This is a genomic window from Brevibacterium sp. 2SA (assembly GCF_005502845.1).
Lineage (GTDB): Bacteria > Actinomycetota > Actinomycetes > Actinomycetales > Brevibacteriaceae > Brevibacterium.
The window spans coordinates 1-43,209 of sequence record NZ_SCMW01000029.1; the positions used below are offsets into that span (position 1 = coordinate 1).

Genomic DNA, 43,209 nt, shown 5'->3' on the forward strand with positions numbered 1-43,209 from the left:
GCCTTGAGCGTCTCGGTCTCCGCCGAGGACGGGGAGACCCCGCGCGAGGTCTCCTTGTTCGCGGGCACCGAGTCGGGGCGTTCGGCGGTGGCGGCCTCGGTGCTCTGCGGTGCGGCAGCCGCGTCCCCGGCCTTCTTGCCCGCCTGCGGCGCGGACTTCTCAGCCGTCTTCGCCGTGGAGCTCGTGGACTGGGGTGCGGAATCCGCAGCCGAGGACGATGCGGAGGAGGTCGTCTGCGCCGACTCCGCTCCGTTCGCCTTCTCGTACTCGTCGAAGAACGGCCACCAGGACTTGTCCACAGAGTTCTTGTCTGACTTAAACTGTTCGTACAGTTCCTCGACCAACCACTCATTCGACCCGAAGTCGTCGACGGTGCGGTTCGGAGTATTGACGGACACGGCGTTGATCGCCTACTTCCTGTTCAAGAATTGCTGCAATACGACACACACCAGCGTAACGCGATGTGCCTGCGAATGTGCACATAGGGGACAATAGTGTTATGCGTTTCATTTCACACCAACCTGAACACGATCTCACGTATTCCGACGTGTTCCTTGTCCCCAATTCCTCGTCGCTGACCTCGCGATTCGACGTCGACCTCACCTCCACCGATCCGACAGGGTCCCCGACCCCCATCGTGGCCGCCAACATGACCGCCGTATCGGGGCGGCGGATGGCGGAGACGATGGCCCGCCGAGGCGGTCTCGCCGTGCTGCCCCAGGACATCCCGCTGACCGCCGCCGAGGACACGATCCGCTGGGTCAAGAGCCGTGACCGGATCTTCGAATCCGCGCTCCGCTTCTCGCCCGAGGACACCGTGCTCTCCGCACTCCACGTGCTCGGCAAACGCGCCCACGGATTCGGCGCCGTCGTCGACGGATCCGGTTCCCTCGTCGGCGTCATCGACGCCGCGAACCTCCGCGACGTCGACCGGTTCACCGCGGTCGGCGAACTCACCGAGACCTCCCCGCAGGTCATCAGGGCCGACGAGATCGACTGGGCCGACGCCGAGGCGCTCGAGACCCTCTTCGAGACGATGAACGACGCGCGGACCTCCTACGCCGCGGTCGTCAACGACGCCGGGCACCTTCTCGGCGCGCTGACGCCGAAGTCGCTCCTGCGCTCCTCGATCTACACCCCCAACCTCGACGCGGCCGGGAAGCTCCGGATCGCCGCGGCGATCGGCGTCAACGGCAATGCCGCCCAGCGCGCCGAGGCGCTCGTCGCCGCCGGTGCCGACGTCCTCGTCGTCGACACCGCCCACGGCCATCAGGGCAAGATGCTCGACGTCCTCACCGCCGTCGCCGACGCCGACCTCGGGGTGCCGATCGTCGCCGGCAACGTCGTCACCGCCGACGGCGTGCGCGACCTCGTCTCCGCCGGCGCCCAGATCGTCAAGGTCGGCGTCGGGCCAGGGGCGATGTGCACGACGCGGATGATGACCGCTGTCGGTCGCCCCCAGTTCTCCGCCGTCGCCGAATGCGCCGCGGCCGCCGCGGAGCTCGGTGCGCACGTGTGGGCCGACGGGGGAGTGCGCTACCCGCGCGACGTCGCGCTGGCGCTGGCCGCCGGTGCCTCCCAGGTGATGATCGGCTCGTGGTTCGCCGGCACCCACGAATCCCCGGGCGACCTCCTCGTCGACGGTGAGGGACGCCGGTACAAGGAGAGCTTCGGCATGGCCTCGGCGCGTGCGGTGGCGAACCGGACGCGGACGGAATCGGCGTTCTCCCGGGCCCGCAAGGGGCTGTTCGAGGAGGGCATCTCCTCGTCGACGATGTACATCGACCCCGCCTCGCCCGGCGTCGAGGATCTCCTCGACTCGATCACCTCGGGGGTTCGCAGCTCGTTCACCTATGCCGGTGCGCAGAGCCTCACCGAGTTCGCCGAGCGGGCGAGCGTCGGCGTCCAGAGCGCCGCCGGGTACGAAGAGGGTCGACCGCTGGCGGGAAGTTGGTAAGATCGACCCATGCTCAGTGACAGTCCCTGCCGGCGGGAAGCCGGCGCCCCAGACGACGATCCGCCTCTGGCAAGGGTCGTTGGCACAGTTGAGACTCGCATCGAGGTCTCGTCGAGCGGGACTCGTCACTGATGGAATGGCTGTACCTGGCCCTCGCCCTCCTTCTCATCTGCGGCACGGGCATCTTCGTCGCCGCCGAATTCTCCCTCCTCACTCTCGACCGGCACACCGCTGACAAGGCCGTGGCCGACGGGGTGGTCGGAGCGAAGACCCTGCGGCAGTCGATGACGCATCTGTCGACGCAGCTCTCGGCTGCCCAGGTCGGCATCACGATCACCACGCTGCTCACCGGCTACCTCATGGAGCCCTCGCTCGGACGGCTGCTCTCGCCGGTCTTCGAGTCGTGGGGCGCGGGCCCGGGACTGGCCGAGCCGATCGCCCTGGCGATCGCCCTCATCATCTCCACGGTGCTGTCGATGATCTTCGGCGAACTCGTGCCGAAGAACCTCGCCATCGCGATCCCGCTCGCCACCGGACGCATCGCCGCCCCCATCCAGTACGTCTTCTCCGTCGTCCTCAAGCCCGTCATCGCGTTCCTCAACGGCACGGCGAACAAGATCCTGCGGGCGATGGGGATCGAACCGCAGGAGGAGGGCACGGTCGGCCGTTCCCCGGAGGAGCTGACCTCGCTCGTGCGCCACTCCGCCGAGGAGGGGGTGCTCGACGAGCAGACCGCGGACCTGCTCGAGCGCACCCTGTCCTTCTCCGAGCGCACCGCCGAGGACGTCATGACCCCGCGCACCCGGATGTCCTCGGTGACGAAGGACACGACGGCGCGCCAGATCATCGAACAGGCCCGGGCGACCGGGTATTCGCGGTTCCCTGTCGCCGGCGAGGACAAGGACCACATCCTCGGCGTCGTCCACGTCAAACAGGCCTTCGCGGTGCCCCCGGCCAACCGCGACGATGCCTACGCCGGGGGACTGATGACCGAGGTCACCGAGATCCCCGAGACCCTGCGTCTCGACCCGCTGCTCATGGAGTTGCGCGGCAAGGGCATGCAGATGGCCGTCGTCGTCGACGAGTTCGGCGGCACCGCCGGCGTCGTCACCCTCGAGGACGTCGTCGAGGAGCTCGTCGGGGAGGTCGCCGACGAGCACGACCGGATGAGGGTGGCCGCGCGACCGGTCCGCGACGGTTCGTGGATCGTGCCCGGGCAGCTGCGCCCCGATGAGATCGAGGCGACGATCGGCCTGACGATCCCCGAGGACTCCGACTACGAGACGATCGCCGGCTTCGTCCTCAAGGAGCTCGGTCGGATTCCGGAGCCCGGCGACGAGGTGCGCACGCCCGATGCCCTCATCCGGGTCGAGCGGATGCACGGCCGCCGAATCGAGCGGCTGCGTGTGGTGATGCGCGCCACCGACGCCGAGGCCTACGACGCCGCCGACGTCCAGCCTGGTCACGCCGCCGACGCCCACCACCGTGCAGAGGGAGGTCAGAAGCATGAGCTCTGATTGGCTCGGACTCATCTGGCTCGTCGTCCTGCTGCTCGGCAACGCGTTCTTCGTCGCCTCGGAGTTCGCGATCGTCGCCGCCAAGCGCTCCCAGGTGGAGCCGCGCGCGGCCGCCGGGTCGGGGGCGGCGAAGACGGCGCTCTACGCGATGGAGCACGTCTCGCTCATGCTCGCGATCTGTCAGCTCGGCATCACCGTGTGCTCGCTGCTGCTCGGCAACGTCTCCGAACCGGCGATCCACCATCTGCTCGCCGGACCGCTCGCGGGACTCGGCATCCCCGAATCGGCGGCGTCGACGATCTCGTTCATCCTCTCCCTCGGCATCGTCACCTACCTCCACGTCGTCATCGGCGAGATGGTGCCGAAGAACATCGCGCTGGCGACCTCGGGCCGGGCGGTCATGCTGCTCGCCCCGCCGCTGGTCTTCCTCGCCCGGATCTTCGGCTTCGTCATCAAGCCGCTCAACGGCCTCGCGAACGCGGTGCTGCGCCTCATCGGCATCCAGCCGCGTGACGAGGTCAATGAGGCCTTCACGATCGAGCAGGTCGAATCGATCGTCGCGGAGTCCAAGCGCGAGGGCCTGCTCAACGACGAGACCGGCCTGCTCAAGGGCGCGCTCGAGTTCAGCGACAAGACCGCCGCCGACATCATGGTGCCGATGTCCGACCTCATCACGATCAGCGCCGAGGTGACCCCCGACGAACTCGTCACCCTCGTCGGGCGCACGGGGTACTCCCGCTACTTCGTCGTCGACGAGGACGGGTATCCCGGGCACTACCTCCACATCAAGGACGTGCTCTACTCCGAGCGCGACACCGAACCGGTGCCGGCGAAGCGGTTCCGTCCCCTCTTCACGGTCATGGCCGACGACGAAGTCGAGGAGGCGCTCGCGCAGATGCAGAAGGTCGGCATCCACGTCGCCCGCGTCCTCGACGCCGACGGCGAGGTGCTCGGCGTGCTCTTCCTCGAAGACGTCCTCGAGGAGCTCGTCGGCGAGGTCCAGGACGCGATGCAGCGGGGACGGTTCGGCAGCTGAGGTGAGCTTCGTCTCGCACGGTGGCCGAGGTCACGGCCGAGGCGTGGTCTGTGTAACGAAATGTAACGAACAGGGTGTGCCGGGTAACATCCCGGGTCGTGTCCGGCCTCTCCGACACGGCCATCGGTGCAGGTCACACCCGTAAAAGTGGAATCACATGACATTCTGTAACAATGCCGTTATAGTGTTGTGACATAAGCTTTTCTCTCGTTGCGCAGGCGACGGGCATGCAGCACAGCAGACGACAGTATGGAGTGATATGTCGAGTGATTCCTCGACCGCAGTGGCACCGGTCCGCCGGCGCGATCTGCGCAAACAGCACACCGCTTCGAGCGCCTTCTCCCGCGACACCCCGTCGCAGTCCCGGGCAGCAGCCCCCTCCACGACACTCTCTCCGCGCCGCGCCGCGATGGCCGCCGAGGCCAGGGCCGCGGCCGGATCCCCGCGCCGGGCGGCCATGGCCGCCGAATCGCGCGGCACCGGCACCCTCGCCGCGTCCCTGAGCGACCGCGGTTCCGACGGTGCGCTCCTGCGCTCGGTCCGCCGCAAGCGCGTCACCACCGCTTCGGCTCTGGCCACCGTCTCCGTCACCGGCACCGCGATCGCTGCGGTGATGATCGCCGGCAACATGAGCGGCTCGCAGGAGGTCAAGGTCGACACGTCCGCGGCCGAGTCGCAGACGCGCACCATCAACGCCGAATCGGTCTCCGCGGACATCCCCGAGACCGATGAGACGACGAGCATCGAGATCGGCGCTCCCAGCGCGAAGCAGAACAAGGCCGAGGCCGCGTCCCGCGCGATCGAGAAGACCGTCCTGCCCGGTTGCTCCGGTGAGGCCCCGTCGGGCACCCCGTCGAACGGCGAGCTGCCCGAGGAATGGCTGTGCAGCGTCGGCGTCGGCGATCACAAGCTGCGCTCGGACGCCGCTGTCGCCTTCGCGGAGATGAACGCCGCGTTCAAGAAGGACACCGGCAAGGACATCGGCATCACTGACTCCTACCGCTCGCTCGAGGGCCAGATCTCCGTGGCCGCCCGCAAGCCCGGCTTCGCCGCGCGTCCGGGCACCTCCAACCATGGGTGGGGACTCGCGCTCGACCTCGACACCTCGAACTACGCGTGGCTCGAGGCCAACGCCGGCAAGTACGGCTGGGAGAACCCGGACTGGGCCAAGGCGAACGCCTACGAGCTCTGGCACTGGGAGTACGTCCCCGGTCGCAAGGACATGAAGGGCTCCTGAGCCCTCACCCGCTCCGCCGCCCGACACTGTCGGGCGGCGTTTTGGGTTCACCTCGCTGTCGGTGATAGCATGACATGCGTTGCCCGCGTAGCTCAGTGGATAGAGCGTCTGCCTCCGGAGCAGAAGGTCGTAGGTTCGAATCCTGTCGCGGGCACAGCGATCCGCCCATCTCAGTCGCTGAGGTGGGCGGTTTCTCGTTCTCCCCTCCGGTCAGCCAGACGATGAGGACAGTGATGACGACGACAACCGACACCGAGGTGGTGCTGCGGGCCCGACGCCTGCGCAAGAGCTTCGGCCGCGACGACACCGCGGTGACCGCGCTCGATGACATCAGCGTCGACTTCGACTCCGGTCGGCTCACCGCGATCATGGGCCCCTCCGGGTCGGGCAAGTCGACGTTCATGCACGTCCTCGCCGGACTCGACCGCGTCGACTCGGGCGAGATCCTCATGCGCGGGGAGGACATCACCGCGCTCAACGACCGCGAACTCACCCAGCTGCGCCGCGACCGGGTCGGCTTCATCTTCCAGGCCTTCAACCTCGTGCCCACGCTCAACGCCGAGCAGAACATCGACCTGCCCGTGTCCCTGGCCCGCGGCACCATCGACACCGCCTGGAAGGCGGAGATCGTCGAGCGTCTCGGCATCGGCGACCGGCTCAAGCACCGCCCGCATGAGCTCTCCGGCGGTCAGCAGCAGCGCGTCGCCGTCGCCCGTGCCCTGCTCACCCGCCCCGACGTCGTCTTCGCCGACGAACCGACGGGCAATCTCGACTCCCTCTCCGGGGCCGAAGTGCTCGACCTCCTCCACGCCGCCGCCTCCCAGTACGGGCAGACGATCATCCTCGTCACCCACGATCCCGCCGCCGCCGCGCACGCCGACCGGGTCGTCCTCCTCAAGGACGGACGCGTCGGGGGAGAGATCACCGCACCGACCCCGCAGGCGGTCGCCACCGGACTGAGCGAGCTGAGCGGACAGTGATCTCCGTCGCCTTCGCGCAGATCCGCGTCCACTTCGCGCGGTTCACCGCGATCGGGCTCGGCATCGCGCTGGCGGCGGGCTTCGTCTCAGCGACCCTCATCATCAGCGCCTCGCTCGACGCCAGCGTGCGCGACGGCATCAGCCAGACCTACGCCAACGCCGATCTCGTGCTCATGCCCGAGACGGGAGCCGATCCCGAGCCCTCCGCGGTCGCCGCCTTCAGCGACGACCTCGCCGCGGAGCCGGGGATCGGCGCCGTCGACGTCGCGGCGAGCGCCATCGCCTCGGGTCGCAGCGATGCCTTCGCCGACACGGATTTCGCGATCTCTCCGACCCCCGTCGACCCGGGTCTCGACACCTTCGCCGTGCGCGAGGGCACCCGGCCGCAGGCGGCCACCGACCTCGTCGTCGACTCCGGGACGGCCGCCGACCTCGGACTGGCCGTCGGTGATGTCGTGCGCTTCTCCACCGCCTCGGCGCGCATCGACACCGATGCCGAGGAGATGCCGATCTACCGCGCCCCCCGCAGCGCCGTGACGGACTTCACGGTCGTCGGCATCGCCGACATGGGGGAGGACCCGACGCTCGCCGGCCTGCCCCGGGCCCTGACGACGGCAGCGAGCTACCGTGAGCACTTCGCTCAGATCGGCCGGGTCTCGGCGATCCAGATCGACGTCGACGCGGATGCCGGCGACGCCGCGGCGGTGCGCAGCAGGGTCGAGGCGTTCCTCGCCGACTCCGCCCTGCGCGGGCAGCTGCAGACCTTGAGCGTCGACGAGGCGATCGACCGGCAGGTCACGGAGTTCTCCCAGGGCAGCAGCTTCATCGCGTGGATGCTGCTCGGCTGCGCGGGGATCTCCGTCGTCGTCGCCGTCCTCGTCGTCTCCAACACGTTCTCCGTCATCGTCGCCGGACGCCGTCGCGAGCTCGCCCTGCTGCGCTGCCTCGGCGCCTCACGGCGGCAGCTCTACGGGTCCGTGCTCGTCGAGGGCCTTGTCGTCGGCCTCGCCGGTTCGCTCGTCGGTGTCATCGCCGGGATCGGGGTCAGTGCCGCGCTCATCGCCGTGGCGAAGCGCTTCTGGGAGAGCGAGTTCGCCTACGTCTCGCTCTCGGTTCCCGGCTGGGCGCTCGTCGTCGGCGTGGTCGTCGGCGTCATCCTCACCCTGGCCGCGACCATCCGTCCGGCGCGCAGTGCGATCGCCGTGACACCCCTCGAGGCGCTTCAGCCCTTCGACGTCACGGGCGCCCCGACCCGCCAGTCCCGGGCCCGCGGGGCGGTCGGCTGGGGCAGCATCGCGATCGGGGCGGTGAGCATCGTCGCCGCGCTGGTCTTCGCCGCCTCGTCGAGTGCCTGGATCGTCGTCGGCGCCGTCGGCGGAGCCCTCGTCGTCGTCGGGATCGTCCTCTGCTCGGGTCAGATCATCCCACCTGTCGTCTCCTGGATCGGCGATCTCGCTGTGACCCCGTGGGGGCTGCCGGGCCAGCTCGCGACGCTCAACACCCTGCGCAACCGCCGCCGCACCGGCTCGACCGCGGCGGCCCTCGTCATCGGCGTCACCCTCGTGTCCACCCTCGTCGTCGGCGGCATGTCGACGAAGGCGACGCTGAGCGCCGGACTCGAACAGCACTTCCCCATCGACGTCGCGGTGTCGCTGGGCAACGGCACCGATGCGACCACGCTGAGCGACATCAGGGACATCGACGGCGTCGACACGGCTGTGCTCGCCTATCACGGGCAGGTCGTCGACGACGAGGCCGAGCTCTACATCCTCGATCCCGGATCCGCCGAGGCGCTCCTCGGCGACGCCGCACCGCCGCTCGTGCCCGGTCGGGTCACGGTGCCCGCCGACTATCCGCGCGACACCGTCGTCGTCCGCGGCCTCACCGACGCCGCGGTTCCCGTCGAACGCGCCGGGGAGTCGACCCGGGCGTACTTCACGACCGCCGATGTCGGCAACGACATCGGGATCTCCCCGGCCGCCACCGCCGTCCTCATCACGCTCACCCCCGACCAGAGCGTCACCGACATCCTGCGGATCCGGCAGGACGTCGCCGAGGCGCTCGACGTCCCCACCGACGAGGTCATCGGCTCGGCTGTCGACCGCGGACTCTTCTCCCAGGTCATCGATGTGCTCCTCCTCATGGCAGTCGGCGTCCTCTTCGTCGCCGTCCTCATCGCCCTCATCGGGGTGTCGAACACGATCAGCCTCTCGGTCATCGAACGGCGGCGGGAGAACTCGCTGCTGCGGGCGCTCGGGCTCAGCCTCGCCCAGCTGCGCGCGCTGCTCGCGTTCGAGGCCGTGCTCATCTCCGTCGTCGCCGCCCTCATCGGCCTCGCCCTCGGCGGGGCCCTCGGCATCGTCGCCACCCGGCTCATCACCGCCGACTTCTCGAACGCCTTCGTCGTCGACTGGTCGCTGCCGGCCTCGGCGGGCATCCTCGTCGTCGCCATGCTCGCCGGCATCCTCTCCGCCCTCGCCCCGGCCCGGCGCGCGGCCCGACTCTCTCCCGTCGAGGGCCTCAAGCAGGAGAACTGAGCGAGACGTGACCCCGCTGGGCGGTCGGCGGCAGGGACAGTGGTAGAAATGCCTCTATGAGGGCTGCATGGACGACCGCGATCATCCTGCTCGGCATCGTCGTCGCCGCCTTCAACCTCCGTCCCGGCGTCACCGGGCTCTCCCCGCTGCTCGATCTCATGGGCACCGAGATCCCGCTGAGCGCCGCGTTCCTCGCGATCATCGGGATGCTGCCGCCGCTCCTCTACGGGGTCGGGGGGTTCCTCGCCCCCAGGCTCGTCTCCCGGTATTCGGCGATCACACTCAGCCTCGTCGCGATGATCATGATCGCCCTCGGCCTCGGCGCCCGCGCGCTCGTGTCCTCCCCGACCCTCTTCCTCCTCCTCAGCGTCGTCGCGCTCCTCGGCATGGGATTCGGCAACGTCGTCGTGCCCCCGATCGTCAAGTCGCACTTCCCCGACCGGGTCGCGCTCATGTCGACCGTCCACGTCGGTCTGCTCCAGCTCGGCACGTTCCTCCCGCCGCTCGTCGCCGTCCCGCTGGCCAGACAGTTCGACTGGCGGGGCTCGCTGCTCGTGTGGGTCGTGTGCGCGGTCGTCGCCGTCGCCGTGTGGGCGGTCATCGCCGTGCGCCGTCCTCCGGCCCGGGCGACCGTGACCGCGACCGTCGTCGGCGGCGCCGAGCTGCGCCGCCTGCTGCGGACCCCGCGGGCATGGGCGCTGATGGCGATGACGGGGATGACGTCGTTCAACAACTTCATCCTCTTCACGTGGCTGCCCCCGCTGCTCACCCGTGCGGGATTCGACTCCGCCTTCGCCGGGGCCATGCTCGCCCTCGTCACCGCCGTGCCCCTCGTCCTCGGCTTCGTCCTCCCGGCACTCACGGCGCGTCTGCGCAGCGCCGCCCCGATCGTCATCGCCTTCTGCTTCAGCCTCGCGGCGGGCTACATCGGTCTCTGGCTCGCCCCGCAGGCGGCTCCCGTGCTGTGGACGGTGCTGCTCGGCATCGGCATCTCGACGTTCCCGCTCGCCCTCACCCTCATCACCCTGCGCTCGGCGACCCCGGAAGCCTCGGCGGCCCTCGCCGGGTTCGTCCAGGGCGGCGGCTACCTCATGGCCGCCACCGGGCCCCTGCTCTTCGCCCTCCTCGTCGAGAGCTCCGACACCCTCACCCCTGCGATCGTCTTCGTCCTCGCCTCCGTCGCCCTCAAGCTCGGCGTCACCATCCCGGCGAGCCGACCGGGGCACATCTGAGCATGCGGACGATTCGGTCGGGGTCTGCCGCCCCGAGTACGCTGGGGACGTGACCCCGGAACAGCTGCACGCCGTCCTCGCCGAGGCGGCTCTGTCGACGCTGCGCCCCGCGGAGGATGCGGCCCGCACCGTCACGGACATCGGGTCGTCACCCGGCGACGCGCCGGCACCCGGACCGCTGCCGAACGGCGCTGTGCCGAACGGTGCTGTGCCGACCGGCCCACTGCCGACCGGCGCGCTGCCCACCGGCGCTGTGCTGCGGCGCGGCAGGGATGCCGCCGCGGGCGACTGGCAGTCCAATCTGCCCCTGCGCCTGGGCGCGCGGGCGCCGCGGTCGGCGGCGGAGTCCATCGCCGAGGCGGTCGCCTCCCATCCGGCCATCGCATCGGTCACGGTCACCGGCCCGGGGTTCCTCCGCATCGTGCTGACGACCCCTGCCCTGCTCGGCACCGTCGCGCAGATCGCTGCGGGCCGCCACCTCGGCGATTCCGGGACCGGAGCGACCGTCGCCTCGTCCGACCTTCCGACGGAGCCGGCCTGCCGCGGAGTCCTCGACGCCGATGCCCGTCGCTACGGGTCCGCCCGCTCCCGCACTGCGACCGCCCTCGCCCGCGACGTCGAACTGCTCCGCGCGGCCACCGCAGCCAACCCGCTCCACCGCGTCCAGCACGCCCACGCGACCGGGCGTCGCCTGCTCCGCCGCGCCGCTGCGGCCGGGATCCGCGTCGTTGCGGGACCGACTGCGGATCGTCTCACGGCAGGCTCCGAATCCCGTGCGGCGGACCCCCGCCGATTCGCACCGGATGTCCCCCTCGCTCCCGCCGACCGTCAGCTCGCGCTGCAGATCACCGAGGCTGCGGGACTCCTCGCCCGGGCGGCCGGCTCAGCGCCGATCACACCAGCGGCGACCGGCCCGCAGCCGGACGGCCCGCAGCCGGACGGTCCTCAGCCGGACGGCCCGCTGTCAGACGGCCCGCTGCCGACCGGCCGACCGGCCGATGCCGGCAGGCGGCCGGGGGAGTCTCTGCGCTCGGTGACCGTCGTGCTCGAGGACCTCGCCGCGGCACTCACCGCATGGTCGGCAGCCGAGCGCGACATCGTTCCCACCCTTGATGCCGACATCACCGCCGTCCACGCAGCGCGCTGCGTGCTCGCGGCCGGTGCGACCACGGTCCTCGCCACAGGACTGCGACTGCTGGGCGTCACCGCCCCGGAGAGGATATGAATGCCCGCCCACATCGCCGGACAGCTCCACGCGACCCCCGCCCCCGTGTGGCTGCCCTACCCCGACGACGTCAACGCCGTCATGCCGAGCCTCTGGTCGGACAACGTGGCCAAGGGCGCCGACGGGGTGCTCACGATCGCCGGACACCCGGTGACCGAGCTCGCCGAGCGCTTCGGCACGCCGACCTTCGTCTTCGACGTCGATGACTTCCGCTCCCGCGCCGGGCTCTACCGCGATGCCTATGCGGCGGCGTTCGCCCCGGAGAAGGGCCTGTCCGGAGTCGACGTCTTCTACGCCGGCAAGGCCTTCCTCTGCACTGCCGTCGCGAAATGGGTGCACGAGGCCGGACTCGGACTCGACACGTGCTCGCTCGGGGAGATGATGATCGCCCACGCCGCCGGCGTGCCGGGGGAGAGCATCGGTCTGCACGGGAACAACAAATCGATCGCCGAACTCGAGTACGCCCTCGACTACGGCGTCGGCCGGATCATCGTCGACAGCCTCGACGAGGTCGACCGGCTCGAAGCCGTGGCCGCCGCCAAGGGCGTCATCGCCCCCGTCATGCTCCGCGTCACCGTCGGCGTCGAAGCCCACACCCACGACTTCATCGCCACGGCGCACGAAGACCAGAAGTTCGGTCTCTCCGTCGCCGCCGGCAAGGCCGCCGAGGCCGCCGCCCGCGTCGTCGACTCCGCGCACCTGCGCCTCGACGGCCTCCACTCGCACATCGGCTCCCAGATCTTCGACATCTCGGGATTCCAGGTCGCGGCCGCGCGGGTGCTCGCGCTTCGGGCCCAGATCATGTCCGACCACGGCGTCGACCTGCCCGACGTCGACCTCGGCGGCGGCTTCGGCATCCGCTACACCTCGCAGGACACGCCCATTCCCGTCGCGGAGATGGCCGGCGCCCTCGCCGAGGTGGTGGTCAAGGAATGCCGTGGGCTCGGGACGAACGTGCCGCGGATCTCCATCGAGCCCGGTCGTGCGATCGTCTCCCCGGCCGTCTTCACCCTCTATGCGGTCGGCACCGTCAAGGAGGTCGTCACCGACTCCGGTGTGCGCACCTACGTCGCCGTCGACGGCGGCATGAGCGACAACATTCGGACAGCTCTCTACGACGCCGACTATTCGTGTACCTTGGCCAATCGGAACTCCGATGCCGACCCCGCCGTCGTCCGCGTCGTCGGGAAGCACTGCGAGTCCGGCGACATCATCGTCCGCGACGAGTACATGGGTGCCGACGTCGCTCCCGGTGACCTCGTCGCCGTCCCCGGCACCGGAGCCTACTGCCGCGCCCTGTCGAGCAATTACAATCATGTCGCCCGACCGGGGGTGCTGGCCGTGACACCGGATAGGGTGGACTGGATCGTCACTCCCGAGACGTACTCGCAGCTCTTTGCGAACGACCCCGGGATGGCGGACGCCACCCGGCAGTGACGATGACGCAGCCCCCACCTGCGCAGAGACCGAAGAACAGAGAGTGAGCCATGCAGCCATTGAAAGTCGCGATGCTCGGAAGCGGAGTCGTCGGCACCGAGGTCGCCGCGCGCATCCAGTCCCGCTCCGAGGCGCTGGCGGAGCGGATCGGCGCCCCCCTCGAGCTCACCGCCGTCGTCGTCCGTGACCTGACGAAGGAGCGGCCCGGCATCGACCCCGGCCTGCTCACCACCGACGCCGAGGCGGCGATCACCGGGGCGGACATCGTCATCGAGCTGATGGGCGGGATCGAACCGGCGAAGACGCTCATCATGCAGGCGCTCGCGCAGGGGTCATCGGTCGTCACCGCGAACAAGGCGCTGCTCGCGGCCTCCTACGGCGAGCTCATGGCCGCCGCCGACGACACCGAGGTCCGCCTCGAGCACGAAGCCGCGGTCGCCGGTGCCATCCCGATCATCCGGCCCGTCGGCGACTCGCTCGCCGGTGACCGCATCGACCGGATCATGGGCATCGTCAACGGGACGACGAACTACATCCTCGACCAGATGGACACCGAGGGCTGGGACTTCGCCGACGCGCTGGCCTCGGCCCAGGAGCTCGGATACGCCGAGGCGGACCCGACGGCCGACATCGGCGGACACGACGCCGCCGCGAAGGCCGCGATCCTCTCCTCGCTCGCCTTCCATGCTCCGATGACGATCGCCGACGTCCATGTCGAGGGGATCACCGGGATCACCGCCGACATGGTCGCCACCGCCAAGGAGCAGGGCTTCGTCATCAAGCTGCTCGCGGTGTGCGAACGCGTCGCCGACTCCCCGGCCGGACCCGGCCTCTCGGCCCGCGTCTACCCCGCGCTGCTGCCGCGCACGCATCCGCTGGCCTCGGTCCACGGGGCGTTCAACGCCGTCTTCGTCGAGGCCGAAGCCGCCGGCTCCCTGATGTTCTACGGCCAGGGCGCCGGGGGAGCGCCGACGGCCTCGGCGGTCCTCGGCGACGTCGTCTCCGTGGCCCGGCGCCGCGTGCTCGGCGGTCGCGGACAGTACGAGCGTCCCTTCCACCCCGAGACGACGCTGCTGCCGATCTCGGCGATCACCACGCGCTATCACATCACCCTCGATGTCGTCGACCGTCCCGGCGTGCTCGCCGCGGTCTCCGAGGTCTTCGCGGCCGAAGGCGCCTCGATCGAGCTCATGCGCCAGACGATCGGCGAGATCGACGACGACGGAGTCCAGCACGCCAAGCTCGTGCTCGCGACCCACGAGAACACCGACGCTGCGCTGTCGCGGACGGTCGAGCGCCTCGGCGAACTGCCCGTCGTCCGCTCCGTCGTCTCCGTCATCCGCGCCGAGGGCCAGTGACCTCAACCAACCCGCATGCGACACAAGAGAAGGACGAACATCGCGTGAGCACTTACCCCAGGCACCAGTGGCAGGGCGTCATCGACGAATACCGCAGCCTCATCGACATCGGGGAGACCACTCCGTCGGTCAGCCTCGGCGAGGGCGGAACGCCGCTCATCCGCGCCGAGCGCCTCAGCGAGCGCACCGGCGCCGAGGTGTGGGTGAAGTACGAGGGTCTCAACCCGACCGGCTCCTTCAAGGACCGGGGCATGACGATGGCGATCACCCAGGCCAAGGCGCAGGGCGCGAAGGCCGTGATCTGCGCGTCGACGGGCAACACCTCGGCCTCGGCCGCGGCCTACGCGACGAAGGCCGGGCTCACCTGCGCCGTGCTCGTGCCCGCCGGCAAGATCTCCCCGGGGAAGATGAGCCAGGCCGTCGCCCACGGTGCGACCCTGCTCGAGGTCGACGGCAACTTCGACGACTGCCTCACCCTGTGCCGGAAGCTCGCGGAATCCTACCCCGTCCATCTCGTCAACTCCGTCAACCCCGACCGCATCGAGGGTCAGAAGACGGCGTCGTTCGAGGTCGTCGACGTCCTCGGCGACGCCCCCGACATCCACGTGCTGCCCGTCGGCAACGCCGGCAACATCACCGCGTACTGGAAGGGCTACAACGACTACCGGGCCGCCGGCGTCTCGACGCGGCTGCCGCAGATGTGGGGCTTCCAAGCCGCCGGTGCCGCGCCGCTCGTCCTCGGCCACCCGGTCACCGACCCCGACACGATCGCCACCGCGATCCGCATCGGCAACCCTGCCAGCTGGGAGCGGGCGATCGCCGCCCGTGACGACTCCGGAGGCCTCATCGACTCGGTCACCGACGACGAGATCCTCGCCGCCCACAAAGTCCTCTCCCGCGAAGAGGGCATCTTCGTCGAACCCGGATCGGCCGCCTCGGTGGCGGGTCTGCTCAAGATGTCCGAGGCCGGTCGCGTGCCCGCGGGCGCGACGATCGCGGTGACCGTGACCGGACACGGGCTCAAGGATCCGCAGTGGGCGCTGCACACCGCCGACGGCGCCGACCTCGAACCCGTCCGGGTGCCCGTCGACGCCGTCTCCGCCGCCCGCGAACTCGGACTCGAGGACCGGTGAGCCGGGTCTTCCGGCTCGAGGTGCCGGCCACCTCGGCGAACATCGGACCCGGTTACGATTCGCTGGGCCTCGCGCTGCGCCTCGTCGACACGCTCGTCCTCACCCTCGGGGACGAGCCGGTCGACCCGGACGCCGCGGTGACCGTGCGGGGGGAGGGCGCCGAGGATGTGCCCACCGACCATTCGCATCTCATCATGCGCGTGCTGTCGGACGTGCTCACGCAGCTGCAGGGCGAGAGCGCTGCTGCGATCCTGTCCCGGCTCAGCCTCGACTGCACGAACCGGATCCCGCATTCGCGGGGTCTCGGGTCGTCGGCGGCCGCGGTCGTCGCGGGCATCGCCCTGGCCGGGGCCGTCTCCGAGTCTCTCGGCGGGCCGGGGCTGACCCGGGAGCGGATGCTCGAAATCGCCGCGGACCTCGAGGGCCACCCCGACAATGCGGCGCCGGCGATCTTCGGCGGACTGACGATCGCACTGCCGGAGCCGGCGCGCGCGTGGACGGTTCCCGTCCGCACCGTCGATGAGGTCACGGTCCTCATCCCCGCTGTGAGACTCGACACACTCACCGCGCGCGGTCTCATTCCGGCGACGATCGCCCACGCGGTCGCGGCGGAGAACTCCGCGCGCACGGGACTGCTCGTCCACGCTCTGAGCACGGATGCGGCCGCGCTGCTCGAGGCCACCGACGACCGGTTGCACCAGGAGTTCCGCCGCAGCGCCTATCCCGCCTCGATGGCGCTCGTCGACGATCTCCGGGCCCGCGGGATCCCCGCGGTGATCTCCGGTGCAGGCCCGACCGTGCTCGCCCTGACCGGGGAGGTGCCCGCCGAGGCGGTGCCCGCGGGGGTGCGCGCCGTGCCGGTGGCGATCGATGAGGAGGGTTTCCGGCTCGAATTCGCGTGATCGCGCCGGAGGAAGTAAACTGGTGCATGTTCCACCAGTGAACGGGCTTGGCGGTGTCACCGCGAACCCCATCTCAACTTCACGAATCCTGGAACATCTCCTGCACTCTTCAAGCAGGATGTCTTTCACAATGCACCGTCAAGGGTGTTTCCGTCGCCGTGGGTTTACGGCTCTTTGCCGCACGGCCGAATGAGGGAGAAGGACCTTCGTGTCTGAAACCACAACCCCGGATTCCACACCGCGCACCGGCAGTCTGACCGCTCTGCGCCTTCCCCAGCTGCAGGAAATGGCAGCGGGAATGGGAATCAAAGGATACCGTCGACTTCGCAAGGGCGAACTCATCGACGCCATCAACAACCAGGGCGGATCGGGCGCCGGCACGGCTCCCGCCGCCACCACCTCGGCGCCGGCCGAGTCCGCTGACTCCTCGGCCTCCGAGGGCAAGCGCGGACGCCGCCCCGCCCGTCGCAGCGCGGCTGCGACCGCCCGCGAGGACTCCGCGGCCCGCGAGGACGCCGAGACCGCCGCGCCTGAGACCACCGCCCCCGAGGCCACCGCGGCGCCCGACGCCGAGACCGCCGGTGACGAGCAGACCGGCCAGGAGCAGTCCGGCCAGGAGCGCCAGCGCAACCGCCGCGGACGCTCGCGGTCGCGCGGCGGCGACGCCGACACCGAACAGAGTGGCGAGGACGCCGCGAACCGCCGCGGCCGGCAGGGCGACGGCGAGGACCGCCGGTCCGATCGCAAGGACCGCGACGATCGCAAGTCCGATCGTGACGAGCGCGGCAGCGACCGCCGCGACGATCGCGGCAGCGACCGCAAGGACCGTGACGATCGCAGGGACCGCGACGACCGCGGCAGCGATCGCAAGTCCGATCGTGACGACCGCCGGTCCGATCGCCGCAACCGGCAGGGCGACGGCGACGACAACCGCCGCGACAACGACAACCGTCGGGACAACGATCGTCGGAACCGCAACGGCTCCGACGATGACGAGCGCGGCGGACGCCGCGGTCGCGGCCGTGACCGGAAGCGTCGCGGACGCGGGGGAGACGAGCCGGAGCTGCGCAGCGACGACGTCCTCATCCCCGTCGGCGGCATCCTCGACGTCCACGACAACTACGCGTTCCTCCGCACCTCGGGCTACCTGCCCGGACCCAACGACGTCTACGTCTCGGCGTCGATGGTCCGCAAGAACGGTCTGCGCAAGGGCGACGCCGTCGCCGGTGCGATCCGTCAGCCGCGTGAGGGCGAGCGGGGAGGCAAGCGCGAGAAGTTCGACGCGCTCGTCCGCCTCGACTCCGTCAACGGGCTGAGCGTCGACGACGCGAAGAACCGCGTCGAGTTCTCGAAGCTCACCCCGCTCTACCCGCAGGAGCGCCTGCGCCTCGAGACCACCTCGAAGCTGCAGTCGACCCGCCTCATCGACCTCGTCACCCCGATCGGCAAGGGCCAGCGCGGACTCATCGTCGCGCCCCCGAAGGCCGGCAAGACGACGATCATGCAGCAGGTCGCCAACGCGATCACCGAGAACAACCCCGAAGTCCACCTCATGGTCGTCCTCGTCGACGAACGTCCCGAAGAGGTCACGGACATGCAGCGTGCGGTCGCCGGTGAGGTCATCGCCTCGACGTTCGACCGTCCCGCCGACGATCACACGACGATCGCCGAACTCGCGATCGAACGCGCCAAGCGCCTCGTGGAGATGGGCTCCGATGTCGTCGTCCTCCTCGACAACATCACCCGCCTCGGTCGCGCCTACAACATCGCGCAGCCGGCCTCGGGCCGCATCCTCTCCGGTGGTGTCGACGCGAACGCGCTCTACCCGCCGAAGAAGTTCTTCGGCGCCGCCCGCAACATCGAAGGCGGCGGCTCCCTGACGATCCTCGCCACCGCCCTCGTCGAGACGGGGTCGAAGATGGACGAGGTCATCTTCGAGGAGTTCAAGGGCACGGGCAACATGGAGCTGCGCCTGTCCCGCCAGCTCGCCGACAAGCGCATCTTCCCGGCCGTCGACGTCAACGCCTCGTCGACGCGTCGTGAGGAGATGCTCATGACGCCGGAGGAGACGAAGGTCATGTGGCGTCTGCGCCGCCTGCTCTCGGGTCTCGAGCAGCAGCAGGCCGTCGAACTCCTCATGTCGAAGCTCAAGGAGACCGGCTCGAACGCGGAGTTCCTCATGCAGGTGCAGAAGACGACGCCGCTGCCGAAGTCCTCGACCGACGACCACTGAGATGAGCAGTGACAGCCTCACGGCCGGCCTCGCCGTGCTCGTCGACGAGCACACGAGGCTGTCCGAGGAGCTCTCCGACCCGGCCGTGCACGCTGATGCCGGCCGGGCTCGGAAGCTGTCGCGCCGCTACGCCGAACTCGACCGCATCGTCGTCGCGGCCCGCCGCGTCGACGAACTGCGCGACGATCTCGCAGCGGCCGAGGAGCTCGGCGACGACGACCCCGAGTTCGCCGCAGAGGCGACGCGCCTGCGCGCCGAGCTCGAGGCGGCCGACGCCGAACTCCGCGACCTCCTCATCCCGCGTGATCCCGATGACGCCCGCGATGCGATCGTCGAGATCAAGGCGGGGGAGGGCGGCGACGAGTCGGCGCTCTTCGCCGGGGACCTCCTGCGCATGTACGAGCGCTGGATCGCCTCCCACGGGTGGTCGTCGCAGATGCTGACGGCCACGCACTCCGACCTCGGCGGCTTCAAGGACGTGACGATCGCCGTCAAGGCCGGCACCGACGGCGCGTACGGCTGGCTGAAGTTCGAAGGCGGCGTTCACCGGGTCCAGCGCGTCCCGGTCACCGAATCCCAGGGGCGCATCCACACCTCGGCCGCCGGCGTCCTCGTCTTCCCCGAGGTCGACGAACCCGAGGAGATCCACCTCGAGGACAAGGATCTGCGCATCGACGTCTACCGGTCCTCGGGCCCGGGCGGACAGTCGGTCAACACGACGGACTCGGCGGTGCGGATCACCCACCTGCCCACCGGGATCACCGCGAGCTGCCAGAACGAGAAGTCGCAGCTGCAGAACAAGGAAGCGGCGCTGCGCATGCTCCGCGCCCGCATCCTCGCCAAACAGGCCGAGGAGGCTGCTGCCGAGGCCGCCGACATCCGCCGCTCCCAGGTGCGCACCGTCGACCGCTCGGAGCGGATCCGCACGTACAACTTCCCGGAGAACCGGATCACCGACCACCGCACCGGGTTCAAGGCCTACAACCTCGATCAGGTGCTCGCCGGCGACCTCGACGCCGTCATCGGGTCGAACCGCGACGCCGACCGCGCGGCACGCCTCGAGGCACTGGGGGACTGAGCTGGACCCGACCACCATGGACGTTCCCACTCTGCTGCGGGCCGGTGCCCGTGTGCTCACCGAGGCGGGGGTGCCCTCTCCCGAGACCGACGTCTCCGCTCTGCTCGCCCACGCGTGGGACATCGACGCATCGACCCTGGCCCGTCGCCGGCTCTTCGCCGAGGAGGTTCCGGCCGCCGTCGCCACCCGGTTCGCTCGCCTCCTCGACGAGCGCAGCCGCCGCATCCCGCTCCAGCATCTCACCGGCGTCGCGCACTTCCGCCGTCTCGAACTGCTGGTCGGACCCGGCGTGTTCGTGCCCCGACCCGAGACCGAACTCCTCGTCACCGAGGTCCTCGATCACCTCTCGCGGCGGGAGACCGCGGCGGATCCGAACACCGCTCCGCTCGTCGTCGATCTCTGCTCAGGCTCGGGGGCGATCGCACTGTCGGTCGCCCTCGAGCGCCCGGGCACCCGCGTCATCGGCATCGAACGCGAAGCCGGCGCCCTGCGCTGGTCACGGACGAACCTCGCCCGCCTCGACCTCGGCGCCTCCGATGTCGACCTCATCGCCGGCGATGCGACGACCGCGGCCGCCGACCACCCGGAGCTCGTCGGCACCGTCGACGTCGTCGTGACGAACCCGCCGTACGTGCCCGATGCGGCCGTGCCGAAGGACCCCGAGGTCCGCGACCACGATCCCGCCGCCGCGCTCTACGGCGGTGTCTCCGGACTCGAGATCCCCGCCCTCATCCTCGCTCAGGCCGCGCGCCTGCTCCGTCCCGGCGGGCTCGTCATCATGGAGCACGCCGAGGATCAGGGCGCCGGGGTCCGAGAGATCATCGCCGGTGTGGCGGGTCTGGCAGCTGCGACCACGTTCCCGGACTACACTGGACGCGACCGCTACACGGTGGCCGCGGCGACCGATCCGCGCACCCACCCGACGAGCTGACAGCAGGAAAAGAGATTCAGTGTCCCGACGATTCGACGTCACGCAGGCCGACATCCGCGATCTCGTCCTCGACGAGTGCGCGCGCGTCGTCGAGGCGGGCAACCTCCTCGTCATCCCCACCGACACGGTCTACGGCATCGCCGCCGACGCCTTCAACGCCTCAGCCGTCGCCGCCCTCCTCGCGGCCAAGGGCCGGGGGAGGGACATGCCGCCGCCGGTGCTCGTCCCCCGCGCGGAGACGGTCTTCGGCCTCGTCGACGGCGTCGACGAGACGGTGCTCGCGCTCACCGCGAAGTTCTGGCCGGGACCGCTGACGATCATCGCGAACGCCCAGCCCTCCCTCGACTGGGACCTCGGCGACACCCACGGCACCGTGGCCGTGCGGATGCCCGACGACGAGTACGCCCTCGCGCTGCTCGGCCGGACGGGACCGCTCGCCGTCTCGAGTGCGAACACCACGGGGGAGCCCGCGGCCACCTCGGCGGATGCCGCCCAGGACATGCTCGGGTCCGATGTCGAGATCTACCTCGACGGCGGCGGGCGCGACTCCGGTCGATCCTCGACGATCGTCGATCTCTCCGGCGACGTCCCCCGCATCGTCCGCACGGGGCCGATCACCGCAGAGCAGCTGCGGGAGATCGTGCCCGACCTTCGCGACCTGGACGGCTGAGTGCGCGCCTACCTCTTCATCCTCGTCGTCTCCGCGCTGGTGGCGTACCTGCTCACGCCCATGGTCAAGCGGGTCGCCGAACGCGGGCTCATCTTCTCCCCGCTGCGCGAACGCGACGTCCACTCCGTGCCCACGCCGAGGCTGGGCGGCGTCGCGATGTTCGGGGCCGTCATCGTCGGGCTCGTCTTCGCCTCCCAGACGCCGTTCCTCCAGCGGATCTTCGTCGAGATGGGCCCGATCATCGGCATCGCCGGGGCCGCCGGTCTGCTCTGCCTGCTCGGGATCATCGACGATATCTGGGACCTCCACTGGATCACGAAGCTCGCCGGCCAGGCACTGGCGGCGGGCTTCATGGCGATCAACGGAGTCGCCCTGCTCTCGATCCCCTTCGGCGGGGTGATCATCGGCTCACCGCGGATGTCGATCATCGTCACGATCCTCGTCGTCCTCGTGACGATCAACGCGGTGAACTTCGTCGACGGCCTCGACGGGCTCGCCGCCGGGGTCGTCGCGATCGGCGGCAGCGCGTTCTTCATGTACTCGTACTGGCTCGCCCGCGACGCCTCCCCGGACTCGTACGCGAACCTCGCCTCGCTCATCATCGCGATCCTCGTCGGGGCATGCCTCGGCTTCCTGCCGCACAACTTCAATCCCGCCCGCATCTTCATGGGCGACTCCGGCTCGATGCTCATCGGTCTGCTGCTCGCCGCCTCGACGATCCGGGTCACCGGACAGGTCGATCCGGCCCTCATCGGACAGGAGCGGGTCTTTGCGACGTACCTGCCGATCATCCTGCCCATCGCCGTGATGTTCCTGCCGCTGCTCGACCTCGGGCTCGCCGTGGTCCGCCGGCTCATGGCCGGGCAGTCACCGTTCTCCGCCGATGCCAAGCACCTCCACCATCGGATGCTCCGGCTCGGGCACTCCCACGCCCGGGCCGTCCTCATCCTCTACACGTGGACGGCGCTCATCGCCTTCGGCTCCGTCATGCTCCTGCTCGTCCCGGCGCTGACGGTCGTCATCGTCGTCGGCCTGCTCTTCGCCGTCACTCTCGTCTTCACCTTCTACCCGCTGCGCGCCCGCCGCCATGCCAGAGAGGAAATCTCGTGACCGACCCTCAGCCGACCTCGGAGACCGCCGTCCAGGCCGCCTGGACCCGCGTGTGGAGGACGATGCTCATCCGCGGGGCGATCCTCGTCCTCGTCGTCGCCGCTCTCGGCATGGGCATCGGCTGGCTCGTCTCGGGCAGCGCCGGACTCATCGGCGGGGCGATCGGCGGGGGACTGGCCGCCGTCTTCATCGTCGTCACGCTCGTCATCATGTACCTCGGACGCAATCTCGGACTCACCGCGATCGCGGGATTCCTCGGGCTCGGGTTCCTCTTCAAGGCGTTCATCTTCATGATCGTCATCTGGCGGCTCAAGGACGCCGTGTGGCTCGACGGCACGGTGGCCTTCTTCACGATCGTCGCCGCCGTCATCGGCTCCTCCCTCGTCGAGGCGATCACCGTCGTCAAGGCGCGGGTGCCCTACGTCGATCCCGAAGCGGGACGGTCCCGCTGATCCGTCCATATGCCGAGCATCCGCCGCTGCCAGGAATCGCTCAGCCAAGCCGCAAGGATTTGTCGGCAGCTCTCTACCGTTGGTAGAGTAGTTCCGGTGCTGGAGCCGTGTCGCTCCAAGTCGCTCCTGATCTTGATCCCCGCGCTCCTCGCGCGGCCGAAGGCCAGGCCATTTCCGGCCGATGACCATGGGAGAGAAACGTAAACGTGGGTAAACTCAACGCCGCGCACACACTGATCCAAGCCGCTGAAGGCGGATATCACGCCCCGTCGATGTCGGAGTTCTTTCCCGCACCGTTCGCTTTCATCGGCACGCCGTTCGAGATGAACCGCGTGATGCTCATCCGCATCATCGCCACGATCGCCGTCGTCGTCGTCCTCGCCATCTGGGCGAAGCGGATGAAGCTCATTCCCGGCCGCTTCCAGTCGGCCATGGAGCTCGCCATGGAGTTTGTCACCGTCGGCATTGCCGAGGACACCATGGGCAAGGAGAAGGCGAAGAAGTTCATGCCGCTCATCGTGGCGATCTTCTTCGGCGTCCTCTTCTGGAACGTCACGAAGCTCATTCCGTTCTTCAACATGCCGGCCACCGGCGTCATCGGACTGCCGATCGTCCTCACCCTGACCGTCTACGTCACCTATCACTGGGCGGGCATCGCGCAGAAGGGCCTCGGCGGCTACCTCAAGTCGGCGCTCATCCTGCCGAACGTGCCGTGGCCGATGCACATCCTCCTCATCCCCATCGAGTTCATCACGAAGTTCGTCACGCAGCCGTTCACGCTCGCGATCCGACTCTTCGCGAACATGATGGTCGGCCACCTTCTCCTCGTCCTCTGCTTCTCCGCGACGAGCTTCTTCCTCTTCGACGCCAGCAACGGCTTCCAGTTCTTCTCGATCCTCACCTTCGCCGGCGGCTTCTTCGTCTTCCTCCTCGAGATGCTCATCGTCGTCCTCCAGGCCTACATCTTCGCTCTGCTCTCGTGCGTCTACATCAACGCCGCCATCTCGGACGACCACTGAGTCGTCCCCACAATCTGTAACCACGTGTTGCAAGGCCGGGCCAACCCCCCGGCCGCCATATGAAAGGAAAAGCATCTTATGGATATGCTCGCTGCAGTCGACGGAAGCATCGCCACCGTCGGATACGGCCTCGCCGCGATCGGCCCCGGTATCGGCGTCGGCATCGTCATCGGCAAGACCATCGAGGGAACCGCTCGCCAGCCCGAGATGGCCGGCGCGCTCCGCGGAAACATGTTCCTCGGTATCGCTCTGATCGAGGCGCTGGCCCTCATCGGCATCGCGACCCCGTTCTTCCTGCCCTGATCCAAAAGATCCGAAGAGGACTAAACGATGACTCCGGTACAAATTGTTGCAGCGTCTGAGAACCCGCTTCTCCCGGCGCTGTATGACATCGTCTGGAGTGCCGTCTGTCTGCTGATCGTCTTCCTGGTTGTCTGGAAGTACGTCCTCCCCGCCTTCAACAAGACACTCGACGAGCGCGCTGAGCGCATCCAGGGTGGCATCGAGAAGGCCGAGAAGGTGCAGGCCGAAGCCGATCAGGCTCTGGCCGAATATCAGAAGCAGCTCGCCGACGGTCGTGCGGAAGCCGCACGACTGCGCGCCGAGGCTCAGGAAGAGGGCGCTCAGATCATCGCCGAGATGAAGGCACAGGCTCACTCCGAGGCTGATCGCATCATCGCGCAGGCGCAGGTCCAGATCGACGCGGAACGCCAGTCCGCGATGGTGCAGCTGCGCAGTGAGGTGGGCACGCTCGCCACCGACCTCGCCTCCCGCATCGTCGGCGAATCGCTCACCGATGACACCCGGTCCGCCGGCGTCGTCGATCGCTTCATCGCCGATCTCGAAACGCAGTCGTCCGGCCAGCCGGTCAAGGGGGCGTGATGCTCCAGTCGAGCAGGCTGTCCCTGCAGGCCGTCCTCGAGGCCGCGAACGTTGAGATCGCCACCGGCAATGCCCGCGAGATCGGCCAGTCGCTGCTCGGCGTCGTCGGCGTGCTCGCCGACAACCTCGGCCTGCGCAAGGCACTCGCGGACTCCTCGGAGTCCGCGGAGAAGAAGCAGGGCCTGCTGCGCGCCGTCTTCGGCGCCCAGGTGCCCGAATCCGCTCTGACGATCGCCTCGGTGGCGGTCGGCCAGCGGTGGGCGCGCACGCAGGACTTCGTCACGAGTCTCGAGGTCGCCGGAGTCACGGCGATCGCGGCCGCAGCTCAGGAGCTCGGCCAGCTCGGTCAGGTGGAGGAGGAGATCTTCCGCTTCGCCCGACTGCTCGAGAGCGATCATGAGCTCTCGCGAGCGCTCGACTCCGATGCCGGGGCCGACGCCAAGCGCGCACTCGTGGAGAACCTGCTCGCGGGCAAAGCCTCGCCGGACACGATCACGCTCGTCGAGCACGCTGCGGTCCACCCGCGCGGGCTGCGCGTGGCGATCGCCCTCGACCACTTCAGCGACATCCTCGCCGCGCGTCAGCAGCGGTCCGTCGCCGATGTCACGGTGGCCAAGCCGCTGACGCCCGCGCAGACCGAGCGCCTCGCTGCGGCGCTGGCTGCCAACTACGGTCGTGAGCTCGTGCTCAACGTCCAGGTCGATCCCGAAGTCCTCGGGGGAGTCCGGGTGCAGGTCGGCGATGAGGTCATGAACTCGACCGTCGCGGACCGTCTGGCAGAGGTCCACCGCAAACTCGCAAGCTGATCACGCTCGCCGGCAGATCCGGCGGCACAGGCGGCCCACCGGTCGTCGGACACACGTTCTGAGTAAAAGGAAGCAGGGAAACCACAATGGCGGAACTGACAATTCGCCCGGAGGAGATCCGGGACGCTCTGGGGAAGTTCGTTGAGTCGTACAACCCCGAGAGCTCGGAGAAGACTGAGGTCGGAAAGGTCGTCACCGCCGGTGACGGCATCGCCCACGTCTCAGGTCTGCCGGGCACTATGGCCAACGAGCTCCTCCGTTTCGAAGACGGCACCCTGGGCCTGGCCCAGAACCTCGACGAGCGCGAGATCGGCGTCGTCGTCCTCGGCGACTTCGCGGGCATCGCGGAGGAGCAGGACGTCTACCGCACCGGTGAGGTCCTCTCGATCCCCGTCGGCGACGGCTACCTCGGCCGCGTCGTCGACCCGCTCGGTCGCCCGCTCGACGGCCTCGGCGAGGTCGAGACCGAAGGCCGTCGCGAGCTCGAGCTCCAGGCCCCGGGCGTCATGGACCGCCAGGAAGTGCGCCAGCCGCTGCAGACCGGCTACAAGGCCGTCGACGCGATGATCCCCGTCGGCCGCGGCCAGCGTCAGCTCATCATCGGCGACCGCAAGACCGGCAAGACGGCCCTCGCGATCGACACGATCATCAACCAGCGCGATGCCTGGGCGACCGGTGACCCCGAGCAGCAGGTCCGCTGCATCTACGTCGCCGTCGGTCAGAAGGGCTCGACCGTGGCGAACGTGCGCCGTTCGCTCGAAGAGAACGGCGCACTCGAGTACACGACGATCGTCTCGGCTCCTGCTTCCGATCCCGCGGGCTTCAAGTACCTCGCGCCCTACTCGGGTTCGGCCATCGGTCAGCACTGGATGTACAACGGCAAGCACGTCCTCATCGTCTTCGATGACCTCTCGAAGCAGGCCGAGGCCTACCGCGCCGTCTCCCTTCTCCTCCGCCGCCCGCCGGGCCGCGAAGCCTACCCGGGTGACGTCTTCTACCTCCACTCGCGCCTCCTCGAGCGCTGCGCGAAGCTCTCCGACGCCCTCGGCGCCGGCTCGATGACCGGTCTGCCGATCATCGAGACCAAGGCCAATGACGTCGGCGCGTTCATCCCGACGAACGTCATCTCGATCACCGACGGACAGATCTTCCTCCAGTCGGATCTGTTCAACTCCGGTCAGCGTCCTGCCGTCGACGTCGGCGTCTCGGTCTCCCGAGTCGGCGGTGCCGCGCAGACGAAGGCGCTCAAGAGCGTCTCCGGTACGCTCAAGCTCTCGCTCGCGCAGTACCGGTCACTCGAGGCCTTCGCGATGTTCGCCTCGGACCTCGACGATGCGACCAAGCGCGACCTCGCTCGCGGTGCTCGCCTCATGGAGATGCTCAAGCAGCCGCAGTTCGACCCGATGCCGTTCGAGAAGCAGACCGTGTCGATCTTCGCCGGCACCAACGGCTACCTCGACGATGTCGCCGTCTCCGACGTGCTGCGCTGGGAAGCCGAGATGCTCGACACCATCGAGCGCAAGACCGAGATCCTCACCGTCATTCGCGAGACGCAGAAGCTCGAGGACGACGTCCGCGAGCAGCTCGAGAAGGCACTTGACGAGTTCAACCAGAACTGGGTCGCTGACGAGAACGACGGCAGCAAGGCCGGCGCTGAGGACTCGTCCGTCGCCTCCTCCGATGACGTCGAGCAGGAGCAGATCGTTCGGCAGAAGCGTTGAACCTGATCTGTAACGGCGAAAGGAAGAACTGATGGGAGCCCAGCAGAGGGTCTTCAAACAGAAGATCCGCTCGACTCAGTCCTTGAGGAAGATCTTCAAGGCCATGGAGCTCATCGCCGCGTCCCGGATTCAGAAGGCGATCGCGCGTTCGCAGGCGGCCAGCCCGTATGCCAACGCCCTGACGCGCGCTGTCTCCGCTGTCGCGAGCGAGTCGAACGTCGACCATGTGCTGACCTCGGAACCGGACCATGTCACCCGCGCTGCGGTGCTCGTCATCGGTCCGGACCGAGGCTTCGCCGGAGCCTACTCTGCCAACGTCATCCGGGAGTCCGAGGAACTCGTCCGCCTGCTCAAGCAGGAGGGCAAGGAGGTCGCGCTCTTCACGGTCGGCGGCAAGGCCGAGAGCTACTACACGTTCCGCGATCGTCCGATCGTCGAGGCGTGGACCGGGTTCTCGGAGAACCCGACCGCCGAAGACGCCCGGAAGATCGGCGAGGCGCTGCTCAAGGCCTTCGAGACCGACGCCGGTGATGGCGGGGTCCAGGAGATCTACATGGTCTTCACGCGCTTCGTCTCCTCGGTCAAGCACGATCCCGAGTACCGGCGCCTGTTGCCGCTCGAAGTCGTCGACGCCGACGAGGCGACGACTTCGGGCAGGACCGGAGGCGGCGGGTCGGATGCCGGCACGATGCCGCTCTACGAGTTCGAACCGAGCGCGGAGGCCGTCCTCGACGCCCTCCTGCCGCGGTACATCGACTCGCGCATCCTCTCGGCACTGCTGTCCGCCTCGGCGTCCGAACAGGCCTCGCGTCAGGCGGCGATGAAGACGGCGACGGACAACGCCGACGACCTCATCAAGACCTACACCCGACTGGCCAACTCGGCCCGTCAGGCGGAAATCACCCAGGAACTCACCGAGATCGTCGGTGGGGCCGACGCCCTTGCGGCATCGGCAGCCGGCGACTGACCGGTACGAGCAGAGAAGAAAGAGACCATGACTGCCACAGTTACGGATAACTCCCCGGCACAGGGCACAGCCCTCGGTCGCATTTCCCGGGTCATCGGCCCGGTCGTCGACGTCGAGTTCCCGCTCGATTCCGTGCCGGAGATCTACAATGCACTGACCACGACGGTTGAGCTCTCGGAGGGCACGCGCAAGCTCACCTTCGAGACCAGCCTCCACCTCGGCAACGGCATCGTCCGCGCCGTGTCCCTGCAGCCGACCGACGGCCTCGTCCGCGGCCAGGAAGTCGTCGACACCGGCGCGCCGATCTCGGTGCCGGTCGGCGATGTCACCAAGGGCCACGTGTGGAACACCACCGGCGACTGCCTCAACCTCGCCCCCGGCGAGGAGCTCGACATCACCGAGCGCTGGCCGATCCACCGTCCGGCTCCGGCCTTCGACGAACTCGAGTCGAAGCAGGAGGTCCTCGAGACCGGCATCAAGAGCATCGACCTGCTCACCCCGTACGTCCAGGGTGGGAAGATCGGCCTCTTCGGCGGCGCGGGTGTGGGCAAGACCGTCCTCATCCAGGAGATGATCTACCGCATCGCGCACAACCACAACGGCACCTCGGTGTTCGCCGGTGTGGGTGAGCGCACCCGTGAGGGCAACGACCTCATCTTCGAGATGGACGACGCCGGCGTCTTCGGTGACACCGCGCTCGTCTTCGGTCAGATGGACGAGCCGCCGGGCACGCGTCTGCGCGTGGCCCTGGCCGGGCTGACGATGGCGGAGTACTTCCGCGATGTCGCGAACCAGGACGTCCTCCTGTTCATCGACAACATTTTCCGCTTCACCCAGGCGGGCTCCGAGGTCTCGACCCTGCTCGGCCGCATGCCCTCGGCTGTGGGCTACCAGCCCAACCTCGCCGATGAGATGGGTGTGCTCCAGGAGCGCATCACCTCGACGCGCGGTCACTCGATCACCTCGATGCAGGCGATCTACGTCCCGGCCGACGACTACACCGACCCGGCTCCGGCGACGACGTTCGCGCACCTCGATGCGACGACCGAGCTCAACCGTGACATCGCCTCGCGTGGTCTCTACCCCGCGATCGACCCGCTGACCTCGTCCTCGCGCATCCTCGACCCGCTGGTCGTCGGCGAGGAGCACTACCGCGTGGCCAACGAGGTCAAGGCGATCCTGCAGAAGAACAAGGAGCTGCAGGACATCATCGCGATCCTCGGCGTCGACGAGCTCTCGGAAGAGGACAAGCTCGTCGTCCACCGTGCCCGTCGCATCGAGCAGTTCCTCTCGCAGAACACGTACACCGCTGAGAAGTTCACGGGTGTTCCGGGTTCGAACGTTCCCGTTGCCGATACTGTCGCGGGCTTCGCGAAGATCATCTCCGGAGAGGTCGACTACATTCCGGAGCAGTGCTTCTTCAACGTCGGCGGCATGGACGATGTCATGCGCAACTACGAAGAACTGCAGAAGAAGTAAGCCATGGCAGTCCTCGATGTCAACGTCGTCGCAGCCGACCAGGAGGTGTGGGTCGGTGAGGCCAAGCGCGTCATCGCCCGCACCCTGGACGGCGAGATCGGCATCCTGCCCGGTCACGAACCCGTTCTCGGGGTCGTGGCCGATGGTGAGGCGAGGATTCTCACGACCTCGGACGAGACCGTCCGAGTGCAGGCCGACGGGGGATTCCTCTCGGTCGAGAACAATCGTGTCATCATTGCGGCTGATCAGGCCGAACTTCTCTGATCAGTCAATTACACTTGGCAACCGTGAACCCTTCCGTCCTGCTCATCGTTCTGCTTTCGCTGGTGGGACTGGCTCTTGCCCTCATCGTCGTCGTGACGATTCGGCGCAGGTCGATCTCGAAGTTGTCGGGTGCCTTTGACTGTTCGATCAACGTGGGCGAGGAATCCAGTTCCCGCCCACGTTGGCGTTTGGGCGTCGCGGTGTTCGCCGTCAGTTCGCTTGACTGGTATCCCGTGTTCGCTCTCAACCGGCGCGCGGCAGTGCGTCTGCCGCGCGCCGACCTCGACATCCTCGTGCGGCGCAAGCCCACCTCGGGGGAGCAGTATTCGGTGCTCCCCGACGCGGTCGTCGTCGACTGCTCGTACGGCAAGGCCGACGGGCGCCCGCGCAATGTCTCCCTGGCGATGGACACCGAGTCGCTGTCGACGATGGCCTCATGGCTCGAGTCCTCGCCCCCCGGCTTCAATCCGACGATGGGACGGTTCACCTGATGGAAGTCTTCCGCCTCACCGGCCCCACGCAACTGCGCGGCACCGTCGACGTGCGCGGTGCGAAGAACAGCGTCCTCAAGCTCATGGCGGCGAGTCTGCTCGCCGTCGGCAAGACGACGATCACGAACGTTCCTGCGATCCTCGATGTGCGGATCATGGTCGAGCTCCTCAGCCGCCTCGGCTGCACCGTCGACTACGATGCCGAGGCCGGAATCGTAAGCATCGACGTCCCCGCCGAGGTGGGAATCCAAGCCGACTACGAACTCGTCCGCGCGATGCGGGCCTCGATCTCCGTCCTCGGACCGCTGACGGCGCGGATGCACTCGGCGCACGTGGCGCTGCCCGGCGGCGATGCGATCGGCTCCCGCGGACTCGATATGCACCAGGCCGGCCTCGAAGCCCTCGGCGCCCATGTGCGACTCGAGCACGGCTACTTCGTCGCCGAGGCCCCCGGTGGGCTGACCGGCACGGACATCGCCCTCGATTTCCCCTCCGTGGGGGCCACGGAGAACCTCGTCATGGCGGCGACCCTCGCCTCGGGCGTGACGACGATCGCGAATGCGGCGAAGGAGCCGGAGATCGTCGACATCTGCCTCATGCTCGTCGAGATGGGTGCCCGGATCGAGGGGATCGGCACCGCAGATCTCACGATCACCGGCGTCGACGCCCTGCATCCGGTCGAGCACCGCACCGTCGGCGACCGCATCGTCGCCGGCACCTACGCGTTCGCCGCCGCGCTGAGCGGGGGAGACGTCACGGTGCGCGGGGTCGGCCTCGACATCATGCCCAACGTCGCGATCAAACTCCGCGACACCGGCGCGACGGTCGACGACCTCGGCGACATCACCCTGGGCGACGGCACGCAGGGCAAGGGCTTCCGCGTCATCGGTCCCGCGCGACCGCACGCGATCCGCGTCGCGACGATGCCGTTCCCCGGCTTCCCGACCGATCTCCAGCCCTTCGTCATTGCGCTCAACTCGGTCTCCGACGGGGTCGGGCTGCTCTCGGAGAACCTCTTCGAGGCCCGCTGGCGCTTCGTGCAGGAGGTCGCCCGGCTCGGCGCGAAGGTCCGCGTCGACGGCAATCACGCCCTCATCACCGGGGTCGACGAGCTCTCCGGCGCCGAGGTGGAGGCCTCCGACATCCGCGCCGGTGCCGGTCTCGTGCTCGCCGGTCTGCGGGCCGCCGGGATCACCGAGGTCTCCGGCGTCGATCACATCGACCGCGGCTACGAGGGCTTCGTGCAGAAGCTCCAGGCGCTCGGCGCCGACATCGTCCGCGTCAGCCGCGCCGACCGCCTCAGCTTCGACTGAGCTCCCTCTTGCACAGCGCGGCGACTCATCGGTCGTCGCTCAAGCCGCCCGGCGGTCGAGCCCGCCAGCACGTTTCGAGAATTCCCGCACATCCGCGAGCTCACTCCAGGCTGAGCGCGGATGGCCGGTGTTGCACGCCTGGCTATCCGCGGTGCGCCGTGACCGACACCACCCGGGCGCTCACTCCAGGCTGAGCGCGGATCGCCGGTGTTGCACGCCTGGCTATCCGTGCTACGCCGTGACCGACACCTCCGGCGTACTCGTGCCGGTTGACTGTCCACAGGCGCGTTCGCCGCTCAGTGGTTATCCACAGGACGTTTTGACGCTCTTGCGGTCTGGATGCGTTCTGTTCCATGCTCGATTGCATGTTTGCGTGCTTGGAGACCTCGGATCTGGTGGCGGCGGGCTGGAACACCCATCAGATCAAATCTGCCGTCGATTGCTGCCTGCGGCGACTCCGGCGGGGACGATACGTCGTCACGCGTGCGTGCGACAATCCGTCGCACGCTTTCGTCGCAGCGATCGCGGAGGCGGAGGAGACCGCGTTGCCCCATGAGACCGCGGGGATGCTCAAGCGCGGAGAGGATCTGAGGATTCTCGTCCGGTCATTCGTCCCCGACCTGCCGCATGACGCAGTGTTCTCCCATCGGAGTGCGCTGCTCGTCCACGGCTTGCCCGTGCCGTATGTCGATCAGGGTGAGGTGTACGTCGAAGTCGCGAGCCCTCGCAGCTCGGTCCGCCAGAGGGATCTCGTGGTCCGCCGACGGTCCCTGCAGCCCGACACCATCGAGATCGTCGACGGGATTCCGGCGACGACGGTGGTGCAGACGCTCCTCGATGTCGCCAGGGATTGTCCGTTGGCGTTCGCCGTGGCTGTTGCGGATGCCGCGGTGCGCTTGGGGCAGGTGTCTCGCGAGGAGTTCCGAGCGCACCAATTGGCGCATCCTGTGCGGACCCGCCAGTCGCGGATCTCAGCGGTGCTGGAGAACATCGACGGACGGCGTGAAACGGTGGCGGAGTCGATCTGCGCCGTTCGATTCGTCGAGTATTCGATACCGGGCTTCGAGCCGCAACTCGTCATCTGCGACGCCGATGGCCGCTTCCTCGCTCGGTCCGACTTCGGCAACGAAGCAGTCAAAGTCATTGCCGAGTTCGATGGCGCCGGCAAGTACTACATCGATGACGGTGATCCGCACCGAGCCTTCGAACGCGAACGGAAGCGGGAGTACGCCCTGCGGAACGAGGGGTGGATGGTCTTCCGCATTCGATGGGCCGACCTCTTCAGGGCAGACCTCTTCCTCAGGATCAAAGAGGCGGTGCGGATCCGCGAGACGGAGATCGCCGCGCGAGACCGACTCGCAGGCCCGATTCACGGCGCGCAGTGAGGGCGATTCAGTCGTCGGTCAAGGCGCAGCGCGGATAGCGGGGCGTGCCCGGCCCGCCATCCGCACTAACGCTGGATCGGCGGGAATGGGCGCCGAGGCGGTCAGAAGAGGCGCGTCTCCGGGTCGTCCATCCCGCGCAGGGCATCGTAGTCGAGGACGACGCAGCGGATGCCGCGGTCCTCGGCGAGGGTGCGTGCCTGCGGTTTGATCTCCTGCGCGGCGAAGACGCCGGTGACCGGCGAGAGCAGCGGGTCGCGATTCATCAGCTCGAGGTAGCGGGTGAGCTGTTCGACGCCGTCGATGTCGCCGCGGCGCTTGATCTCGACGGCGACGGACTTCTGCGCCGCGTCGCGAGCGAGGATGTCGACCGGCCCGATCGCCGTCATGTACTCGCGGCGGACCAGGCTGTAGCCCGTGCCGAGGGTGTGGATGTGCTCGGCGAGGAGCTCCTGAAGGTGGGCTTCGACGCCGTCCTTGACGAGTCCGGGATCGACGCCGAGGTCGTGGCTGGAATCGGAGAGGACCTCGGCGACGGAGATGACGAGTCGGTCCCCGGTCTTCGCCTGGGAGACCGTCCACACTTCGCGCAGCCCTGCCTCGGCCTGCTCCTCGGTCGCCGGTGCGATCTGGACCGAGCACGGGGGAGTCATCCAGTTGAGCGGTTTGTACGATCCGCCGTCGGAGTGGATGAGGATCGAACCATCGGCCTTGAGCATGATGAGGCGGGTGGCCATGGGCAGATGGGCGGTCAGACGACCGGCATAGTCAACAGAGCATTCAGCTATCACGAGGCGCACCCGTCACACACTACGTGAGAGAATCGGCTTATGCCACGATCGAACTCCTCGCGTCGCCGGAACAAGTGGAGCACTCCCGGCCGGGACCTCTCGGAGTCCGTCGGCGGCCTGCGCCGCAGCCGTGATCTGCCCGACGGCACGTGGTCGGTCCAGCAGGTCGCCGGCAATGCCAGCGGCAAGGTCTATGTCTGTCCCGGCTGCGGTCAGAACGTGTCGGCAGCGACGGCGCATATCGTCGCGTGGCGGCAGAGCGCCCCTCACGGCATCGACATCGGCGTCGACGCGCGCCGGCACTGGCACATCCGCTGCTTCGAGAAGTTCCGCTGACGACAGCGCACCGGACACGTGAAAGGGGACCCACCGCGGTGGGTCCCCTTTCACGTCCGCGCCGCGCTCAGGCGAGCGATCGCTCTCAGACGGGAGCGTTTCAGTCCGTGAAGCGCGGACTCAGCGCAGAGAGTTGCGCGTGCGGGCGGCCTTCGACCGTCCCGCGCCTTCGTTCGCCGAAGCGGCTCCCCCCGAGCCCTGCGTCCCCGACGTGCCGCCGGAGACCTGGGCGTCGATCGCGATCGTCTTGTCATCGGTGGCGCCGTTGGGCAGCTCCGAAGTGTCGACATCGGACTCGACCGATTCCGCCTCGGCGGTGACCGTATCGTCGGCGGTCGCCTTCGCCCTCTGGGCAGCTGTCGCACCGCCCTGGTCGGCACCGGCTTTCTCTGCCGCGCTCTTGTCCGCGGAGCCCTTGTCCGCCGCACCTGCGGCTGCGGCTCCCTTGGCGGAGCCTGCCTTCGCGTCGGCGTTCTTCTTCGCGGCGTCCTGCTCCTCAGCGGCGTCGGCGGCGAGGAGGTCGGCGAGCGTCTCCCCATCGGCGATCTGCTCGGTCGCATGCGTCGCGGCTTCGGCCTTCGCCGGATCGACGGCGTCGCCGCCCATCACACCGGGCATCGCGAAGAGCGAGCGGAGCTGGTCGAGCTGCGCGGTGATCGTCTTGCGCTGCTTCGTGAGCAGATCGACCTGCGACTGCGCCGAGGCGACGTTGCGCTTGGCCTCGGCCGCGGACTCCTCGATCGTCGCCTCGGCCGTGGCGCGCGCCTCGGAGATGAGCGTCTGCGCCCGGGCCTTGCCGTCGGCGATGATCTCGTCGGCCTTCTTCACGGCATCGGCACGCGTGGTCTCGGCGCGCTCGGCGGCAGTCTTCGCATCGGTGTCGGCCTTGGCCGCGCGGGCCTGGGCCTCCTCGATGAGCTTCTTGTTCTCCGTCTGCGCGGTGTCGTAGCGCTTCTTCCGCTCGGCCTCTGCGTCCTTGCGCTTGGCGGCGAGTTCGACCTCGAGGTCGTTCGCGGCCTTCTTCGACGCCTCGTCGCGGGACTTCGCGGACGCGAGGAGCTCATCGGCCTGGGCCTGCGCTGCGGCGATGGTCTCATCGGCCTGGGTCTTGGCCTCGGCCCGGAGGTCGGTGGCCTCCTTCTCGGCGGCGGCGCGGAGTTCGGCGATCTCGTGCTCGAGGCTCTCGCGGGCCTCCTTCGACGCGGCGTCGTTGGCCTCCTTGGACTGGAGGGACTCGCGCTCGGCGGTGGCTTTGAGCTCGGCAGCGCGGTTCTCCGCCGACTTCACGGCCTCCTCGGCGCGCAGCTCCGCGGAGCTGATGATCGCGTCGGCTTCGGAGCGGGCGCTGCTGAGGGTGTCGTTGCTCTCGGTGCGCATCCGAGCGCGGGCTGACGCCGCCTCGGCGCGGGCCTTGTTGCGGATCGTCTCGGCATCGGAGTTCGCCTGGGCAAGCGTCTCGCGGGCCTGGGATTCGGCGATCTTCAGGAGATGGTCGATGCGGGATCCGGGAGGACCGGCCGCCTCGGCGTTCTCATTGGCCGCCTTCTTCAGCTGTGCCTTCGCCTCGGACAGCTCACCGGCGATCTGGAGCTTCGCTCGATCGGCGTTGATGACCTGACTGCGGGCATCCGACAGCGCCTTTCGCACGGATTCGATCTCCGTGCGCAGCTGCTGCAGTCGGGAATCGACTTCGCTCTTCTCGTACCCGCGCATCGCTGTGCGGAATTCTTCGGTGGGCGTCACTGAAGCTGACTCCTGTCGTCTCAAGGGGATGTTGTCGTGCCTGCGCGCTCCCCACTCTATCGGACTCAAGATGAGTGTTGTGTCCGAATCCGGCGGTCGGGACGGGACTGTGCGCCGGTCCGGTGACCCCGCGCACAACAGCTGCAGCGAGTGGATCGAGGGGCCGCCTCGGCGAGCAGGAACGATGCTCCACCGGCGTCAGAGGCGGGGCCGAACGCCCCCGCGGCACCCCAGTGATCAGTGCCACAGAGGGCTCGGTTACCCTGGGTGCAAGCAGCTCACCGCCGTGCAGCACCTGCTCGGGGCGAGGACATCCTTGATCAAGGAGGAAACATGACTGAAGCAGTGATCGTCTCCGGCGCGCGCACGCCGTTCGGCAAGCTCTCGGGAGCCCTGGGATCGCAGACCGCGGTCGACCTCGGCGCCGCCGCGATCAAGGGGGCCCTCGATCGCGCGGGGATCTCCGGAGATGAGGTCGAGTACGTCATCATGGGACAGGTGCTCCAGGCCGGCCTCGGCCAGGGTCCGGCACGTCAGGCCGCGGCTCAGGCGGGCATCCCGATGAGCGTTCCCGCGATCACGATCAACAAGCTCTGCCTCTCGGGGATCAACGCGATCACGCAGGCCGCACAGCTCGTGCGCGCCGGGGAGTACGACGTCGTCGTCGCCGGCGGACAGGAGTCGATGACGCTGGCCCCGCATCTGCTCGAGAAGTCGCGGGCCGGCTATAAGTACGGCGATGTCGTCGCCAAGGACCACATGGACTACGACGGACTCTGGGACGCGTTCACCGACCAGGCGATGGGCGGGCTGACCGACGAGGCGAACAAGGGCGATTCCGAGTTCAGCCGTGAGCAGCAGGACGCGTTCGCCGCGCAATCGCACCAGCGCGCCGCGGCCGGGTGGGAGTCCGGCGTCTTCGAGAACGAGGTCGTGCCCGTGACGATCACCAGCCGCAAGGGCGAGACGACGGTGACCGACGACGAGGGCGTGCGCCCGGACACGACGCCCGAGTCGATGGCGAAGCTGCGTCCGGCCTTCCGCAAGGACGGGGCGATCACCGCGGGCAACGCCTCGCAGATCTCCGACGGTGCGGCCGCCGTCGTCGTCATGTCGAAGGAGAAGGCCGAGGAGCTCGGTGCGCCGATCCTCGCCGAGATCCGCGCGCACGGATGGACCGCCGGACCGGACTCGACCCTCCAGCACCAGCCCTCGCAGGCGATCCGTGCGGCCGCTGAGAAGGAGGGCGTCGCTCCCGACTCGTTCGACCTCTACGAGATCAACGAGGCGTTCGCCGCCGTCGGTCTCGCGAGCACGCAGGACCTCGGCCTCGATCCCGAGAAGGTCAATGTCAACGGCGGTGCGATCGCACTTGGCCACCCGATCGGAGCCTCCGGGGCCCGCATCGTCCTCACGCTCGCCCTCGAACTCCAGCGCCGAGGCGGCGGCACCGGTGTCGCGGCGCTGTGCGGCGGCGGCGGCCAGGGCGATTCGCTCATCATCACCGTTCCCGCCCAGAGCTGAGGTCCGATGGCGGCGGCGCGCGTGGTGAGTGTCAGCAGCGATGCGGAGCATGCGTTCTCGAAGCCTGTCCGTGACGCGATCGAGCTCGTCGAGGGCATCGGCGTGCGCGGTGACGCGCACGCCGGCGTCACCGTCCGGCATCGCTCCCGTCTCGCCCGTACGCCGTCGGCGCCCAACCTCCGCCAGGTCCATCTTCTCCACGCGGAGCTCTTCGACCGCCTCGGCGCCGCCGGGTTCACCGTCGGCCCCGGGCAGCTCGGTGAGAACATCACGACGCTCGGCCTCGATCTCCTCGCGCTGCCCGTGGGCACGCGCCTGGGCATCGGGGAGGCCGTCGTCACGCTCACCGGTCTGCGCAATCCGTGCGCGCAGATCGACGGACTGGCCCCCGGACTGCTGGGGCAGGTCGTCTTCCGCGACGACGAGGGCCAGACTGTGCGCCTGGCCGGTGTCATGGGCATCGTCTCGACCAGCGGCACGGTGCGACCCGGGGACGCGGTGACCGTCGAGCTGCCGGACGGCGAGCCCCACGCCTTGGCGCCCGTCTGACCCGCCTCGGCGAGCTGACCGGAGCACCGCCGCAGCGTTTCCTCGGCCCCGAACTGACGACACCGACCACGACAGCAGACCAACCACGACCACAGGAAGGCACCACCATGCTTCTCGCATTCTCCGTCGCCCCTTCGGGCACCGGCCGCAGCGACGGCTCCGTCCACGAGGCCGTCGCGGCGGCCGTCGAGGTCGTTCGCGCCTCCGGGCTGCCCAACCGCACGACGAGCATGTTCACCGAGATCGAGGGCGAATGGGACGAGGTCTTCGACGTCGTCAAGCGCGCCACCGAGGCGGTCGCACCGTTCGGCTCCCGCATCTCCCTGGTCATCAAGGCCGACATCCGGCCAGGTCACGACGGGGAGATCGAGGCGAAGGTCGACCGCCTCGAAGACGCGCTCGAGGCGCGGAGGAAACTTTCCGACGAGTAATCGGTGACATGCGCGCCCAACGGGTCTATCGTCGTATTCAGGAAGAAGGAGGATGACCCATGAAGAACGGATCCGCGTATTTCACCACAGCCACTGCTCTGACCATGATCGCCCTGCTCGGGTTCATGATCGCCGGCTTCATTCCGCTCGCGGCCGAAGTGGCCTTCGGCGTCGAAGCCCTCGCCGTCATCCTCGCCCTGACCGGCGTCGTCATCCTGGCGATCGTCACGGTGCGCAAGACGCTCGAGAAGGCCGGCAACACCCACTGAGCTGACGACACCTCAGCGGTCCCGCACCCGCCGCCCGGTCATCTGACCAGGCGGGGGAGTGCGGGGCCGCTTTCGTCTGCCCGGCGGCGATCGGTTACGATGTGGGGGCCTCCGTAGCTCAGTCGGATAGAGCAACCGCCTTCTAAGCGGTAGGTCGCGGGTTCGAGCCCCGCCGGGGGCGCACAGTCCAGGGCAATTGTCGCTCGTCACGGCGTGCCTGGTGGAGCTCAGCTGTGAAAACGTGGAAAGTGGATGCGTGATGACAGACAGCGGAAATGCCGTGACGCCACCAGTGGGCGGAGCTCTCGCCGATATCGCGAAGAGGATCTCCGAAACCCGCTTCACCCTGCAGACCGACGACGCGGCCGAGGGGCGCCGTCTGCTCGGATCGCTCTCGGCTGAGATGACCGACTTCATCCTCCCGCGGATCAACCGCGCTCCCGCACCGTTCCTCATCGCCGTCGGCGGATCCACCGGCGCCGGCAAATCGACGCTCGTCAACTCGCTCATCGGACGCGTGGTCAGCCCTGCCGGCGTGCGCCGCCCGACGACGGCGAACCCGATCGTCATCCACAACCCCGCCGACGCGAAGCACTTCGAAGCCCAGACCTTCCTCGCCGATCTGCCGCGCAGCACCGACCCGGCCTCGCCGACCCCGGCGCTCGTCCTCATCCCCGATGCCGACATCGCCCCGGGCACCGCGATCCTCGACTGCCCCGACATCGACTCGATCGCCGAGGCGAACCGGGACCTCGCCCGCCGCATCCTCATGTGCGCCGACCTCTGGCTCTTCGTCACCACCGCCAACCGCTACGCCGACGCCGCGCCGTGGACGCTGCTGCGCGAGGCCGCGCAGCGGAGCACCTCGGTGGCCATCGTCCTCGACCGGGTGCCGCCGGAGGCCAACCGTGAAGTCCGCCACCACCTCTCCCATCTCCTCTCCGAGGCGGGACTGGCCCAGTCGCCGATCTTCTCCGTCGCCGAACTCCCGCTTGAGGACGGTCTGCTCCCGCACACGGCCGTCTACCCGATCCGCTCGTGGATCCAGGAGGTGAGCTCGGAAGCCGAATCCCGGAACCGGATCCGGCGACGCACCCTCACCGGATCGATCGCCGCGCTCCCGTCCCGCGTCGACACCCTCGCCTCCTGCGCCGAATCCCAGGAGGAGGCACACGCCCAGCTCGCCCGCATCGTCGACGAACGCTTCCGCGCCGCCCATGACGGCCTGGCCACGGTCGTCTCCGACGGTCGGATCCTCCAGGGCGCGGTCAACGCCCGGTGGCAGGACTTCGTCGGCACCGGACAGCTCTTCCGCGGTCTCGAGCCGACGATGGCCCGCATGCGCGACCGGATCTCCGCCGCCGTGACGGGCAAACACGATGCCGCCTCGCCGCTGCACATCGCGATCCTGCGCAGTGCCGCGATCTCCCTGCGCGAAGCCGCCGTCGACGTCGTCGACGGGGTCGTCGACGACTGGGGCCGGACCCCGGCCGGCGCCGCCCTCGTCGAATCCGATCCGGGCCTGCGCGCCCCGACCAGCGAACTCGAGGACCGGGTCAAAGAGGCCGTGAGCGGTTGGTCGAACGAGGTCAACGCCCTGGTCCGCGACATCGGTCAGGGAAAGAAGTCGAAGGCGCGGATTCTCTCCTTCGGCGTCAACGGCGTGTGCGCGGTCCTCGAATACGCGACCTTCTGGGACCCTCAGCACGCCCGGGCCACGGACGCGCAGACCACCGGTCCCGGGGTCGCCCTCAACCTCGCGGGAACGATCTTCGGCGAACAGGAGGCTGTCAGCCTCATCGCCTCGATCAGGGACCGCTTCCTCACCGCGGCTGCCGGCATCGTCGGTGACTGCCGTGTCCCATTCGACAGCGCACTACGACTGACAGCGGTGCCCACGCGACAGTCCGGAGCCCTCCGGACCGCCGGTGCCCGCCTCGAGGAGGCATTGTGAACGATTCGGCACAGTCCGAGATCCGACGGCTGGCCGAGGCCATCCGCCACTCGCTCGCGCTCGACCCCGACAAGGTCAGCCCCGACGTCCGCGCCGACGCCCAGAGCCTGCTCGAACGCGCCGACGATCGCCTCGACCTCGGCGAGGACTTCACCGTCGTCGCCTTCGCCGGGTCGACGGGGTCGGGCAAGTCCTCGCTCTTCAACGCCGTCGCCGGCCTCGACATCGCCCGGGTCGGCGTCCGCCGTCCCACGACCTCCCGGCCCACCGCGTGCGTCTGGGGAGAGGGCGGCCGGGAGATCCTCGACTGGCTCAAAGTCCCCGAGCGCAGCCGCACGTGGCGTGAGTCCGCGCTCGACGGCGACGACCAGCGCCGCCTCCACGGGCTCATCCTCCTCGACCTGCCCGACCACGATTCGACGGCAGTGGAGCACCGCGTCGAATCCGACCGCCTCGTCGGGCTCGTCGACGTCGTGTTCTGGGTCGTCGACCCGCAGAAGTACGCGGACTTCTCCCTCCACTCGGAGTACCTGACGAAGCTCGCGGAGAACAGCTCGAACATGGTCGTCGTGCTCAACCAGGTCGACAAGCTCAGCCCCGAGGAGCAGAAGGCCGCCGCCGATCATCTCCGGCAGCTGCTCGCCGAGGACGGACTCACCGACACCGAGGTGCGCCTGTCCTCAGCCGTGACCCGTGAGGGCATCCCGCAGCTGCGGTCGATCCTCGCCGACACCCTCGACTCGAAGCAGGCCGCAGCCGAACGCCTGCTCTCCGACATGCAGGCGATGGCCCGCCGGATCAGGGCGGAGCTCGGCGACCCGGTCGCCACTCCGGACGAGCTGCCCGGTGCCTCCCACCTCGTCGAGACGATGTCCGAGGCCGCCGGTGTCGAGGCCGTCGCGCAGACCGTTCACGACGACTACATCCGCCGCGCCTACAAGCGCACCGGGTATCCGCTTCTCGCCTGGATGCAGCGCAACGCACCCGACCCGCTCGGGGCGAAGCACGGTCTGACCCGCGACGAGCTCATCCGAGCCTCGGTGCCGGCGACGAGCAAGACGCAGAGCTCGCAGGTCCGGCTGATGGCCCACGATCTCATCACCGAATCCGTTGCGACGCTGCCGCGTCCGTGGCAGACTGCCGCGGCCGAGGCGGAGAAGCAGAGCACGAACCAGCTCGCCGACACCCTCGACTCGGCCGTCACAGCTGTGGACATCGAGCGTCGCAGGCCCGGTTGGTGGTCGTTCGCCGGCTTCCTCCAGATCGTGTTCTTCGTCGCCACGGTCATCGGGCTCCTCGGTCTCATCGTCGTCGCGGCCCTGACGTTCGCCGTTCCCGGGGCCCTTCCGGGGTGGATATGGGCCGTCGTCATCGGGCTCCTCGTCGTCGGGATCCTCGGCTCCGTCATCACCTCGGTGATCGCCCGCAATGCGCGGAACAAAGGAGCAGACGAAGCCGCCGAGGCGGTCGACCGCGAGCTGCGCACCGCCGTCGCCCAGGCCGCGCAGAGCTCCTATCTGCAGCCGGTCAACGCGGTCATCGCCGAGCACCGCGACGCGTACGAGAGACTCGCCTGAGACTCGAGCTCACAGGCGACACGACTTGCGTGCAGATGCCCTGTGGACGGCCGAGCGCTGTCCACAGGGCATCGTCGCACCCTCGACAGAACACGGCGGCGCGCGCTTCGCTGGAATCCCCACGGCGGGAAACGACCTGACGAGGCAGGAGACTCCCGATCGCTTCTCGCCGACCGTGCGAAGAGAAGCGAGGAAGCAATGTCGACCATCCCCATCAACGTCTGCGGCACCGTCGCGACCGTCCCGAATCTGAGAACCCTGCCCACCGGACGCCCCTGTGCGTCGTTCCGGCTCGCCGTCAACCACTGGAAGCTCGACAAGTCGACCGGCGAGTTCGTCGAGGACGGCACCTCGTGGTTCGGCGTCGACTGCTACGGCACCCTGGCGAGCAACGTCGGCACGTCGGTCGAGCAGGGCACGACAGTCCTCGTCCAGGGACACCTGCGCAATCGCGAGTGGGCCAGCGGAGAGCGGACCGGGATCGCACCGACGGTCATCGCCGATCACATCGGCCCCGATCTGCGCTTCGGCACGGCGCACTATCGGAAGTCAGCGACGACGCGACCGCGGCCGGCCGAGGCGGTCGACCGCGAGCTGCGCACCGCCGTCGCCCAGGCCGCGCAGAGCTCCTATCTGCAGCCGGTCAACGCGGTCATCGCCGAGCACCGCGACGCGTACGAGAGACT

40 protein-coding genes and 2 tRNA genes are annotated in these 43,209 nt (G+C 68.8%); 39 read left to right on the forward strand and 3 right to left on the reverse strand.

All coding sequences use genetic code 11. The features are described 5' to 3' along the window. On the reverse strand, window positions 1–398 hold a 398-nt coding region (locus tag FFS20_RS11080), incomplete at its 3' end, for a hypothetical protein (protein ID WP_137825911.1). A gap of 101 nt (window positions 399–499) precedes the next feature. On the opposite strand from FFS20_RS11080, the gene FFS20_RS11085 reads away from it, so the two are divergent. The 30 genes from FFS20_RS11085 (at window position 500) to FFS20_RS11230 (ending at window position 33,352) form a co-directional block, all read left to right on the forward strand. Continuing rightward, complete coding sequence (locus FFS20_RS11085) at window positions 500–1,957, forward strand: GuaB1 family IMP dehydrogenase-related protein (protein ID WP_137825912.1); 1,458 nt, start codon at window positions 500–502, stop codon at window positions 1,955–1,957. A 131-nt stretch (window positions 1,958–2,088) separates the two neighbouring features. Continuing rightward, the gene (locus FFS20_RS11090; RefSeq protein ID WP_137825913.1) at window positions 2,089–3,474 is read left to right on the forward strand and encodes a hemolysin family protein; all 1,386 of its coding nucleotides are present in this window, start codon (window positions 2,089–2,091) and stop codon (window positions 3,472–3,474) included. Next, window positions 3,464–4,510, forward strand: a complete 1,047-nt coding sequence (locus FFS20_RS11095; protein ID WP_137825914.1) for a hemolysin family protein — start codon at window positions 3,464–3,466, stop codon at window positions 4,508–4,510. The genes FFS20_RS11090 and FFS20_RS11095 overlap by 11 nt, the downstream gene beginning before the upstream one ends. Before the next feature lie 259 nt (window positions 4,511–4,769). After that, a complete protein-coding gene (locus tag FFS20_RS11100; RefSeq protein WP_137825915.1) occupies window positions 4,770–5,747 on the forward strand; it encodes a M15 family metallopeptidase in 978 nt (325 codons plus the stop codon). A gap of 81 nt (window positions 5,748–5,828) precedes the next feature. Continuing rightward, a tRNA-Arg gene (locus tag FFS20_RS11105) sits at window positions 5,829–5,901 on the forward strand. A gap of 79 nt (window positions 5,902–5,980) precedes the next feature. Continuing rightward, complete coding sequence (locus FFS20_RS11110) at window positions 5,981–6,727, forward strand: ABC transporter ATP-binding protein (RefSeq protein WP_171007062.1); 747 nt, start codon at window positions 5,981–5,983, stop codon at window positions 6,725–6,727. Beyond that, entirely contained in the window at window positions 6,724–9,264 is a 2,541-nt protein-coding gene (locus FFS20_RS11115) for an FtsX-like permease family protein (protein WP_137825917.1), read from the forward strand. Before FFS20_RS11110 ends, FFS20_RS11115 begins: the two co-directional genes overlap by 4 nt. 56 nt (window positions 9,265–9,320) lie before the next feature. Further along, complete coding sequence (locus FFS20_RS11120; RefSeq protein WP_137825918.1) at window positions 9,321–10,496, forward strand: MFS transporter; 1,176 nt, start codon at window positions 9,321–9,323, stop codon at window positions 10,494–10,496. 49 nt (window positions 10,497–10,545) lie between these two features. After that, the gene (locus FFS20_RS11125) at window positions 10,546–11,721 is read left to right on the forward strand and encodes a DALR anticodon-binding domain-containing protein (protein ID WP_171007063.1); all 1,176 of its coding nucleotides are present in this window, start codon (window positions 10,546–10,548) and stop codon (window positions 11,719–11,721) included. Continuing rightward, window positions 11,722–13,158 (forward strand): diaminopimelate decarboxylase, encoded by a 1,437-nt coding sequence (gene lysA, locus FFS20_RS11130; RefSeq protein ID WP_137825920.1) that lies wholly within the window; start codon window positions 11,722–11,724, stop codon window positions 13,156–13,158. Between the two features lie 50 nt (window positions 13,159–13,208). Beyond that, window positions 13,209–14,516 carry a homoserine dehydrogenase gene (locus tag FFS20_RS11135; RefSeq protein ID WP_137825921.1) on the forward strand — a complete coding sequence of 436 codons (1,308 nt, stop codon included), beginning with the start codon at window positions 13,209–13,211 and terminating at the stop codon, window positions 14,514–14,516. A 44-nt stretch (window positions 14,517–14,560) separates the two neighbouring features. Next, window positions 14,561–15,649: a threonine synthase gene (gene thrC, locus FFS20_RS11140; RefSeq protein WP_137825922.1), complete on the forward strand. Its 1,089-nt coding sequence runs from the start codon at window positions 14,561–14,563 to the stop codon at window positions 15,647–15,649. Continuing rightward, complete coding sequence (gene thrB / locus FFS20_RS11145; protein WP_137825923.1) at window positions 15,646–16,551, forward strand: homoserine kinase; 906 nt, start codon at window positions 15,646–15,648, stop codon at window positions 16,549–16,551. The genes thrC and thrB overlap by 4 nt, the downstream gene beginning before the upstream one ends. Before the next feature lie 208 nt (window positions 16,552–16,759). Next, window positions 16,760–18,784, forward strand: a complete 2,025-nt coding sequence (gene rho / locus FFS20_RS11150; RefSeq protein WP_137825924.1) for a transcription termination factor Rho — start codon at window positions 16,760–16,762, stop codon at window positions 18,782–18,784. A gap of 1 nt (window position 18,785) precedes the next feature. Continuing rightward, window positions 18,786–19,862 (forward strand): peptide chain release factor 1, encoded by a 1,077-nt coding sequence (gene prfA, locus FFS20_RS11155; protein ID WP_137825925.1) that lies wholly within the window; start codon window positions 18,786–18,788, stop codon window positions 19,860–19,862. Window positions 19,863–19,878: 16 nt separating this feature from the next. After that, window positions 19,879–20,793 carry a peptide chain release factor N(5)-glutamine methyltransferase gene (prmC, locus tag FFS20_RS11160; protein ID WP_137825926.1) on the forward strand — a complete coding sequence of 305 codons (915 nt, stop codon included), beginning with the start codon at window positions 19,879–19,881 and terminating at the stop codon, window positions 20,791–20,793. 19 nt (window positions 20,794–20,812) lie between these two features. Beyond that, window positions 20,813–21,463, forward strand: coding sequence for an L-threonylcarbamoyladenylate synthase (locus FFS20_RS11165; RefSeq protein WP_137825927.1), 651 nt, complete (start codon window positions 20,813–20,815; stop codon window positions 21,461–21,463). Further along, window positions 21,464–22,573 carry an MraY family glycosyltransferase gene (locus tag FFS20_RS11170; protein ID WP_137825928.1) on the forward strand — a complete coding sequence of 370 codons (1,110 nt, stop codon included), beginning with the start codon at window positions 21,464–21,466 and terminating at the stop codon, window positions 22,571–22,573. Beyond that, window positions 22,570–23,025, forward strand: a complete 456-nt coding sequence (locus FFS20_RS11175) for a hypothetical protein (RefSeq protein WP_137825929.1) — start codon at window positions 22,570–22,572, stop codon at window positions 23,023–23,025. Before FFS20_RS11170 ends, FFS20_RS11175 begins: the two co-directional genes overlap by 4 nt. Before the next feature lie 206 nt (window positions 23,026–23,231). Further along, a complete protein-coding gene (gene atpB, locus FFS20_RS11180) occupies window positions 23,232–24,044 on the forward strand; it encodes a F0F1 ATP synthase subunit A (RefSeq protein WP_249356808.1) in 813 nt (270 codons plus the stop codon). Window positions 24,045–24,122: 78 nt separating this feature from the next. After that, a complete protein-coding gene (gene atpE / locus FFS20_RS11185) occupies window positions 24,123–24,347 on the forward strand; it encodes a F0F1 ATP synthase subunit C (protein WP_137825930.1) in 225 nt (74 codons plus the stop codon). 27 nt (window positions 24,348–24,374) lie between these two features. Next, window positions 24,375–24,926, forward strand: coding sequence for a F0F1 ATP synthase subunit B (locus FFS20_RS11190; protein WP_137825931.1), 552 nt, complete (start codon window positions 24,375–24,377; stop codon window positions 24,924–24,926). Beyond that, window positions 24,926–25,732 carry a F0F1 ATP synthase subunit delta gene (locus FFS20_RS11195; RefSeq protein ID WP_137825932.1) on the forward strand — a complete coding sequence of 269 codons (807 nt, stop codon included), beginning with the start codon at window positions 24,926–24,928 and terminating at the stop codon, window positions 25,730–25,732. The genes FFS20_RS11190 and FFS20_RS11195 overlap by 1 nt, the downstream gene beginning before the upstream one ends. Window positions 25,733–25,818: 86 nt before the next feature. After that, window positions 25,819–27,453 (forward strand): F0F1 ATP synthase subunit alpha, encoded by a 1,635-nt coding sequence (atpA, locus tag FFS20_RS11200; RefSeq protein ID WP_137825933.1) that lies wholly within the window; start codon window positions 25,819–25,821, stop codon window positions 27,451–27,453. A 31-nt stretch (window positions 27,454–27,484) separates the two neighbouring features. Next, complete coding sequence (locus FFS20_RS11205; RefSeq protein WP_137825934.1) at window positions 27,485–28,420, forward strand: F0F1 ATP synthase subunit gamma; 936 nt, start codon at window positions 27,485–27,487, stop codon at window positions 28,418–28,420. Window positions 28,421–28,447: 27 nt separating this feature from the next. Continuing rightward, the gene (gene atpD / locus FFS20_RS11210; RefSeq protein WP_137825935.1) at window positions 28,448–29,899 is read left to right on the forward strand and encodes a F0F1 ATP synthase subunit beta; all 1,452 of its coding nucleotides are present in this window, start codon (window positions 28,448–28,450) and stop codon (window positions 29,897–29,899) included. 3 nt (window positions 29,900–29,902) lie between these two features. After that, window positions 29,903–30,163, forward strand: a complete 261-nt coding sequence (locus tag FFS20_RS11215; RefSeq protein ID WP_137825936.1) for a F0F1 ATP synthase subunit epsilon — start codon at window positions 29,903–29,905, stop codon at window positions 30,161–30,163. 62 nt (window positions 30,164–30,225) lie between these two features. Further along, a complete protein-coding gene (locus tag FFS20_RS11220) occupies window positions 30,226–30,654 on the forward strand; it encodes a DUF2550 domain-containing protein (protein ID WP_282959875.1) in 429 nt (142 codons plus the stop codon). Continuing rightward, the gene (murA, locus tag FFS20_RS11225) at window positions 30,654–31,967 is read left to right on the forward strand and encodes a UDP-N-acetylglucosamine 1-carboxyvinyltransferase (protein ID WP_137825937.1); all 1,314 of its coding nucleotides are present in this window, start codon (window positions 30,654–30,656) and stop codon (window positions 31,965–31,967) included. The genes FFS20_RS11220 and murA overlap by 1 nt, the downstream gene beginning before the upstream one ends. 545 nt (window positions 31,968–32,512) lie before the next feature. After that, the gene (locus FFS20_RS11230) at window positions 32,513–33,352 is read left to right on the forward strand and encodes a hypothetical protein (protein WP_137825938.1); all 840 of its coding nucleotides are present in this window, start codon (window positions 32,513–32,515) and stop codon (window positions 33,350–33,352) included. A 101-nt stretch (window positions 33,353–33,453) separates the two neighbouring features. Here FFS20_RS11230 and nucS read toward each other — a convergent pair whose 3' ends face one another. Further along, window positions 33,454–34,149, reverse strand: a complete 696-nt coding sequence (gene nucS, locus FFS20_RS11235) for an endonuclease NucS (protein WP_137825939.1) — start codon at window positions 34,147–34,149, stop codon at window positions 33,454–33,456. 30 nt (window positions 34,150–34,179) lie between these two features. Here nucS and FFS20_RS11240 point away from each other — a divergent pair, with 30 nt between their 5' ends. Then, on the forward strand, window positions 34,180–34,476 hold the full coding sequence (locus FFS20_RS11240; protein WP_249356810.1) for a hypothetical protein: 297 nt from the start codon (window positions 34,180–34,182) through the stop codon (window positions 34,474–34,476). 120 nt (window positions 34,477–34,596) lie between these two features. Here FFS20_RS11240 and FFS20_RS11245 read toward each other — a convergent pair whose 3' ends face one another. Further along, a complete protein-coding gene (locus FFS20_RS11245) occupies window positions 34,597–36,219 on the reverse strand; it encodes a cell division protein (RefSeq protein WP_137825940.1) in 1,623 nt (540 codons plus the stop codon). A gap of 333 nt (window positions 36,220–36,552) precedes the next feature. On the opposite strand from FFS20_RS11245, the gene FFS20_RS11250 reads away from it, so the two are divergent. The 8 genes from FFS20_RS11250 to FFS20_RS11285 all read left to right on the forward strand — a co-directional run. Next, on the forward strand, window positions 36,553–37,743 hold the full coding sequence (locus FFS20_RS11250; protein ID WP_137825941.1) for an acetyl-CoA C-acetyltransferase: 1,191 nt from the start codon (window positions 36,553–36,555) through the stop codon (window positions 37,741–37,743). Window positions 37,744–37,749: 6 nt separating this feature from the next. After that, complete coding sequence (locus tag FFS20_RS11255; protein WP_137825942.1) at window positions 37,750–38,292, forward strand: MOSC domain-containing protein; 543 nt, start codon at window positions 37,750–37,752, stop codon at window positions 38,290–38,292. 107 nt (window positions 38,293–38,399) lie between these two features. Then, window positions 38,400–38,723 carry a thiamine-binding protein gene (locus tag FFS20_RS11260; RefSeq protein ID WP_137825943.1) on the forward strand — a complete coding sequence of 108 codons (324 nt, stop codon included), beginning with the start codon at window positions 38,400–38,402 and terminating at the stop codon, window positions 38,721–38,723. Window positions 38,724–38,782: 59 nt separating this feature from the next. Next, complete coding sequence (locus FFS20_RS11265; RefSeq protein WP_137825944.1) at window positions 38,783–38,992, forward strand: hypothetical protein; 210 nt, start codon at window positions 38,783–38,785, stop codon at window positions 38,990–38,992. Window positions 38,993–39,099: 107 nt separating this feature from the next. Next, a tRNA-Arg gene (locus FFS20_RS11270) sits at window positions 39,100–39,173 on the forward strand. Window positions 39,174–39,251: 78 nt separating this feature from the next. Continuing rightward, a complete protein-coding gene (locus FFS20_RS11275) occupies window positions 39,252–40,946 on the forward strand; it encodes a dynamin family protein (protein ID WP_249356811.1) in 1,695 nt (564 codons plus the stop codon). Next, entirely contained in the window at window positions 40,943–42,523 is a 1,581-nt protein-coding gene (locus FFS20_RS11280) for a GTPase (RefSeq protein ID WP_137825945.1), read from the forward strand. The genes FFS20_RS11275 and FFS20_RS11280 overlap by 4 nt, the downstream gene beginning before the upstream one ends. A gap of 198 nt (window positions 42,524–42,721) precedes the next feature. Continuing rightward, window positions 42,722–43,209: single-stranded DNA-binding protein (locus FFS20_RS11285; protein WP_137825946.1), on the forward strand; the 488-nt coding region annotated here is incomplete at its 3' end.

What these genes read in the sequence shown, in the direction of transcription:
- FFS20_RS11265 (WP_137825944.1), top strand. Translation starts at nt 38,783, where the DNA reads ATGAAGAACGGATCCGCGTATTTCACCACAGCCACTGCTCTGACCATG.
- FFS20_RS11090 (WP_137825913.1), top strand. Translation starts at nt 2,089, where the DNA reads ATGGAATGGCTGTACCTGGCCCTCGCCCTCCTTCTCATCTGCGGCACG.
- FFS20_RS11240 (WP_249356810.1), top strand. Translation starts at nt 34,180, where the DNA reads ATGCCACGATCGAACTCCTCGCGTCGCCGGAACAAGTGGAGCACTCCC.
- FFS20_RS11100 (WP_137825915.1), top strand. Translation starts at nt 4,770, where the DNA reads ATGTCGAGTGATTCCTCGACCGCAGTGGCACCGGTCCGCCGGCGCGAT.
- FFS20_RS11195 (WP_137825932.1), top strand. Translation starts at nt 24,926, where the DNA reads ATGCTCCAGTCGAGCAGGCTGTCCCTGCAGGCCGTCCTCGAGGCCGCG.
- lysA (WP_137825920.1), top strand. Translation starts at nt 11,722, where the DNA reads ATGCCCGCCCACATCGCCGGACAGCTCCACGCGACCCCCGCCCCCGTG.
- FFS20_RS11215 (WP_137825936.1), top strand. Translation starts at nt 29,903, where the DNA reads ATGGCAGTCCTCGATGTCAACGTCGTCGCAGCCGACCAGGAGGTGTGG.
- FFS20_RS11085 (WP_137825912.1), top strand. Translation starts at nt 500, where the DNA reads ATGCGTTTCATTTCACACCAACCTGAACACGATCTCACGTATTCCGAC.
- FFS20_RS11255 (WP_137825942.1), top strand. Translation starts at nt 37,750, where the DNA reads ATGGCGGCGGCGCGCGTGGTGAGTGTCAGCAGCGATGCGGAGCATGCG.
- atpA (WP_137825933.1), top strand. Translation starts at nt 25,819, where the DNA reads ATGGCGGAACTGACAATTCGCCCGGAGGAGATCCGGGACGCTCTGGGG.
- FFS20_RS11275 (WP_249356811.1), top strand. Translation starts at nt 39,252, where the DNA reads ATGACAGACAGCGGAAATGCCGTGACGCCACCAGTGGGCGGAGCTCTC.
- FFS20_RS11095 (WP_137825914.1), top strand. Translation starts at nt 3,464, where the DNA reads ATGAGCTCTGATTGGCTCGGACTCATCTGGCTCGTCGTCCTGCTGCTC.
- FFS20_RS11250 (WP_137825941.1), top strand. Translation starts at nt 36,553, where the DNA reads ATGACTGAAGCAGTGATCGTCTCCGGCGCGCGCACGCCGTTCGGCAAG.
- FFS20_RS11190 (WP_137825931.1), top strand. Translation starts at nt 24,375, where the DNA reads ATGACTCCGGTACAAATTGTTGCAGCGTCTGAGAACCCGCTTCTCCCG.
- FFS20_RS11120 (WP_137825918.1), top strand. Translation starts at nt 9,321, where the DNA reads ATGAGGGCTGCATGGACGACCGCGATCATCCTGCTCGGCATCGTCGTC.
- murA (WP_137825937.1), top strand. Translation starts at nt 30,654, where the DNA reads ATGGAAGTCTTCCGCCTCACCGGCCCCACGCAACTGCGCGGCACCGTC.
- FFS20_RS11135 (WP_137825921.1), top strand. Translation starts at nt 13,209, where the DNA reads ATGCAGCCATTGAAAGTCGCGATGCTCGGAAGCGGAGTCGTCGGCACC.
- atpE (WP_137825930.1), top strand. Translation starts at nt 24,123, where the DNA reads ATGGATATGCTCGCTGCAGTCGACGGAAGCATCGCCACCGTCGGATAC.
- prfA (WP_137825925.1), top strand. Translation starts at nt 18,786, where the DNA reads ATGAGCAGTGACAGCCTCACGGCCGGCCTCGCCGTGCTCGTCGACGAG.
- FFS20_RS11260 (WP_137825943.1), top strand. Translation starts at nt 38,400, where the DNA reads ATGCTTCTCGCATTCTCCGTCGCCCCTTCGGGCACCGGCCGCAGCGAC.
- prmC (WP_137825926.1), top strand. Translation starts at nt 19,879, where the DNA reads ATGGACGTTCCCACTCTGCTGCGGGCCGGTGCCCGTGTGCTCACCGAG.
- FFS20_RS11205 (WP_137825934.1), top strand. Translation starts at nt 27,485, where the DNA reads ATGGGAGCCCAGCAGAGGGTCTTCAAACAGAAGATCCGCTCGACTCAG.
- FFS20_RS11110 (WP_171007062.1), top strand. Translation starts at nt 5,981, where the DNA reads ATGACGACGACAACCGACACCGAGGTGGTGCTGCGGGCCCGACGCCTG.
- atpD (WP_137825935.1), top strand. Translation starts at nt 28,448, where the DNA reads ATGACTGCCACAGTTACGGATAACTCCCCGGCACAGGGCACAGCCCTC.